Source organism: Mycobacterium sp. E3305 (genome assembly GCF_001666785.1).
Taxonomy (GTDB): Bacteria; Actinomycetota; Actinomycetes; order Mycobacteriales; family Mycobacteriaceae; genus Mycobacterium.
This window is the reverse complement of record NZ_LZJA01000223.1, coordinates 1-57,035: the sequence shown is the minus strand read 5'-3', so window position 1 is coordinate 57,035 and position 57,035 is coordinate 1. Positions and strand designations below refer to the sequence as shown.

Sequence of the window (57,035 nt, the reverse complement as noted above, 5' to 3'; positions counted from 1 at the left end):
GTCCGCCGGCGTGCTGGCGTTATTCGGGCTCTCCGGCTTGGTCACCGCCGCCTCGCTGGTGGTGCATTGGGCGACGATGCAGGACCTCTACGGGATCACCGAATCGATATTCGGCCAGTTCAGCCTCACCGTGCTGTCGATGTTGTACGCGCCGAACGTCATCGTCGGCACGTCAGCGATGGCGGTCGGGTCCAGCGCTCACCTCGGCTTCGCGACGTTCAGTTCGTTCACCGTCTTCGGGGGCGACATCCCGGCGCTGCCGATCCTGGCCGCGGCCCCCAGGCCGCCGCTCGGGCCGGTGTGGGTCGCCCTGCTCATCATCGGCGCCTCGTCCGGGGTGGTGGTCGGGCAGCAATGCGCCCGTCGCGCGCTGCCGCTGATCCCGGCGATGGGCAAGCTCCTGGTCGCGTCGGCCGTCGGCGCGTTGGCGATGTGCCTGCTCGCATACGGCGGCAGCGGGCGGCTGGGCAACTTCGGCGATGTCGGCGTCGACCAGGGCGCCTTGTTGATCGGGGTGTTCTTCTGGTTCTCGGTCGTCGGCGGCATCACGCTGGTGATGAGCGGCGGCGTCAGGGCCCGGCCCCGCCGGCCCAGGCCCGCGCCGGCCGCCGCGGAAGAACCGGCGGACTTTGCCGAGGTCTTTGAAGAGCCGGACGCCGACGCCGACGACGAGCCGCCGGTCGGACCTCCCGACCACGACGACGTCGACGGGCCTGGCGCACCGGTCAGCGACGACGACGCATCGCTGGGCGACGACGTCGGCGCCCCGCCGCCCGACGACGCGGAGCCGAGCGCGACCGACCGCGAGTCCGGCGAGTAGCTGCCACTAGGCTCTGTGCTTGTGGCCGAACCGCTCCATGTGCCCCCGAGTGCGCCGGCACGGGTGGTGGTGCTGGCATCGGGCACCGGATCACTGCTGAGCTCGCTGCTCGATGCCGCCGTCGGCGAGTACCCGGCCCGCGTGGTCGCCGTCGGCGCCGATCGCGACTGCCTGGCCACCGAGATCGCCGCGCGGGCGGCGCTGCCGACCTTCACCGCCCGGCTCGGCGACCATCCCGGCCGCGCCGCCTGGGACGCGGCCATCACCGAAGCCACCGCCGCGCACTCACCCGACTTGGTCGTGTCGGCGGGCTTCATGAAAATACTTGGACCACAGTTCCTTTCGCGCTTCTATGGACGGATCATCAACACCCATCCGGCGTTGTTGCCGGCGTTCCCGGGTGCGCACGGAGTGGCCGACGCGTTGGCCTACGGCGTCAAGGTCACGGGTTGTACGGTGCATCTGGTGGACGCCGGGACGGACACCGGGCCGATCTTGGCCCAGCAATCCGTGCCGGTGCTCGACGGCGACAGCGAAGAGACCCTGCATGAACGCATCAAGGTCACCGAACGGAAGCTCCTGGTGGACGTGGTGGCCGAGATCGCGACCGGAGGCCTGACCCTGGTCGGAAGAACAGCGTCGATCGGACGAAAGGCGACCACACGATGAGCACCGACGACTGGCCGGAGACGGCGAAAAGGCCGATCCGCCGCGCGTTGATCAGCGTCTACGACAAGACCGGCCTGGTCGACCTCGCCCGGGGCCTGACGGACGCGGGCGTCGAGATCGTCTCGACCGGATCGACGGCGAAGACCATTGCCGACAAAGGCATTCCGGTCACCCGGGTGGAGGAGCTGACCGGCTTTCCCGAGGTGCTCGACGGCCGGGTCAAGACGCTGCACCCCCGGGTGCACGCCGGCCTGCTCGCCGACCTCCGCAAACCCGAGCACGCCGCGGCGCTCGAGGAACTCGGTGTCGCCGCCTTCGAACTCGTCGTCGTCAACCTGTATCCGTTCAGCGAGACGGTCGATTCCGGCGCCAGCATCGACGAGTGCGTCGAGCAGATCGACATCGGCGGGCCGTCGATGGTCCGCGCGGCCGCGAAAAACCATCCCAGCGTGGCGGTGGTCGTCGACCCGCGCGGTTACGACGGCGTGCTCGCCGCGGTGCGGCACGGCGGCTTCACCCTTGCGGAGCGGAAAAAGCTGGCGGCGCTCGCTTTTCAGCACACCGCGGAGTATGACATCGCCGTCGCGGGCTGGATGGAGTCGACGCTGGCGCCCGAACACCCGCCGACCGCGTTCCCCAAGTGGTTGGGGCGCAGCTGGACCCGATCGACGATGCTGCGCTACGGCGAGAACCCGCATCAGCAGGCGGCGCTCTACGCCGACCCCGGCGCCTGGCCGGGGCTGGCGCAGGCCGAGCAGCTGCACGGAAAAGAGATGTCGTACAACAACTTCACCGACGCGGACACGGCCTGGCGGGCCGCCTTCGACCACGAACAGACCTGTGTCGCGATCATCAAGCACGCCAACCCCTGTGGGATCGCGATCTCGGCGGAATCGGTGGCCGACGCGCATCGCAAGGCCCACGAATGCGATCCGCTGAGCGCCTTCGGCGGGGTCATCGCGGCCAACACCGAGGTCAGCCTCGAGATGGCCGAGTACGTGAGCACCATCTTCACCGAGGTGATCGTCGCCCCGGCCTACGCGCCGGAGGCGCTGGAAGCCCTGACGCGGAAGAAGAACATCCGGGTGCTCGTGGCCTCCGAGCCGCTGACCGGCGGCACGGAGCTGCGGCCGATCAGCGGTGGGCTGCTGGTCCAGCAACGTGACGAGCTCGACGCGCACGGCGACAATCCCGCGAACTGGACGCTGGCGACGGGATCGCCCGCCGACCCGGCCACGCTGACCGACCTGGTCTTCGCCTGGCGGGCGTGCCGCGCGGTCAAGTCCAACGCCATCGTGATCGCCGGCGGCGGCGCGACCATCGGTGTCGGCATGGGACAGGTGAACCGGGTGGACGCCGCCCGGCTCGCCGTCGAGCGGGGCGGCGACCGCGTCCGCGGCGCGGTGGCCGCGTCGGACGCGTTCTTCCCCTTCCCCGACGGACTCGAGACGCTGACCGCCGCCGGGGTCAGGGCGATCGTGCACCCCGGCGGCTCGGTCCGCGACGACGAGGTGACCGCCGCGGCAGCCAACGCCGGCGTCACGCTGTACCTCACCGGCGCCCGCCACTTCGCCCACTGAACGCTCAGCGCGTGGGGCATTCACGCAACGCGTAGCGTGGAGAGGTGCCATCACCCAGCAATCTGCCCCGCACCGTCGGTGAGCTGCGCGCCGCCGGCCATCGCGAACGGGGAGTCAAACAGGAAATTCGGGAAAACCTGCTGACCGCGTTGGCCGAGGGTGACGAGGTCTGGCCGGGCATCCTGGGTTTCGACGACACCGTCCTGCCGCAGCTGGAGCGGGCGCTCATCGCCGGGCACGACTTCGTCCTGCTCGGCGAACGCGGTCAGGGCAAGACGCGGCTCCTGCGCGCCCTGGTCGGCCTGCTCGACGAGTGGACGCCGGTGATCGCCGGGGCCGAATTGGGCGAGCATCCCTATTCGCCGATCACGCCGGAGTCCATCCGCAAGGCCGCGACCCTGGGCGACGACCTGCCGATCGAGTGGCGGCACCGCAGCGAGCGCTACACCGAGAAGCTGGCCACCCCCGACACCAGCGTCGCCGACCTGGTCGGTGACATCGACCCGATCAAGGTCGCCGAGGGCCGCAGCCTGGGAGACCCCGAGACCATCGCCTACGGCCTGATCCCGCGCGCACACCGCGGCATCGTCGCGGTCAACGAGCTGCCCGACCTCGCCGAGCGCATCCAGGTGTCGATGCTCAACGTCATGGAGGAGCGCGACATTCAGGTGCGCGGGTACACCCTGCGCCTGCCGCTGGACGTGTTGGTGGTCGCCAGCGCCAACCCCGAGGACTACACCAACCGCGGCCGCATCATCACCCCGCTCAAGGACCGGTTCGGCGCGGAGATCCGCACGCACTACCCGCTGGAGCTCGACGCCGAGGTCGGCGTCATCGTCCAGGAGGCGCATCTGTCCGCGCAGGTCCCCGACTACCTGATGCAGGTGATCGCCCGGTTCGCCCGGTATCTGCGGGAATCCAACTCGGTCGACCAACGCTCCGGGGTGTCGGCGCGGTTCGCGATCGCCGCGGCCGAGACCGTGGCCGCCGCCGCCCGGCACCGCGGCGCGGTGCTGGGGGAGACGGATCCGGTGGCCCGCGTGGTCGACCTCGGCACGGTGATCGACGTGCTGCGCGGCAAGCTGGAATTCGAGTCCGGTGAGGAGGGCCGCGAGCAGGCGGTGCTCGAGCACCTGCTGCGCCGGGCGACGGCCGACACCGCGTCGCGGGTGCTCGGCGGCATCGACGTCGGGTCCTTGGTTTCCGCGGTCGAGGGCGGTTCGGCGGTCACGACCGGCGAGCGAGTGTCGGCCAAGGACGTGCTGGCCGCGGTTCCCACGTTGCCGGTGGTCGACAAGATCGCCGCCAAGGTCAACGCCCAGTCCGAGGGTGAGCGCGCCGCGGCACTGGAGCTCGCCCTGGAAGCGTTGTATTTGGCCAAGAGGATCGACAAGGTGTCCGGGGAGGGCCAAACCGTCTATGGCTAAACCCGTCTCGAGGGGGCATTCGTCGCGCTATTCGGCGTACACCGGCGGGCCGGACCCGCTGGCCCCGCCGGTGGATCTGCGCGAGGCCCTCGAGCAGATCGGGCAGGACGTGATGGCGGGCACGTCGCCGCGCCGCGCGCTGTCCGAGCTGCTGCGCCGCGGCACCAAGAACACACCCGGCGCCGACCGGCTGGCCGCCGAGGCGAACCGGCGCCGGCGGGAGTTGTTGCGCCGCAACAACTTGGACGGCACGCTGCAGGAGATCAAGAAGCTGCTCGATGAGGCGGTGCTGGCAGAGCGCAAGGAGCTGGCGCGCGCGCTCGACGACGACGCCCGGTTCGGTGAACTGCAGCTCGACGCCCTGCCGTCGTCGCCGGCCAAGGCCGTTCAAGAGCTCTCCGACTACAACTGGCGCAGCAACGAGGCGCGCGAAAAGTACGACCAGATCAAGGATTTGCTCGGCCGCGAAATGCTGGATCAGCGTTTCGCAGGCATGAAGGAGGCGCTCGAGGGCGCCACCGACGAGGACCGTCAGCGGGTCAACGACATGCTGAACGATCTCAACGACCTGCTGGACAAGCATGCCCGCGGCGAGGACACCCAGCAGGATTTCCAGGACTTCATGGACAAACACGGCGAGTTCTTCCCGGAGAACCCCCGCAATGTCGACGAGCTGCTGGACTCGCTGGCCAAGCGCGCCGCGGCCGCGCAGCGCTTCCGCAACAGCCTGAGCCCGGACCAGCGTGCCGAACTGGATGCGTTGGCGCAGCAGGCATTCGGCTCCCCGTCGCTGATGCAGGCTCTGAACCGGCTGGACGCGCATCTGCAGGCTGCCCGGCCGGGGGAGGACTGGACGGGATCCGAACAGTTCTCCGGCGACAACCCGTTCGGGATGGGGGAAGGCACCCAGGCGATTTCGGACATCGCCGAGCTCGAGCAGCTGGCCGAGCAGCTCTCGCAGAGTTATCCCGGTGCCACCATGGACGACGTCGATCTCGATGCGCTGGCACGCCAACTCGGCGACCAGGCCGCCGTGGACGCGCGCACGCTGGCCGAATTGGAACGCGCACTTGTCAATCAGGGCTTTCTGGACCGGGGTTCCGACGGCCAGTGGCGGCTCTCGCCGAAGGCCATGCGCAGGCTCGGTGAGACCGCGCTACGCGATGTGGCGCAACAGCTTTCCGGGCGACGCGGCGAGCGGGACCACCGGCGCGCGGGCGCGGCAGGTGAGCTCACCGGCGCCACCCGGCCGTGGCAGTTCGGCGACACCGAGCCGTGGAACATCTCGCGCACGCTCACCAACGCGGTGCTGCGGCAGGCGGGAACGGCCAGCCTGGACACCACCGGGTCGCTGAACATCACCGTCGACGACGTCGAGGTCTCCGAGACCGAGACGCGCACCCAGGCCGCGGTGGCGCTGCTGGTGGACACCTCGTTCTCGATGGTGATGGAGAATCGCTGGCTGCCGATGAAGCAGACGGCGCTGGCGCTGAATCACCTGGTGTGCACCCGATTTCGCTCGGACGCCTTACAGATCATCGCATTCGGCCGATACGCCCGGACGGTGACGGCCGCCGAGCTCACCGGCCTCGAGGGCGTCTACGAGCAGGGCACCAACCTGCATCACGCTCTGGCGCTGGCCGGTCGGCACCTGCGGCGGCATCCCAACGCGCAGCCCGTCGTGCTGGTGGTGACCGACGGTGAGCCCACCGCCCACCTGGAGGACTTCGACGGCGACGGCACGACCGTGTTCTTCGATTACCCGCCGCACCCGCGGACCATCGCGCACACGGTGCGCGGGTTCGACGACATGGCCCGCCTCGGCGCGCAGATCACCATCTTCCGGTTGGGCAGCGACCCCGGCCTGGCCCGCTTCATCGACCAGGTCGCCCGGCGCGTCGAGGGACGCGTCGTGGTCCCCGATCTCGACGGCCTGGGCGCGGCCGTGGTGGGCGACTACCTCCGGTCTCGCCGCCGCTAGCCCCTCGCGGGGATAGGTGCGCGCCCGACCGGGTACATGGACCGGAGAAGGAGGAGATGCATGAGCAAGGTTCCCACGATCGAACTGAACGACGGTGTGCGCATTCCGCAGCTCGGCTTCGGCGTTTTTCAGATCAAGCCCGACGAGACGGCGGCGGCGGTCAAGACCGCGCTGGAGATCGGCTACCGGCACATCGACACCGCCGAGATGTACGGCAACGAAAAGCAAGTGGCGCAAGGCATCCGCGACGCCGGTCTCGACCGCGCCGACGTGTTCGTCACCAGCAAGCTCAACAACGGCTTTCACAAAGCCGACGACGCGCGCCGCGCCTTCGACCGGACACTGCAGGCTCTGGATTCCGACTACGTCGACCTGTTTCTCATTCACTGGCCGCTGCCCACTCTTTACGACGGTGACTTCGTCTCGACCTGGAAGGTCCTCGAAGAGTTCGCCCGCGACGGGCGCGCCCGCAGCATCGGCGTGTCGAATTTTCAAGTCGCACACCTTCAGCGGCTCGCCGAAGAAACCGACACCGTCCCGTCGGTCAACCAGATCGAGCTTCATCCGTACTTCGGTAACACGGAGGTTCGGTCGTACGGGCGCGAGCACGGCATCGCCACCGAGGCGTGGGCGCCGATCGCTCAGGGCAAGGTGCTCGACGACGCGGTGATCAACCGCATCGCCGCGGCGCGCGGCAAATCAGCGGCGCAGGTGGTGTTGCGCTGGCACATTCAGCGCGGCGACATCGTGTTCCCCAAGTCGGTGACGCCGGAGCGGGTCCAGGAGAACTTCGAGCTTTTCGACTTCGAGCTGGACGACTCCGACATGGACGCGATCTCGGCCCTGGACAAGGGTGAAGCCGGCAGGAACGGGCCCAACCCCGACAAGTTCGACTACGTGCCCGGCTGACGCTAATCGCGCGGCCGGCGGGCCTTGCGAATGATGCCGACAGCGCCCCACAGCGAGAAGCCGCGGATGTTCACCTTGGGTGCGCCCGGGGTGCCCTGGCCGAGGACGCTGCGGTCGAAGTTGCCCATGACGCCGCGGCCGTGGATCTCGACGTTCACTTCGGGCGGCAGCAAAATCTTCGTCGCCCCCATGATCGACATCGCGTGGATGTCGACCTCTGTCGACGTGAAGTCGGCGTAACGCAGATCCACCACGCCGTTGCCCCAGAAGGCGAAGGTGGTGAGCTTCTTGGGCACGTTCCACCGGCCGCGCCGTTCGAAGCCGCTCAACAGGGCCAGCAGCAGCGTGGACGGCGCCGGGTTCGGCTTGGCACCGCGGCGCAGGTTGATCTGTGAGCCCGGCAGATCCGCCCGCAGCTGGTCCAGCTCCTCGTACGTGGTCGCCGCGTACGCCCTGGTCAGGCGGTCTTCGTAGTCCTTCATCTGCAGCCGGCCCTGCTCGGCCGCATACGCCAGCAACTGTGCGAGCTGGATGCGATCAGTGTCGGCCGCGCGCGACGATTCGTCGCGCGTGTCCTTCGCGTCGCGTTGCGCAGAGTTGCTCATTACCCACGAGCCTACGACGTCCGGGTCTTGGTGCAAGACGATTGGTCAAACTGCAACCTTGCGCCGCGCCGGCAGGCTTGCCCGGCCGCCTTTGTTTGACACCTGGCTAACTTGCCCAGCTCGGGGGGCGCTTTTGCAGGAACGCCAGCATGCCCTCGCGCGCTTCGTCGGACACGAAGAGCCGGGCCGATTCTTCGGCGAGGCGCTCGGCGTCGCGGTCGAACCCTTCCAGCACCGCAGCCGTGGTCAACGCCTTGGAGGCGGCCAGCCCCTGGGGCGAACCGCGGCCCACGTCGGCGAGCAGCGCAGCCACCGCCGCGTCGACGTCGTCGGCGGCCATCGTGATCAGCCCGATCGCCGCCGCTTCGTCGGCCCCGAAAGTCTCGCCGGTCAGGTAGTAGCGCGCCGCCGCGCGCGGCGCCAGCTTCGGCAGCAGCGTGAGCGAGATGACCGCGGGGGCGACGCCGATCCGGGCCTCGGTCAGGGCGAAGGTGCTGCGCGGTCCGGCGACGGCGATATCGCACGCGCCGACGAGTCCGAACCCGCCCGCGCGGACGTGCCCGTTGATCGCGGCGATCACCGGCAGGGCCGAGGAGACGATGGCCCGCATCACCGCGGTCATCTCGCGGGCCCGGGCGACGGCCATCTCGAAGGGGTCGTCCCCCGAGCCGGCCGCACTGAGGTCCGCGCCCGCGCAGAACGTGTTGCCGGTATGCCCCAGCACCACCGCGCGCGCGGCGGGGTCCGTCGCGGCGTCACGCAAGCCCTGATGCAGCTGCTCGACGAGCGTGGTCGACAGCGCGTTGCGGTTGTGGGGCGAGTCCAGCGTCAGCCGCGCGAACGGTCCGCCGGTATCGGCCGGACCGGCGTAGTCGACCAGCGTTTCCATCAGTACGACCGGGGCAGGCCCAGCGAGGTCTGCGCGACGAAATTGAGCACCATCTCGCGGCTGACGGGGGCGATCCGCCCGAGCCTGGCCGAGGCGAGCATGGCGGCCACGCCGTACTCCTTGGTCAGCCCGTTGCCGCCCATCGATTGCACGGCCTGGTCGACCGAGCGCGTAGCCGCCTCGGCGGCAGCGTATTTGGCCATGTTGGCCGCCTCCGCCGCACCCGCGTCGTCGCCGCTGTCGTACAGCGCGGCGGCCTTCTGCATCATCAGCTTGGCCAGTTGCACCTCGATGTGGCACTGCGCCAACGGGTGCGACAGTCCTTGGTGTGCGCCGATCGGCGTGCCCCACACCTGCCGGGTCTTGACGTAGTCGGCGGCCTTCTCCAGAGCGAACCGTCCCATCCCGACCGAGCTGGCGGCGCCCATGATCCGCTCGGGGTTCAGGCCCGCGAACAGCTGCGCGATCGCGGCGTCCTCGGAACCGACCAGCGCGTCCGCCGGCAGCCGGACATCGTCGAGGAAGACCTGGAACTGCCGTTCGGGGCTGATCAGCTCCATTTCGATTGGCGTATAGGTGAATCCGGGGGCATCGGTGGGCACCACGAACAGGGCCGGCCGCAGCTTTCCGGTCTTAGCCTCCTCGGTGCGGCCCACCACCAGGACGGCCTGCGCCTGGTCGATGCCCGAGATGTAGACCTTCTGACCCTTGAGGATCCAGTCGCCGCCGTCGCGCCGGGCGGTGGTGGTGATCTTGTGCGAGTTGGAGCCCGCGTCGGGCTCGGTGATCGCGAAGGCCATCGTCAGGGTGCCGTCGGCGATGCCGGGAATCCAGCGTTTCTTCTGCTCCTCGGTGCCGAACTTGCTGATGATCGTGCCGTTGATGGCCGGCGAGACGACCATCAGGAGCAGCGCGCTGCCCGCCGCCGCCATCTCCTCCATCACCAGGGACAGCTCGTACATGCCGGCGCCGCCGCCGCCGTACTCTTCGGGCAGGTTCACCCCGAGGAAGCCGAGCTTGCCCGCCTCCGACCACAATTCGTCGGTGTGTTCGTGCGCCCGGGCCTTTTTCAGGTAGTACTCGCTGCCGTAGTTGGCGGCCCAGGCGGCCACCGACTTACGCAGGGCCTGCCGCTCTTCGCTTTCAATGAAGCTGGTGTCGGTCATGCTGGATCTCCTTCTGCTTGCGGCGCCTCGACGCGCGCCAACACGGTGCCCACCTCGACTTGCTGGCCGGTCTGGACGTTGAGTTCGGCGAGGACGCCGTCGGTCGGCGCGGTGATGGTGTGTTCCATCTTCATGGCCTCGAGCCAGATCAAAGCCTGCCCGGCATTGACGGCGTCGCCGACCGCGGCGCCGATCCGGATCACGTTCCCTGGCATGGGCGCGACCAGCGAACCCTGTTCGACGGCCGAGCCGGGCTCCGGGAAGCGCGACAGCGCGACCAGGCGGACGGGCCCCCGCGCCGAGTCGATGTAGACGCCGTCACCGTATCGAGCGACCGTAAAGCCGCAAGCCACCCCGGAGCCGTCAGCCAGCACGACCTCGCCCGGCGTGGCCGAGACCAGCCGCACCTGCTCGTCGTGCGCCAACAGCAATCCCGATCTGCCGAAACGGTATTCGACCTGGTGCTCGCCGCCGTCGGCGTCGCGGTAACTCTTCACCTGGTAGCCGGAGGCCAGGTTGCGCCAGCCGCTGGGCAGCGATCCCAGGACGGGGGCCCCCGCGCGGTTGCGCGCGGCGTCGGCGAGCGCGGCGGCGATCGCCGACAACCGGACGGTGTCGCCACCGGCGAGCGGCGCCGAGAGTTCCTGCAGTCCGTGCGTGTCGAAAAACGCGGTGTCGGTGGCGCCGTCGAGAAATGCGGGGTGGCGCAGCACGTTGACCAGCAGCTCGCGGTTGGTGCGCAGGCCGTGCAACCGGGTGCGGGCGAGCGCATCGGCGAGCACCAGCGCCGCTTGCCGGCGCGTCGGCGCGTACGAGATGACCTTGGCCAGCATCGGGTCGTAGTGAATGGACACCGTGGATCCGGCGACGACGCCCGAATCGAGGCGGATGCCCGTTCGGTGCCCAAGCGTGCGGAATTGCGACTGGACCGCCGGCACGTCGATGCGGTGCACGCGGCCCGCCTGCGGCTGCCAGCCCTGGGCGGGATCCTCGGCGTAGAGGCGGGCCTCGATCGAATGCCCTTGCGCGGCGGGTGGTTCGGCGTCGAGGCGATCGCCGTTGGCGACGGCGATCTGCAGTTCGACGAGGTCGAGCCCGGTGGTCTCCTCGGTCACCGGATGCTCGACCTGCAGCCGGGTGTTCATCTCCAGGAAGTAGAACTCGCCGTCATCGTCGGCGAGGAATTCGACGGTTCCGGCGCCCGTGTATCCGATCGCCCCGGCGGCGAGCCGGGCCGCGTCGAAGAGCCTGGCCCGCATGGCAGGGGTGCGCTCGACCAGGGGAGAGGGGGCCTCCTCGATGATCTTCTGGTGCCGGCGCTGAATCGAGCATTCCCGTTCTCCGACGGCCCAGACCGTGCCATGCGTGTCAGCCATGACCTGAACCTCGATGTGGTGCCCAGTGGGCAGGTAGCGCTCGCAGAACACGGTCGGGTCGCCGAACGCGGACTGCGCCTCACGGCGGGCCGCTTCCACTTCGCCTGCGAGAGCGGACAATTCGCGCACCACCCGCATCCCGCGGCCGCCACCGCCGGCGGAGGCCTTGACCAGCACCGGAAGCTGCGCCTGGGTCACCGTCTCGGGGTCGAGCTCGTCGAGCACCGGAACGCCGGCGGCGGCCATCAGCTTCTTGGACTCGATCTTGGAACCCATGGCCCGCACCGCATCGACCGGCGGTCCGATCCACATCAGGCCCGCGCCCCGCACGGTCGCCGCGAAATCGGCGTTCTCCGAGAGGAACCCGTACCCCGGATGCACAGCGTCGGCGCCCGCGGCGCGGGCGGCCGCGATGATCGCTTCGGCGTTGAGGTAGTCGTTGGTCTTGGCCAGCCGCACCCGGGCGTCGGCCTCGGCGACATGGGGCGCGTCGGCGTCGGGGTCCGTGTAGACGGCGACGGTGCCCAGGCCCAGCCGCCGGCAGGTGGCGAAGACCCGCCGGGCGATCTCGCCGCGGTTGGCGACCAGCACTCGAGTAACCATGGGGCTCACATCCGGAAGACGCCGAAGTTCGACGTCCCCTTGATCGGGCCATTGGCAATGGCGGACAAACACATTCCCAAGACGGTGCGGGTGTCGCGCGGGTCGATCACCCCGTCGTCGTAGAGCATCCCGGACAGGACCAACGGCAGCGACTCGGCCTCGATCTGCCCCTCGACGGCGGCCCGCATCGCGGCGTCCGCCTCCTCGTCGACCTGCTGACCCCGCGCTTCGGCGGCGGCCCGCGCCACGATCGACAAGACGCCGGCAAGCTGAGCGCCGCCCATCACCGCGGATTTCGCGCTGGGCCAGGCGAACAGGAACCCGGGGTCGTAGGCGCGGCCGCACATGCCGTAGTGGCCCGCGCCGTAGGAGGCGCCGATCAACAGCGAGATGTGCGGGACGGTCGAGTTGGAGACGGCGTTGATCATCATCGAGCCGTGCTTGATCATCCCGCCCTCCTCGTAGTCTTTGCCCACCATGTAGCCGGTGGTGTTGTGCAGGAACAACAGCGGGGTGTTGGAGCGATTGGCCAGCTGGATGAATTGGGTAGCCTTCTGTGACTCCTCGCTGAAGAGCACGCCGCGCGCGTTGGCCAGGATGCCCAGCGGATAGCCGTGCAGCCGGGCCCACCCGGTCACCAGCGACGACCCGTACATGGCCTTGAATTCGTCGAATTCGGAGCCGTCGACGATGCGGGCGATCACCTCGCGGGGGTCGAACGGGATACGCAGGTCCGCGGGCACGATGCCGATCAGCTCCTCGGCGTCGAACAACGGATCCGCGACCGGCCCGGGCGCGGGGCCCCCTTTGCGCCAGTTCAGCCGGGCGACGATGCGGCGCCCGATGCGGATGGCGTCGAGCTCGTCGACGGCGAAGTAATCCCCCAAACCGGAGACGCGGGAATGCATTTCGGCGCCGCCCAACGACTCGTCGTCGGACTCCTCGCCGGTGGCCATCTTGACCAGTGGGGGACCGGCCAGGAACACCTTCGACCGCTCCTTGATCATCACCACGTGGTCGGACATGCCGGGAATGTAGGCGCCGCCGGCGGTCGAGTTGCCGAAGACCAGGGCGATGGTGGGGATGCCGGCCGCCGACAGGCGGGTGAGGTCGCGGAACATCCGCCCGCCGGGGATGAAGATCTCCTTCTGGGTGGGCAGGTCCGCCCCGCCCGATTCCACCAGCGAGATGACCGGCAGCCGGTTTTCGAACGCGATCTGGTTGGCCCGCAAGATCTTCTTCAGCGTCCACGGGTTGCTGGTGCCGCCCTTGACGGTCGGGTCGTTGGCGACGATCAGGCATTCCACGCCGGACACCACTCCGATGCCGGTGACGGTGCTGGCGCCGACGGTGAACGCGCTGCCGTAGGCCGCCAGCGGGCTGAGCTCGAGGAAGGGGGAATCGGGGTCGACGAGCAGCTCGATGCGTTCCCGGGCGGTCAGCTTGCCTCGGCCGTGGTGGCGCTCGACGTACTTGGGCCCGCCACCCGCAAGCGCTTTGGCGAGCTCGGCGTCGATCTCCTCGAGCCGGGAAGTCGCCGTCGACGCCGCGTCGGTGTAGGCGGCGGATTGCGGGTCCAGCGTGGACTGCAGCACGGTCATGATTGGTATCCAAGCGTTTTCGCGGCCAGTGCGGTCAGGATTTCGGTGGTGCCGCCACCGATGCCGAGGATCCGCATGTCGCGGTATTGGCGTTCGACTTCGGATTCGGCCATGTAGCCCATCCCGCCGAACAGCTGGACGGCCTGGTTGGCCACCCATTCGCCCGCCTCGACGGCGGTGTTCTTGGCGAAACACACCTCGGCGATCAGATTCGTCTCGCCGGCCAGCTGTCGCTCGACCACGTGGCGGGAGTAGACCCGCGCGACGTCGATGCGCCGGGCCATCTCGGCCAGCGTGTTCTGCACCGACTGCCGGGAGCTCAGCGGCCGACCGAAGGTTTCGCGGTCGTGGCACCACTGCACCGCCAGGTCCAGGCACCGTTGGGCGCTCGAATACGCCTGCGCGGCAAGGCCGATCCGTTCCGCGACGAAGGCCTGCGCGATCTGCAGGAATCCACTGTTCTCGGCGCCGACGAGGTTGGCCGCCGGAACTCGGGCGTCGACGAAGGACAGTTCGGCGGTATCGGAGGACCGCCACCCCATCTTGGCCAGCTTGCGGCTCACCTCGAAGCCCGGCGTTCCCTTTTCGACCACCAGCAGCGAAACGCCCGCGGCGCCCGGACCGCCCGTGCGCACCGCGGTGACGACGTAGTCGGCGCGCACCCCGGAGGTGATGTAGGTCTTGGCGCCGTTGACCACGTAGTGATCACCGTCGCGCACCGCCGACGTTCGCAGGTGCCCGACGTCGGAACCGCCGCCGGGCTCGGTGATCGCCAGCGCACCGATCTTGTCGCCGGCCAGCGTCGGCCGGACGAACTCCTCAATCAGCCGCTGGTCGCCGGAGGCGATCATGTGTGGCACCGCGATGCCGCAGGTGAACAACGACGCGAACACGCCTCCCGGGGCGCCGGCCTGATGCACCTCCTCACAGATGATCACCGCGTCGGCGCCGTCGCCGCCACCCCCGCCGACCGCCTCGGGAAAGTTCGCCCCCAGCAGGCCGGCCGCCCCGGCGCGACGGTGCAGCTCACGCGGCAGCTCCCCGACGCGCTCCCACTCGTCTGCGTGGGGCAGGATTTCGCGTTCGGTGAAGGAGCGCACCGTCTTTCGCAGCTCTTCGCGCTCCGGCGTCGTCCACAGAGTCATAACAACCTTTCGGGGATGTCGACGTGGCGGCCGCGCAACCATTCGCCCAATCCCTTGGCCTGCGGGTCGAACCGCGCCTGGTAGGCGACGCCCTGGCCCAGGATGCCGTCGATGACGAAGTTGACCGCGCGCAGGTTGGGCAGCAAGTGGCGGGTGACGACGAACTCCGCGGCCTCGGGCAGCAGCTCCTTGAGCAGCTCGACGGTCAGCGTGTTGGCGAGCCACCGCCATTGCTCGTCGGTGCGAACCCAGACCCCGACGTTGGCCGAGCCGCCCTTGTCGCCGCTGCGGGCGCCGGCGATGCGGCCCAGCGGCACCCGGCGGGTCGGGCCGTCGGGCAGCGGCTCCGGCAGGGGTGGGGGCTCGGCGGGCGCGAGCTCCAAAGTCTCGGTGGCGCAGTCGATTTCCACCCGGGTGCCGTCGGCGTGCACCGCGACGTGGGGCACCTCCTTGGCGTCGACGTAGCCGGCGGTGAACACGCCGTAGACCTGACCGTCGCCCGGTGGGGCGGTCACGTGAAAGCCCGGATAGCTGGCGAGAGCCAATTCCACGGCGGCCGAGGAGAACTGGCGCCCGACGTTGGCGGGGTCGGGGTCGCGGACCACGCAGTGCAGCAGCGCGCTGGCGGCTTCCTCGGTGTCGGCGTCGGGGTGGTCGGTGCGGGCCAGCGACCACTGCAGCTCCGCGGGCTTGACGGTCAGCGCGGCGTCGAGCTGCCGGCGCACCAGGTCCGCCTTGGCCTCGATGTCGAGACCGGTCAGCACGAAGGTCATGGAGTTGCGGAATCCGCCGATGCTGTTCAGCGACACCTTGTAGGTGGGCGGCGGCGGTTCGCCGCGCACGCCGTGGATGCGCACCCGGTCGGGGCCGTCGGGGGACAGCTCGACGGTGTCCATCCGCGCGGTGACGTCGGGGTTGGCGTAGCGGGCGCCGGTGATCTCGTACAGCAATTGCGCGGTGACGGTGTCGACGCTCACCAGCCCGCCGGTGCCGGCGTGCTTGGTGATCACCGAGGAGCCGTCGGGGTGCACCTCGGCCAGCGGGAAGCCGGCGTGGGTCAGGTCCGCGACCTCCGTGAAGAAGGAGTAGTTGCCGCCGGTGGCGTGCACGCCGCACTCGATGACGTGGCCGGCGACCACCGCGCCGGCCAGCCGGTCGTAGTCGGTGCGGCCCCAGCCGAAGTGCGCGGCGGCGGCTCCGACGATCACCGAGGCGTCGGTGACCCGGCCGGTGACGACCACGTCGGCGCCGTCGCCCAGGCAGTCGACGATGCCCCACGCGCCCAGGTAGGCGTTCGCGGTCAGCGGGCTGCCCAGCCCGAGGTCGGCGGCGCGCGCCAGCAGGTCGTCGCCTTCGACGTGGGCGACCCGCGCGGGAATGCCGAGGCGCTCGGCCAGGACGCGTATCGCGGCGGCCAGCCCCGCCGGGTTGAGTCCGCCGGCGTTGGCGACGATGCGCACACCCCGATCGCGGGCCTCCCCGAGACAGTCCTCGAGCTGGATCAGAAACGTCTTGGCGTAGCCGCGCTCGGGGTGCTTCATCCGGTCGCGGCCCAGGATCAGCATGGTCAATTCGGCCAGGTAATCGCCGGTGAGGTAGTCCACGTCGCCGCCGGTGAGCATCTCGCGCATCGCCGACAGCCGGTCGCCGTAGAACCCGGAGCAGTTCGCGATCCGGACCGCGTCACGACCAGGAGCTGAGGCCATGCAGTCCTCCAATCTGCGTTTCACCGGTGAGCGCAAACCAACCAACCAACCGGTAGGTTAGCGGGTCGCGCCAGTGTCACGTCAAGGACGCCCCTCGCCTCCGACGTCGAGATTGCCGCCACGGTCGTGGACGGCGCCCGGATCACGACCGCCACGGCCATCTCGGCGCCAGAGGGCTTCGTTTTGGTGCCCGGCAGGCCACCGACTATCCTGGGAGCAATCGTCGCACGTTCGGCCGCACCGGCCACGCCGCGCGACAAGCCCCCGACACGAGGAGTTAGGCCCGACCATGGCCGTACCCAAGCGCAGGATGTCGCGCGCGAACACCCGTAGCCGTCGCGCGCAGTGGAAGGCCACCAAGACCGAACTCGTCGGTGTGACGGTCGCCGGCCAGAAGCACAAGGTGCCCCGCCGGCTGCTCAAGGCGGCCCGCCTCGGTCTGATCGACCTGGACCGGCGTTAGTTAATCTCGGCAAATACCCGGCGCGCCTCTCAGCCGGCTCTCAGGCGTCGGGACGACACTAGGCCCGTGCGGATACTGGTCGTCGACGACGATCGCGCAGTGCGTGAGTCGCTGCGCCGATCGCTTTCCTTCAATGGCTACTCGGTCGAGTTGGCCCATGACGGGCTGGAGGCGCTCGAGATGATCGCCAGCGACCGGCCCGACGCGCTCGTGCTCGACGTGATGATGCCGCGGCTGGACGGGCTCGAGGTCTGCCGTCAGCTCCGCAGCACCGGCGACGACCTACCCATCCTGGTGCTCACCGCCCGTGATTCGGTCTCCGAGCGCGTCGCCGGGCTCGACGCCGGCGCGGATGACTACCTCCCCAAGCCGTTCGCGCTCGAGGAACTGCTGGCCCGCATGCGGGCGCTGCTGCGCCGGACCAAGCCGGACGACGACGACGCCGAATCGGTGGCCATGCAGTTCTCCGACCTGACGCTGGACCCGGTGACCCGCGAAGTCACCCGCGGGCAGCGCCAAATCAGCCTTACGCGCACGGAATTCGCCTTGCTGGAAATGTTGATCGCCAATCCGCGCCGCGTACTCACCCGCAGCCGGATCCTGGAAGAGGTGTGGGGCTTCGACTTTCCCACTTCCGGCAACGCGCTGGAGGTCTACGTCGGCTATCTGCGCCGCAAGACCGAGGCCGACGGCGAGCCACGGCTGATCCACACGGTGCGCGGCGTGGGCTATGTCCTTCGGGAGACGCCGCCGTGACGAGTCACATCCCGCGATGATCAGGTACCAACGGCCCCAGCGCGTGCCGCTGCGCGCCACCAGTTCGTTGTCCCTGCGGTGGCGCGTCATGCTGCTTGCGATGTCGATGGTGGCCATGGTCGTCGTGCTGATGGCGTTCGCCGTGTACGCGGTGATTTCGGCTGCGCTGTATAGCGATATCGACAACCAGTTGCAGAGCCGGGCTCAGCTGCTGATCGCCAGCGGCTCACTGGCCGCCGATCCCGGCAAGGCCATCGAGGGCACCGCGTATTCGGATGTCAACGCGATGCTGGTGAACCCGGGCCACTCGATCTACACGGCGCAACAGCCGGGTCAGACGCTGCCGGTCGGCGCGCCGGAAAAGGCGGTGATCCGCGGTGATCTGTTCATGTCCCGGCGCACCGCGTCCGACCAACGAGTCCTGGCCATTCACTTGCCCAATGGCTGCTCGCTGCTGATCTCCAAGAGCCTCAAGCCGACCGAGGCCGTGATGACCAAGCTGCGCTGGGTGCTGCTGATCGTCGGCGGCATCGGCGTCGCGGTCGCCGCGGTCGCGGGCGGCATGGTCACGCGGGCGGGGCTGCGCCCGGTGGCCCGCCTGACCGAGGCGACCGAACGGGTGGCGCGCACCGACGACCTGCGGCCGATCCCGGTGTTCGGTAGCGACGAATTGGCCAGGCTCACCGAGGCTTTCAACTTGATGCTGCGCGCGCTGGCCGAGTCCCGCGAGCGTCAGGCGCGGCTGGTCACCGACGCGGGGCACGAACTGCGCACCCCGCTGACGTCGTTGCGCACCAACGTCGAGCTGCTGATGGCCTCCATGGAACCGGGGGCGCCGCGGCTGCCCGAGCAGGAGATGGTCGAGCTCCGCGCCGACGTGTTGGCGCAGATCGAGGAACTGTCCACGCTGGTGGGTGATCTCGTGGACCTCACCCGCGACGACGCCGGCCAGGTGGTGCACGAACCGGTCGACATGTCCGAGGTCATCGACCGCAGTCTGGAGCGGGTCAGGCGGCGCCGCAACGACATTCACTTCGACGTCGACGTAACCCCCTGGCAGATGTACGGCGACGCGGCGGGCCTGTCGCGCGCCGTGCTGAACCTGTTGGACAACGCGGCCAAGTGGAGCCCGCCGGGCGGTCACGTGGGCATCACCATGCGGCAACTCGACCCGTCGCACGCCGAGTTGGTGGTCTCCGATCAAGGCCCGGGCATCCCGCCGCACGAACGGCGGCTGGTGTTCGAGCGCTTCTACCGGTCGACGACCGCGCGCGCCATGCCCGGTTCGGGGCTCGGGCTGGCGATCGTCAAGAAGGTCGTGCTGAATCACGGTGGATTGCTCCGCGTCGAGGACACCGTGCCGGGCGGACAGCCGCCCGGGACCTCGTTCTACGTGCTGCTGCCCGGCCGGCCGATGCCGCCCTCGGCCTATCCGGCGTCGTCTGCCGCGGCCGCCGGCGAAGAATCCGTCACCGAACCCGCGGTTCGGATGACCGGCCAGTCGAACTCTCGGGAACCCGCGAACGTTATCTCAGTGGACTCTCAGTCCGCCCGGGCAACGTAGGTGTGCAGCCACTACTGTTGAAGAGCCCTGTCGAACCGACGAGCCGAATACTGAGATAGAGGAAGAGCGACCTAGCGCTATGACGAATGACCCGAGGTATTCGCCACCGCCGCAGCAGCCGGGGTACCACCCTGCGCCGAATCAGCCTGCGCCCACCCCGAGCCACCCGGGGACCTCTGCTTACGGCCAGGGGCACGCCCAACCGTACGGCCAGCCGTTCGACTGGCGGCATCAATCGCAGACCAACCAGTTCCGCCAGCCGTATGACCCGTTCAGCGGCACCGGTCCCGGGCGGATCCCCGGCGGGACCGGGGTAGGCCCGGTCCCCGGGGCCACCGGCACGGGCCCGATTCCCGGCATGCTGCCGCCGATGCCGCCGGGTCCCCAAAAACGTTCCCGCGCAGGGCTTTTGACTGTCGGTGCGCTTACCATCGCGGTGGTTTCGGCCGGCATCGGCGGCGCCGCGGCGACGGCCGTCGAGCTTGGGACGCATTCGACCACCAGCAATGGGCACACCGTCATCGGCGCACCCAGCGTCCCGGCGGCCAACATGCCGCCGGGCAGCGTCGAACAGGTCGCCTCCAAGGTGGTGCCCAGTGTCGTCATGCTGGAGACGGATCTGGGCCGCCAGTCCGAGGAGGGCTCCGGCATCATCCTTTCCGCCGACGGGCTCATCCTGACCAACAATCACGTGGTCGCGGCGGCCGCGGGGCCGCCGAAAGCGCCCGTGGTTCCCGGTGCGCCCCCCGGTGGTCCGCCCGGCGGTCCCGCCGGGCCTGCTCCGAAGACGACGGTGACCTTCGCCGACGGCCGCACCGCGCCGTTCACGGTCGTCGGTGCCGACCCCACCAGCGACATCGCGGTGATCCGGGTGCAGGGCATGTCCGGCCTGACCCCGATCTCCCTGGGCTCCTCGTCGGACCTGCGCGTCGGCCAACCGGTGGTGGCCATCGGGTCGCCGCTGGGTCTGTCGGGCACGGTCACCACCGGCATCGTCAGCGCGCTGAACCGGCCGGTGTCCACCACCGGTGAGTCGGGCAACCAGAACACCGTGCTGGACGCCATCCAGACCGACGCCGCCATCAACCCGGGTAACTCCGGCGGCGCGCTGGTCAACATGAATGGCCAGCTGGTCGGCGTGAACTCGGCGATCGCCACCCTGGGTGCGGACTCGCCGGACGCCCAGAGCGGATCGATCGGCCTCGGCTTCGCCATTCCGGTCGATCAGGCCAAGCGCATCGCCGACGAGCTGATCAGCAGCGGCAAGGCATCCCATGCGTCGCTCGGCGTGCAGGTGACCAACGACAAGGGTTCCCCGGGCGCCAAGGTCGTCGACGTGGTGCCGGGCGGGGCGGCCTCGACCGCCGGAGTGCCCAAGAACGTGATCGTCACCAAGGTCGACGACCGCCCGATCAACAGCGCCGACGCCTTGGTCGCCGCCGTGCGGTCGAAGGCGCCCGGTGACAAGATTTCGCTGACCTTCCAGGATCCCGCTGGTGGTGGCAGCCGTACCGTGCCGGTGACTCTGGGGAAGGCGGATCAGTAATGCGAGTCGAAGAACCCTCGGCGGCCGGATTGTCCGAGCTCGGTTATACGGTGGCACCCATGGAAACGGGTGCGGAGTTGGTGGTTGGCCGGGCCCTGGTCGTGGTGGTCGACGATCGCACCGCCCACGGGGATGAGGACCACAGCGGGCCGCTGGTCACCGAGCTGCTCACGGAGGCGGGGTTCGTCGTCGACGGTGTGGTCGCGGTCGCGGCCGACGAGGTCGAGATCCGCAACGCGCTCAACACCGCGGTGATCGGCGGGGTGGACCTGGTGGTCTCGGTCGGCGGGACGGGCGTCACCCCACGCGACGTCACCCCCGAAGCCACCCGCGAGATCCTGGACCGCGAGATCCTCGGCATCGCCGAAGCCATTCGCGCCTCGGGGCTCTCCGCGGGCATCACCGACGCCGGATTGTCACGCGGCCTGGCCGGCGTGTCCGGGAGCACGTTGGTGGTGAACCTCGCCGGTTCCCGCTATGCGGTGCGCGACGGGATGGCGACGCTGAATCCCCTCGCCGCACAGATCATCGGGCAATTGTCGAGCCTGGAGATCTAGCCGGGGCCCTACGCCTCGGCGTCGGCGCGCGGTCCGTGCTCCGGCGGGGGCGTCGTGGTGGTGGCAGCGCCGCCGTGCCGACCGGACGAGTCGACGTTGGTCTGCGCCAGGAGGTCGCGGATCTCCGTCAGCAGAACGATCTGGGCGTCGTCGGCCTGCTCGACCTCCCCGCGCCTGCGCAGGGTCGTGTACGGCAGCACGACCAGGAAATAGACGACGGCCGCGATGATGACGAAGTTGATGGCGGCCGACAGCACGTTGTTGAGGTCGATGGTCTGGCCGCCGCCGATGCCGATCCGCAGGATGCCGAGATTCGACTTCTCGTTGACACCGACGCGGTTGATCAGCGGCTTGATGATGCTGTCGGTGAATTGGGTGACCAGCGCGGTGAAGGCGGTACCGATGACCACCGCGGTGGCCAGGTCGATGATGTTGCCCCGCGAGAGAAACTCCTTGAACCCTTTGAACATTCAGATGTCCTTCCTGGGATTGGACAGAGTTTGCTGTCAGCTGCGGGGCCAACGACGGCGAGGCACTCAGTGCAGGGTGAGGGTCACCGCCTGACCCAGCGCCGAGCCCGCCACCGTGTTCGCCACGCGAGCCGGCAGCGCAACCAACACTACGCGGTCACCGTCCGCGGCCTGGACCTTCGGCTTGGCCGACACGAGCACCACGACGGCGTCGGTGGCCACCACCTTGGGGGTGGCCTGGGCCGGCTCCGGCCCCGCGGTCGCCGGTGCGGCCAGCACGTCGACGACGTCGCCGACGCGGACAAGGTCGATCAGGGCGCTGTCGGCCAGGCGCAGCGGCACGATGCGGGCACCGGGTCCCGCGGTCGACTCGGCGAGCCGGCTGCCGAGCAACCGGACATCGGTGAGCACCTCGCCGCGCCGCGTCGGACCGGCCAGCGTCGACCCGGCCACCGCGCTCACGTCGGCCAGTGAGCCATCGGGAACGGTTGCGGCCAAACGCTTTTCGAGGTGGACATCCGCGGGCGTCAACGCGGCGCCGGGCCGCAGGTCGTGATCGGCGACCACCACCTCGGCGTAGTCACCCGCCGGGTTGGAGCGCAGCGCCGCCACGCCGGCCAACACGACAAGCCCGCCCGCCGCGATCCGCCGCGCCAGCACCGTACGTGTCCAATCGGGACGCAGCAGCAAAAGGCGGTCGAACGGGCTTGGGTTCAGTGACGACTCGCCCACGCCGCAACGGTAGGCGCATGGGGGTCAGCGCCGAACGTCGTCGGCGCAACGGTTGTGGATAACCCGTCAGCTCGAGGCGGACGCGGTGGACGCCGCGGAGCTGCTGGTCGCCTTCTCGCTCGGACCGGACTTCTCGGTCGATCCGGACTTTTCGCTTGATGCGCCGTTCGAGCCGGAGTCGCTCGACGAGGATCCGTTGGTCGAGCTCGCGGACTTCTTGCCGGACTCGCGGCTGTCGGTGCGGTAGAAGCCGCTGCCCTTGAACACCACTCCGACGGAGTTGAAGAGCTTGCGCAGCCGCCCGGAGCAGCGCTTGCAGGTGGTCAGCGCGTCGTCGGTGAAGGCCTGCACGATGTCGAAGCGATCGTCGCACTCGGTGCACTGATAGCTGTAAGTCGGCACGAAAACCTCCGGATGGTTGCAAAAGCCTGTTAGCACTCTAGCGTCTCAAGTGCTAGAACCGCCACGTGACGTCACTCATTCCCGATCTGTTACCCGCGACCGAGCGCGACTAGTCCCCGCCTGGGCGTGAGGGCGTCCGTCATCGGGATGTCGTGCGGCTCGGCGGGCAACCGGTCTACCAACTCCGCGTCGCGCACCACCGCGATCAGCCGCGCGTGGGGACCCCGGCCGCCCAGGGAGCGATCGTAGAAGCCACGACCGCGGCCCAACCGGGCCCCAAAGCGGTCGACGGCCAACGCCGGCACCAGGATCAGGCTCGCCTCGGCGATGGCCGAGGCCGGAAACCAGGGTTCCGGCGGCTCCAGCAACCCCCACCGCGCGGACGTCAGTGTGCCGGGCCGATATTCGCCCCAGCGCAATGGCAGCGCCGCGCCGTCGGCGGCCGTGCGCGCAACCGGCAGTAACACGCGTCCGGGCCGCCGCAGCAACACGTCGAGCATGTCTATCGACCCGGGCTCGGCGCCCACCGGCACGTACGCGCACACGGTGTCACCGCTGCTCATGATGCTTTTCAGGGCCTCGATCCGCCCGCTCAGCATCCGGGCCTCCTCGGCCCGCACCTCGTCGGCAACGCGGCGGCGGGCCGCCTGCAACTGGGCCCGCAACGCGGCCTTACCGGTGGTCGCCATGCCTCAACCATTGCAGCCGGATCTTTGGCCGCGCCACATCGACTCGGCAAACCGCTGTCGGGTTATCGTGTGAACAATGTCAAGCCCAAAAGTGGTGGTCCCACACACGGCGATCGTGCCCGCTGCCGGTCTTGGTACCCGCTTCCTGCCCGCGACGAAAACGGTGCCCAAGGAGCTGCTGCCGGTCGTCGACACCCCTGGCATCGAGCTGGTGGCCGCCGAGGCGGCCGAGGCGGGCGCCGACCGCCTGGTGATCATCACCTCCGAGGGCAAGGACGGCGTCGTCGCCCACTTCGTCGAGGACCTGGTCCTCGAGGGAACGCTGGAGGCGCGCGGCAAGAAGGCGATGCTCGACAAGGTGCGGCGCGCGCCGCAGCTGATCAAGGTCGAGTCCGTCGTGCAGGCCGAGCCGCTCGGCCTGGGCCACGCCATCGGCTGCGTGGAGCCCACCCTGACGTCGGACGACGACGCCGTGATGGTGCTGCTGCCCGACGACCTGGTGCTGCCGACCGGCGTCCTCGAAACGATGTCGAAGGTGCGGGCGCAATACGGCGGCACCGTGTTGTGCGCGATCGAGGTGGCGCCCGACGAGGTCAGCGCGTACGGGGTTTTCGACGTCGAGCCGGTGCCCGGTGACGACAACCCGGACGTGCTGAAGGTCAACGGCATGGTGGAGAAGCCCAAGCAAGAGGACGCCCCATCGCTTTTCGCCGCCGCGGGCCGCTACGTGCTCGACCGGGCCATCTTCGACGCGTTGCGCCGCGTCCACCGCGGGGTGGGCGGCGAGGTGCAGCTCACGGATGCGATCGCGTTGCTCATCGCGGAGGGCCACCCCGTGCATGTCGTCGTGCATCGCGGATCTCGACACGACTTGGGAAATCCCGGCGGCTACCTCAAGGCTGCGGTTGACTTTGCATTGGATCGTGACGACTACGGCCCGGATTTGCGGCGATGGTTGGTGGCGCGGTTAGGCCTGGCCGAGAAGTAGCCGGCCGATACGCCCGGCCCACGACGGCGCCCGTAGGGCTGATGAGGGCGGTGCCCGCCAGGGGCATCAGAGGGCAGAGAGGCGCGCTGTGCGTTCTGTTGAGGAGCAGCAGGCCCGGATAACCGCTGCCGCGGTGGCGCCGCGGCCCATCCGGGTGGCCATCGCCGAGGCGCAGGGATTGATGTGTGCCGAGGAAGTTGTCACCGAGCGGCCCATGCCCGGCTTCGACCAGGCCGCGATCGACGGCTACGCGGTGCGCAGCGTCGACGTGCTGGGCATCGGCGAAGTGGGAGCCGACAGCATGCCTGAGCCGCCGCCCGGCGACGCCGAGCTGGACGAAGACCGGCGCGAGGGCCTGGTCCTGCCGGTGATGGGAACCGTCGAGGCCGGCGCGCGCACCCCCAGCCGCCTGCAACCGCGCCAGGCCGCCCGAGTGCACACGGGAGCCCCGCTACCCACGCTCGCCGACGCGGTGATCCCGTTGCGCTGGACCGACGGCGGGAGCAAGCGAGTGCGGATCCTGCGCGGCGCGCCGTCGGGTGCGTACGTGCGCCGCACCGGCGACGACGTGCAGCCCGGCGACGTCGCGGTGCGCGCCGGCACGGTGATCGGCGCGGCCCAGGTCGGGCTGCTCGCGGCGGTCGGCCGCGAGCGGGTGCTGGTGCATCCGCGGCCCCGGGTGACGGTGTTGGCCGTCGGTGGTGAACTGGTCGACATTTCACGCACCCCCGGCAACGGCCAGGTCTACGACGTCAACTCCTACGCGCTGGCGGCGGCGGCCCGCGATGCCGGTGCCGAGGTCAACCGCATCGGCATCGTCAGCAACGACCCCAAGGAATTCCGCGACACCGTCGAGGGCCAGATCAACCGCGCCGAGGTGATGGTGATCGCCGGCGGGGTCGGCGGCGCCGCGGCCGAGTCGGTGCGCTCGGTCCTTTCCGAGCTGGGGGAGATGGAAGTCGTCCGCGTCGCGATGCACCCCGGGTCGGTCCAGGGCTTCGGGCAGCTCGGCCGCGACGGCGTCCCGACGTTTCTGCTGCCCGCCAACCCGGTCAGCGCGCTGGTGGTCTTCGAGGTGATGGTCCGGCCGCTGATCCGGCTCTCGCTGGGCAAGCGTCAGCCGATGCGCCGGATCGTGCAGGCCCGCACCCTGTCGCCGATCACGTCGGTCGCCGGGCGCAAGGGCTACCTGCGCGGCCAGTTGATGCGCGACCAGGAGACCGGTGAATACCTGGTGCAGGCACTCGGCGGGCCGCCCGGGGCGTCCTCGCACCTGCTGGCCACCCTCGCCGAAGCCAACTGCCTCGTGGTGGTGCCCAGCGGCGCCGAACAGATCCGCACCGGCGAAATCGTCGATGTCGCCTTCCTGGCTCAGCGCGGTTAAGTGCAACGACTCCGCCAGCTCGTGAACCTGTTGCGCACCAACGCCCGCCACCCGGGCTGGCCGCTGGATGTCGGGCCCTTGCGGGTGCCGGCGGGAGTCGTCCGACTGCGGGCGGTGCGGATGCGCGACGGCGCCCAATGGAGCCGCATCCGGTTGGCCGACCGCGCCCACCTCGAGCCGTGGGAGCCCAGCGCGGAGAGCGATTGGACGACCCGGCACACCGTCGCCGCGTGGCCGGCGCTGTGCTCCGGCCTGCGCGCGGAGGCCCGTGCGGGCCGCATGCTGCCCTACGTCATCGAGCTCGACGGACGCTTCTGTGGCCAGCTGACCATCGGCAACGTCACCCATGGGGCGTTGCGATCGGCGTGGATCGGCTATTGGGTGCCGCGGTCGGCGACCGGCGGCGGGGTGGCCACGGCAGCCCTGGCGCTGGGCCTGGATCACTGCTTCGGTCCGGTGATGCTGCACCGCGTCGAGGCCACCGTGCGCCCCGAGAACGCGGCCAGCCGGGCCGTGTTGGCAAAAGTCGGCTTCCGGCAAGAGGGTTTGTTGCAGCGCTACCTCGAGGTCGACAAGGCGTGGCGGGACCACCTGTTGATGGCCATTACGGCCGAAGAGGTGTCCGGGTCGGTGGCATCGACCCTGGTCCGGGGCGGGCACGCCAGCTGGGCGTGACGGCGCAGCCCCGCGCTGGGCGGCCGCGCCGCGACTAGCGCATTTGGCCCCCGTGTGGCTACCGCGACACGAGTGACTCGTGGTGCTTGTGAGAGGCAAATTACAGGTGTGTAATTGTCCTGGTCACCAAGACCCGGCCGCGCTGGCCTCCGAGGGGCTTCGCGGAATCGGAACCGAAGAGAGCAGGTCGTCATGCCAAGCATTCCGCAGTCACTGTTGTGGATCTCGCTCGTAGTGCTCTGGCTGTTCGTCTTGGTGCCCATGCTCGTCAGCAAACGCGACGCCGTGCGCCGCACCAGCGACGTCGCCCTGGCGACCCGGGTCCTCAACGGCGGCGCGAACTCCCGCCTGATCAAGCGCAGCGGCCCGGCCGCGGGTCATCGCAGCGACCCCGACTGGAAACCGCCGGAAGAGTCGGCCGACAACGAGCTCGACCTCGCCGAGGGTGACGAAGACGAAGAGCACGACACCGAGGAGCTGCGGGCCGCGCGCCCCGTCGTCATGAAGATCGCGACACCCGAGCTCACCGAGCCCGACTACCTCGACGTCGATGTCGTCGAGGATTCTCAGGCCCTGCCGGCGGCCGTCGATGCCGTCGTCGAGGAAGAAGCCGAGGCCGACGAGGACGACGAGGACTCCGACACCGACGTGGTCGCCCACGCCGGCGACGAAGCCGACGAGGGCTTCGAATACGTCGACGACTCTTCGGGTCTGGAGCCCGAGGCCGAGGCCGACGACGAGGAGATGCCGCCGCCCGTCCCGCGGAACGCCTCTCGGCGCCGCCGCTTCGACACCAAGACCGCCGCCGCGGTCAGCGCCCGCAAGTACGCCTTCCGCAAGCGCGTGTTGATGGTGATGGCCGTCGTGCTGGTCGGCACGGCCACGGCCGCGTTCAAGATTTCGCCGACCGCCTGGTGGGCGTGCGGCAGCGCCACCGTCGTGACGCTGCTCTACCTGGCGTACCTGCGGCGCCAGACCCGCATCGAGGAGAAGGTCCGTCGCCGCCGGATGCAGCGGATGTCGCGGGCGCGTATGGGCGTCGAGAACGCCTACGACCGCGACTACGACGTGGTCCCGTCGCGCCTGCGGCGGCCGGGGGCGGTGGTTCTCGAGATCGACGACGAGGACCCGATCTTCGAGCACCTGGACTACGCGATGCCGATGCGCAACTACGGCTGGCCCAGGGACTTGCCGCGAGCCGTCGGCGAGTAGCGATCGCATTTCGGCGGTTCGGCCCGCGGCTGGTAGCCTGCTAGCGATCAGGGGCTATGGCGCAGTTGGTAGCGCGACTCGTTCGCATCGAGTAGGTCAGGGGTTCGAATCCCCTTAGCTCCACAGAGATTGACCAGGTAAAGGGCGCTTCGCCAAGGCGGTCGATCAGCAAGCGCGCGTCACGGCACCTAGTTCGGCGTGGCGGCGAAGAGCTCATTCTTCGTCAGCCACGCGTCAATGTGGCTCATGGTTAGCGGTAGGGAAGCCCCCGAGAAGACCATGTGGTCGGAGTCGGGTATCACGACGACGTCCGCGTGCCGGTATTGCGCCGCGGTCTTGCGCAACACCCCTGCGGGCACGATCAGGTCGCATTCGCCCCCAATCACCAACACCGGCGCGCTCACCGCGGCGGCATCGACGCGGGTTGCCCGGGAGAGCCTGAGTATCGCAAGGAGCATCTCGCACTGTGCTCGACCGGAATCGCAAACCAGGCCGTCATATATCTCGCGGGCGGTGTCCTCAGATTGGGTGTTGGCCACCCATTGCCGGAATCGCTCGAACGGGGGAGGAGGCACCGGTTTGGCCCAGGCGCGCGAGCGCAGGAACCACGGCGCCGACATCCGCCTGTTGGCGGGAGTCGAACCGCCGATGCCGGCAGCGGGGGCGGGACATGCCGCGACCAGCCCGGTGTGGGGGGTGCGTGCGGCGACCAGTTGGGCGAGCAGGCCGCCCATCGAGTGGCCGACCAACAACGGTGGCGTTTCGAGCGAACCGACGAAGGCCACCAGGTCGTCGACGTAATCCCGCAGGCTTAGGGAGGCCACCTTGGCGGCCCCCTCGTGGATCGGCAATTCGTGATGCCGCAGCGTCGGCGTATGCGCGGTGTAACCGCGATCCTGGAACGCGGCGCGGGCGGCGGCCAGCTGTTCTCCGCGTGACCAGTTGCCGTGAATCAGGACAACGTGCCGCGTCTCGGACATACCCAAAAGGATGGCACCGGCGACCATCCGTCGTGGCGATTTGGCCTGGCCGTCGGCAAATTCCAGCGTCCGCGGGCCTTGGTTCGCCGAGCACCCCGCAGTCCATTGAGCGAACAATGCCCCCGAAAGGCGATCAGCACTACCGGTAGGTGGCCACCGGGTGGCAGGCTCAACTCAGGAAGGGACTGAACAGAGTCCCAATGGAACAAGCTGAGGCCAGACTGTTACGGCTCAAGCAACGGGCCGTGGCTCGAGGTTTCCCACACCTCAGTCCCTCCCGCCAACCACCTGCCACGCGACGCGGTGCGCGAGCCGCCCCTCACGGACGGGCGACGAGATAGGTTTCGTTGCCCAGGCCGGCGGTGAGCTCGTCGACGTCGAAGGGCCGGTCGAGTCGGGCGTGCAACGCCTTCGGGTCGACCAGCATGCCGATCTCGGCGGTTTGCCGGGCGAACATCCGCCCCACGAACGGGTAGATGCGGCGCATGATCACCCGCTCGCCGGCGGTGCAGCGCGAGGCGCAGTAGCCGACGTGGCCGATCTCGTCGGTGAGGATTTCGCGGTAGAGCAGTTCGATTCGCGCGCAGACTTCCGGTTCGTCGGCGAACAGTTCTGTGCCGGCGCGGCGTAACTCGTCGAACATGATGCAGCCCGCCATCTCGCCGGCGCCGACGAACGCAAAGCCCAGCCTTTGCGGCATGAACACGCCGGTTTTGACGAACTGGCGCATGACGAACGGGGGAGGGGCGACTTGGAACGTCAGGTCGAAGACGTCGAGCGCGTATGCGAGCAGCCGGGTGTGGTAGTGCTCTTCCAGTTCGAGGTAGACGCTTTCGGGCGGCGCATCGTGACCGCTGTTGCGCCCGTAGGTTTCGCCGAGCCCCACGCCGAACCGCTCGGCCTGATTCAGCTTGGCCGTCGCCAGCAGGAACAGCATCTTGCGATCCAGGCCTGCCTCGGGCCGCCGGCGGCGCAGGTTGCGCAGGAACGTCTGTTGATCGATCGGGTGGGCCGACCGGACGGGGTTCGCTTCGAGTTGACCGAAGAACTGCTCGCGCTTCGCCAATCGTCGGTTGAGTAGGTCGGCCTCGCCGTCGCGCCTAGCGAGGAAATCGCGATACCCCTCGATGCTCGTGCTGTTCATCGTTTCTCCATTCCGTTGACACTCGTTGATACGTAACGACTTAACAGCGCAGGGTCGTGTGATCCAACGGCGAGCAGCGCAAAGAGCCCGGTGAGAAAGAACATCGCCAGTTCCGTTGCGTCCGCGTCGGACGAGACTTGTCCCGCGTCTTGCGCACGGCCGATCACGCCCGCCAGGAACTGTGCGATCGGGTGCTGCGCCAGCTCCTCTTCAACGGGACGCGATGGCGAGAAATGCAGACCGAGCATGTCCCGGAAAACGCCTGCACCCAAACGATTTTCGGCGTCGAGTATCCGCGATACGACGTCCGACAGGACAGTGGCCAAATCGCCCTTGGCGTCGCCGAGCTCGCCAATTATCCGCCTCTCCTCGGCGCGCTCCAGCTCGGCGAGCACGTGCTCCTTCGTCGGGAAATGGAAATAGAACGTTCCCCGCACCACGCCCGCCGCGGCGGCGATGGCGCTGACATCGGCCGCGGCCAAGCCGCGCTGCCCGATCTCGCCCAGCGCGGCGTCGAACAGGCGCGCCCGCGTTTCGAGTCGCCGGGCCTCCCGGACGCCACCGGGTGGAGTTTCGGTCACGGAGGAGGCGGGCGATGACCCCATCGACGCACCCTACGTCTTTGGCTGACGACCGTCAATGACGACCGTCAACGAATGGTACGCGGCGTCGTTCACCGTTCCAGCGCGCGGCGAGCGACCCCCCAGGGCAACCGGTCGGGTGATCTCCCCGCCGCGTGCGCCTCCGGCAACCCGGACGACGTGGCGGCGCGCGCCCGGTTGGAGGCGAACATCGTTGTGGGCCAACACCTCGAGCGGGCCTCGAACCTCACGGCCGCGGACGTGGGGAAGTGGCTGCCCAGCCTGCTGCCGCACCGCCCCGAACGACCGGAACTCGCCTGCGAGTGAGCGCGATTGCCCATGACGCGGCGCGGGTACTGATCCTTGCGACAAGCCATCAACCGAAAGGACCGAATGGCGCCGCGCGAGGACGATTCCATCGACGAGCTGTTGCAGGAACTGCTGTGGGCCTACGGGCCGTGCGGCCAGGAAGCCGACGTCCGCGCCGTGTGTGCCCGAGAACTCCGTCCCGTCGTTGACGACATGTGGACCGACGACGCCGGCAACCTGATCGGCTACATCGGTGCCGAGCCCCCCGCCGAGGGCGCCGGGCACGGGCACCGGCACCGGGTGTCCTCGGCGGCCGAGCCCGGCGTCGCGACGCGGGTCATGGCGCACATGGACGAACTGTCCATGCTCGTCAAGCGGGTGGAAGCGGACGGGACGCTGCACCTGACGCAGCTCGGGACGATGTACCCGGGCAACTTCGGCCTCGGTCCGGTCGCCGTGCTCGGCGAGAACGCCACGCTGACCGCGGTCCTCACACTGGGCTCCGAACACACCACCCAGGAGAGCCAGCGGATCTGGCAGACCAAGCCCGACCAGGGCGACAAGGCGCTGGACTGGGACCACGTCTACGTCTTCACCGGCCGCAGCCCCGACGAGTTGGAAGCCGCGGGGGTGCGCCCGGGCACGCGGGTGTGCGTCGACCGCAGCAAGCGGACCCTGGTCGAAATCGGCGACTATCTGGGCTGCTACTTCCTCGACGATCGCGCCGCGGTGACCGCCCTGCTGCGCGCCGCTCGCGTGCTGCGCGAGCGCGGCCAACGACCCGTCGACGACGTCTATCTCGCGTTCACCACCAACGAAGAGATCGGCGGGGTGGGGGGCACCTACGCCAGCGGATCGCTGCCCGGCACCCTGACCCTCGCGCTCGAGGTCGGCCCGACCGAGCGCGAGTACGGCACCAAAGTCAGCGGCGGCCCGATCATCGGCTATAGCGACGCGCTGTGCGTCTACGACAAGGACGTCGCCGACCGGCTGACGGGCATCGCCAACGACTTGGGCCTGTCGCCGCAGGGGGCGGTGCTGGGCGCCTTTGAGTCGGACGCGTCGCACTCCAAGGCCAACGGTCTGACGCCGCGCGCGGGCCTGCTATGTCTGCCCACGCTGAGCACCCACGGTTACGAAGTCATGCTCCGCAGTGCGATCGACGACATGGCGGCGATCGTCGTGGAGTTCGTCATGCAGCCGGGAGCGCACGCGCGCGGCGAACCCTAATGCCGTCCCAAAATTTGCCTGAACATTGCCTAAGAGCCGCGTGGCGGCACCCGGCGCGCCGTTCTGACGGCCCTACGGTCGACGGATGAACGTTGACTACTACCTGCAGAAGGTGCCGGTTGAGTCGGTGCGGCCCGGGTTCTCGCTCGCGATCGATCGGGGCGGCGACTATCGCCTGTTCCGGGTGGAATGCACGCAGATGACGCAGCGCAGCGGCCGGCCGGTGATGTTCACGCTCACCTCGGAGCCCGTCGACGGCGGCGAACCCTGGGTATTGGAGTGCGAGGCGGGAACGCCGGTCGTCCGGGTGCTCGGCGTGGGCAAGGTGGCGTCCTAGCTCTCGGGCTTAGCGGCGACGACGAACTGCAACGCGCGCTGGGTCTGCTGCTCGACGTCGACCAGGCCGGCCGAGGCGAACAGCTCGACGAAGGCGTGCCGGTCGAACATGGTCAGCCCGATGACGCGCGCGCCGCTGGTCATCGCGTACCGGATCGCGGGCAGGTCGGGCGTGTAGCTGGTCAGGATCGCGATCCGCCCCCCGGGCCGCAGCACCCGCACCATTTCGCGTGCCACACCGAACGGCTCGGGCATCAGATACAGCGCGCCGAAGCAGCAGACCGCGTCGAAAGTCTCGTCGGCGAACGGCAGCGCGCGAGCGTCGCCGCGGACATAACAGGTGCGCGGGGCGCTGTTGTCCAAGACGGCGCGCGTCAGCATCGGCTCGGAGATGTCGAAGCCGACGGCCAGCCCGCCGTCCGATAGTTGTGCGGCCAGGGAACCCGTGAAATTGCCTGGGCCACAGGCGACATCGAGCAATCTGTCTGCGCCGGACAGCTTCAGCGCCGATGCCGCGCGCCGCTGCTCCGCGCCGGTGGTGACGCCGCTGGCGACGTAGAAGGCGGCCGGCCGCCACAGCCGCTCGTAGATTGTCGCGACGAGAGGGCTGTTCATGGCGCGCTGGGCGAACGTCGGGGCCGGCGAAGTCGTCGACTCGCCCAGTACGTCGAGGAAACCGTGCCGCAGCGTGGCGGTCTCGGTGAGGAGGCCGCGGGTCAATTCGACTGCATCCTGGCTCATTTCATGGCTTTCGTGAAGGCGTGGACGGGTGGGCACAATCCGCAGGTGAATCCCGATTTTTCTGCCGATCCGGCTGCTACGCTAGGGCTCTTCCGAAGAGATCGATGCATTGGGGTTGGCACGTGGCGCACATTTCGCCGACTATCGCGGGACGCGCGTCGGCCGGCTGAGCGGATATACGTCGACAGTGAATCCCCTGCCCCGGCCAAGAATCCGTGCCCGCGCGCCGCTGCGGATCTCGTTCGCTGGGGGCGGCACGGACGTACCGCCGTTCCCGACCACCGAGGGCGGCTGCGTCCTGTCGGCGACCATCGACCGCTACGCGCAGGGTTCGCTTTCCCCGCGGACCGATCGCAGGGTCACGATCGAGTCGGTGGACTTCAAGACCACCCACGAGATGACGCTCGACAGCGAGATCCTCTACGACGGCAGCCTGGATCTGATCAAGGCCGCTGTGCGCAGGTTCGGCAAGGACGGCACGGACGGCTACGACCTGGTGCTGCGGTCGAGCGCACCGCCGGGTTCGGGGCTGGGCTCGTCGTCGACGATGATGGTTGCCCTCACCGGCCTGCTCGCCGAGCACTACCGCGTCCCGATGGGCGAATACGAGACCGCGCAGCTGGCGTGCGCCATCGAGCGTGAGGACCTGGGCATCACGGGCGGCATGCAGGACATGTACGCCGCGACGTTCGGGGGATTCAACTTCATCGAGTTCACCGACCGCGTGATCGTCAACCCGCTGCGCATCCGCGAGGAGACCGCGTTCGAGCTGGAACTCAGCCTGCTGCTGTGCTTTACGGGCATCACGCGGGATTCCGCGCGGGTGATCGAGGACCAGACGCGGCGCGCCACCACGGGCGCGGACGACACCCTGGCGGGACTGCGGGCGCAGAAGGAGTTGGCGGTCGCCATGAAGGCCGCCCTGCTGACGAACAAGCTGAACGATTTCGGCGCGTTGCTCGGCGAGGCGTGGACGCAGAAGAAGCGCATGTCGCCCTACATCACCAACGAACGCATCGACGAGCTCTACGACCTGGCCCTGCGCAACGGTGCACTCGGCGGCAAGATCACCGGGGCCGGCGGCGGCGGTTACATCCTGCTGTTCTGCGATTTCGCGAAGAAACACCGCCTCATCGAATCCCTCGAGTCGGCCGGAGCGACCATCACCGAATTCGCCTTCGAGAGCAAAGGACTCACGACATGGCAGGCATGAGCAGCTCGGATGTCGTCGCCCCGAGCGTCGAGCTGGTCCAGGCGCGGTTGGCGGACACGATCGCCGTCAAGCAGCAAATGCTCTCGGGCGCCATCGCCGCGCAGACCGTCGAGATCGCGCGGCTGATGATCTCCTCGCTTCGCTCCGGCGGGAAGGTGATCTTTTTCGGCAACGGCGGATCCGCGCAAGACGCGGGGCATCTGGCCGCAGAACTGATGGGCCGCTTCGCGTTTGACCGACCCGGTCTGGCGGCGATCAGCCTGCCGGACGCCACCGCGGCGATGACAGCGATCGGCAACGACTACTCCTACGACGAGGTGTTCGCCCGCCAGGTGCTCGCCGCCGGCCGCGCGGGCGACGTGGTGGTCGGCCTCACCACCTCGGGCAACTCACCGAACGTCGTTCGCGCGCTCGAGGCGGCCGCCGACGCCGGGATGGCGACCGTCGCGCTCACCGGTGCGCGCGGCGGCAAGGTGGCCGACGTCGCCGCGCTGTGCATCCGGGTGCCCAGCGACAACACCGGCCGCGTCCAGGAGGCATGCCTGCACCTCGGTCACTCGATCTGCGAGATGGTCGAAGCGGCGCTGTTTGACCGGCCCTCCTGAGACCGACCGGATGCCCGATCTGCGCAACGTCCGTACCGTCTTCCTGGACCGGGACGGGACGATCAACGTCAAGGCCGCCGACGGCGAGTACGTCAGGTCGCCAGAAGAGCTGGTGCTATTGCCCGGCGCCGCCCGCGCGGTGGCCGCGTTGAACGCGGCGGGCCTGCGCACCGTCTTGGTGACGAATCAGCGCTGGCTGTCCGAACCGGCTGCGGAGGCCGCGCGTTTCGCCGCCGTCCAGGACCGGCTGGAACACCTGCTGGCGGACGAGGGCGCCCGCCTCGACGCCGAGTACCACTGCCCGCACGCGGCGGCCAGCTGCGACTGCCGCAAGCCCGGGGCGGGCATGTTGTTGCGCGCGGCGCGCGAGCACGGATTCGCGTTGGCCGAGTCGGTGATGATCGGCGACAGCGAGACCGACGTGCTGGCCGGCCGGGCGGCCGGCGCGGCGACCGTCCTGCTGCGCCCCGGCGGGGGACACGCTCACGGCGCCGACGTCGTGGTCGACGACCTCGCCGCCGCCGTGCGAATCATCTTGAGCGCGAAGGAATCTAGTCCCGCCTAAACCGTTGCGCCGCAGAGCGAATCACCAATGCCAGCGCAAACGGTAGATCGTCCCGCAGGTACCGGCGGGCGAGCCGGCGCGGCTCGAGCGCCAGCCGGTGCACCCACTCGAAGCCCAGCCGTTGCAGCACGGGGGACGCCCGGCGGACGATCCCGGCGGTCATCGCGATGCCGCCACCGCAGGCGAGACACCAGGCGCCGGGCAGCTCCGCGCGCAGCAATTCGATGAGCCGTTCCTGCCTGGGAAAGCCCAGGCCGACGAAGACCAGGTCGGGAGCGGCGGCCACGACGGCCGCCACGGCGCGCCGCGCCCCCTCCTCCGTCTGATCGAAGCCGAAGGGCGGCGAGCATGTGCCCGCGATGCGCAGGCCGGCCGAGTGCGCGACGAGCGCCTCGGCCGCCCGCTCCGGTACGCCCTCGGCGCCGCCGAGGAGGTAGACCGACTTGCCGTCGGCGGCCGCCGCGGCGCTCAGCGGAAATATCAGCGAGGAGCCGGCGACGCGCTCGGGCAGCCTGTCGCCCTTGGCCCGCGCCGCCCACACCAGCGGCATGCCGTCGGCGACGACGAGGGTGGCGCGGGCGATCAGGTCGGCGAGTTCGGTGCGGCGGGCGGCCGCCAGGGCGACGTCGATGTTCACCGGCACGATCGATCCGCCGCGGCCGGCGGCCCAGGCGCCGCGCACCGCCCCGACGACCTGTTCCTGGGTCAGGGCGTCGAACCAGAGACCGCCCACCTGGATTTTCCGCGGTCCCGCGCCGGTCAGCCTCGGTGAACTTCGGCGGCCTGCGCTCACCCGATCATCATGCCCCGCGGCATCACCGGCGGACCGGCCGACGCGCCCTCGCGAACTATCGGCCGCGCGTCCTTGCCGCGCCCGGAACCGAGCCCATAACCTGGGCAACATCCGACCGCGTCGGGAGTTTCGGGACTGGCGGGGTAGACGACGGCAACGCAGGCGGGCAGGTCATGGCAAAGCGGCGGTCACCGCGAGGCGCAGACCCACGCCACGACCGTGTGATCGGCGGGCTATCGCAGTGGCCTTGACCGGCGCGCGCGCGGACGAGCTGGCGACGATGGACATCTTCGAGGGGTGTCCCACCTCCGATCTCGCGCCGTTGGCCGCCTCCCTGCAACCGCTGCGCGCCGGGTCCGGCCAAGTGCTGATGAAGCAGGGCGAGCAGGCCGTTTCCTTCCTGCTCATCTCGTCCGGCATCGTCGAGATCACCCACGTCGGCGACGACGGTGTGGTCATCGTCGAGCATGCGTTCCCGGGGATGCTGATCGGGGAGATCGCGCTGCTGCGTCACATCCCGCGGACCGCGACGGTCACCACCGCCGGGCCGCTGACGGGTTGGATCGGTGACAACGACGCGTTCGCGCGCATGGTGCACATCCCCGGGGTGATGGAGCGGCTGCTGCGGACGGTGCGCCAGCGGCTCGCCGGGTTCATCACGCCGATCCCGATCCGGGTCCGCGACGGCACGCACCTGATGCTGCGACCGGTGCTGCCCGGTGACAGCGAGCGAACCGTGCACGGGCACATCCAATTCTCCAGCGAGACGCTGTACCGGCGTTTCATGACGCCGCGCCTGCCCACCCCGGCGCTGATGCATTACCTGTCGGAGGTCGACTACGTCGACCACTTCGTCTGGGTGGTGATCGACGGCGGCGACCCGGTGGCCGACGCGCGTTTCGTGCGTGACGAGGCCGACCGCAGCATCGCCGAGATCGCCTTCACCGTCGCCGACGCCTATCAGGGCCGGGGGATCGGCACCTTCCTGGTCAATGCGCTGTCGATCGCCGCTCGGGTCGCCGGGGTCGAAAGATTCTCCGCGCGAATGCTTTCCGACAACCTGCCGATGCGCACCATCATGGACCATTACGGGGCGGTCTGGCAGCGCGAGGACATCGGCGTCATCACCACCGTCATCGACGTGCCGCACCGGCGCGACCACGGGTTCCGGCGTGACGTGGCCGCCCAGATCGAGCACGTCGCCCGCCAGATGATCGAGGTGGTCGGCTGAGCCCGTTCCGGATCGGCCCGGTTTGCGCGCTCGCGTTGGTGGTTGCCGCGTGCGGTCACGCGCCCGCCCCCGTTCCCTCGCCCGCGCCGACGAAAACGCCGGCGCCGAAGGCGGTCAACCCGGCCAACATCAAACGCGTCGTTCGCGAGCTCCCGCCCGGCTACGAGGCGACCACGGGCATTCCCGGCGGGGCGTCACCCCGGGTGATCTGGAGCCTCGGGCCGGAGGCGTCGGACACCCGCGCCAAGCCGGCGCAATGCGGTCAGCTCGCCGATCCCGGCAATGGGCGCGACCAGACGGCCCAGGGCGTGTCGGGGTCGGGTAGCGGCGGCATCGTCGACGCGGTGGTGGTGGCTTTGCCGGGGCCGGTGGATCTGCCCGACGATGTGGTAGCCGCGTGTGGCCAGTGGACGATGACCGCCGGGCGCACGACGGCGACCGTGCACCTGATCGACGCCCCGCACATCGAGGGCGCCCAAACCGTCGGGATGGTCACCGACGTCAAGTCGTCGGTCGAGTCGGGCACCGAGATAGATTCGCGCACATACACCTTCACCGCGTACCTGGGGAACTTCTACGCGTTCACCACGCTGACCACCGATCCGGGTTCGGTGGTGCCCGCGCTGCCACCGCAATTCGCCGGCGATCTGCTCGTCAAAACGGTGTCCACGTTGCGCAGCTGACGCAACCGCCTTGGGTAGATTAGCCACGGTGTTCAAGGTGGCGGTCACGGTCGCGGTGGTGGGTGTGCTCGCAGGCTGCTCGTCGGGGGAGGCGACCTCGGCCAAAGCCGACATCAAGAAGGTCGCCGACGTGAAGTCGAGCTTCGGGCCGGACTTCAAGGTCACCGATATCGGCGAGCGGGGGATCGATCCCAAGGTGCTGTCCGGACGCAAGCTCCCGGAGGGGCTGACGTTCGATCCCGCCACCTGCGCGAAGGCGGCGACGGGGCCGGAAATGCCGCCGGACCTGCAGGGCAACATGGCCGCGGTGTCCGCCGAGGGCAAGGGCAACCGGTTCGTGGTCATCGCCGTGGAAACGTCAAAAGCGTTGCCTCTCAACGAACCCGGCAAGGACTGCGCGAAAATCGCGTTCTCCGGGCCGCAGCTCCGCGGCGGCGTGGAGGTGGTCGACGCCCCGCAGATCGACGGGACTCACACGCTGGGGGTGCACCGCGTGCTGCAGGCGCTGGTCGCCGGCGGGCCGCGCACCGGCGAACTCTACGACTATTCGGCCCAGTTCGGTGATTACCAGGTGATCGTCACGGCCAATCCGCTGGTGATCCCCGGGCAGCCGGTCGCGCCGGTCGATACGCAGCGCGCCCGCGACCTGCTGGTGAGCGCGGTGAAGGCCGTCCGCAGCTAGCGGACGCCGCGCGGGCGGAACTGAATGCTGATGCGGGGGCCCACCGGCGCCGACGTCTTGGGCACGGCGTGCTCCCAGGTGCGTTGGCAGGATCCGCCCATCACCAGCAGATCCCCATGCGCCTGCGGCAGCCGCAACGACGGGCCTTTGGCAGGACGCGCGCGCCGCCGCATGGCGAACGTGCGGGTGGCGCCGAGGCTGATGATGGCCACCATGGTGTCCTCGGAGCTGCTGCGGCCGATGGTGTCGCCGTGCCAGGCGACGCTGTCGGAGCCGTCGCGGTAGCAGCACAACCCGACCGTGGTGAACGGCTCGCCGAGTTCGCCGGCGTAGATGTCGTTGAGCCGGCGCCGAAGCCGGGCCAGCAGGGGATGCGGCGGCTCGTCGACCGTGAGGTCGTGGAAACTCACCAGCCGCGGCACGTCGACCACCCGGTCGTACATCTGGCGGCGTTCCTCCCGCCACGGAACCGCGGTCAGGAGCGCTTCGAGCAGGTCGTCGGCTTCGGTGAGCCAGCCGGCGCGGATTTCGATAAAGGCGCCGTCACCGAGTTGCCTGCGCTCGGTGTGCTGGAACAGGGAGCCTTGTACCGCCATCTCCACGGCGCCCAGTCTATCGCACACCCGTTCGAGTGGCCGGGCGCCGGGACGGCCGGGTCCGGCGCCGCTACCGTGGTGGGTGTGGTTGAGCTGGGCACCAATTCCGAGGTGGGAGCGCTGCGCGTCGTCATCCTGCACCGCCCCGGCGGCGAGCTGCGGCGGCTCAATCCGCGCAACATGGATCAGCTCCTCTTCGACGGGCTGCCCTGGGTCGCCCGCGCGCAGGACGAACACGACCAGTTCGCCGAGCTGCTCCGCTCCCGCGGGGTGGAGGTGCTGCTGCTGGCCGACCTGCTGGCCGAGGCCCTGACCCACAGCGGGGCCGCCCGGATGCAGGGCGTGGCCGCCGCTGTCGACGCGCGCCGGCTGGGAGTGCCTCTGGCGCAAGCACTTTCGGGCTATCTGCGGGGGCTCGACGCGGACAGGCTGGCCCACGTGCTGATGGCCGGCATGACGTTCAACGAACTGCCGTCGGATATCCGGACCGACGTCTCGCTGGTGCTGCGCATGCACCAGGGCGCGGACTTCGTCATCGAGCCGCTGCCCAACCTGGTGTTCACCCGCGACTCGTCGATCTGGATCGGTCCGCGCGTGGTGATCCCCACGCTGGCGTTGCGCGCCCGGGTGCGCGAGGCGTCGCTGACCGACCTGATCTACGCCCATCATCCGCGGTTCACCGGGGTGCGGCGCGCCTACGAGTCGCGCACCGCGCCCGTCGAGGGTGGCGACGTGCTGCTGCTCGGCCCGGGTGTGATAGCCGTCGGCGTCGGCGAGCGGACCACCCCGGCCGGCGCGGAAGCGTTGGCGCGCAGCCTCTTCGACGACGGCCTCGCCAGCAAGGTGCTCGCCGTGCCGATCGCCCAGCGCCGCGCCCAGATGCACCTGGACACGGTGTGCACGATGGTCGACACCGACACCGTGGTGATGTACGCCAACGTCGTCGACACGCTCTCGGCGTTCACCATCGAGCGCACGCCCGAGGGCGTCGCCATCAGCGACGAGGCGCCGTTCCTGGAGGCCGCCGCCAAGGCGCTGGAGATCGACCGGCTGCGCGTCATCGACACCGGATTGGACCCCGTCGTCGCCGAACGGGAGCAGTGGGACGACGGCAACAACACGCTGGCGCTGGCGCCCGGCGTCGTCGTCGCCTACGAGCGCAACGCGCAGACCAACGCCCGCCTGCAGGACGCGGGCATCGAGGTGCTCACGATCGCGGGCTCCGAACTGGGCACCGGCCGCGGCGGCCCCCGGTGCATGTCGTGCCCCGTGGCCCGCGATCCGTTGCGCTAGACGTCGAGATTGCCGGCGTGGTCGTGATTGGCGGCCAGTTCACAGCCTTCACGGCAATCTCGATGACGATCGGCTCGCCAACGCATCGCGTGCCCGTTGAACGATGACGCGGGGCCGGTCCTCGTTGATCACCCTGATCACAGTCCAACCGAGGCGGCTCACCATCTCCGCTCGACGAATGTCCTTCACGTACTGGCTTCTGTCGGTGCGGTGCTGCTCGCCGTCGTACTCCACCGCGACCATCGGTTGTTCCCAACCCATATCCAGGTAGGCCACGAGCCGCCCGTCGGTGACTCTGATCTGCGTGGTGGGCCGTGGAAGACCGGCGTCGATCAAGACCAGCCGCAACCAGCTTTCTTTCGGCGATTGCGCACCACCGTCCATCAGGGACAGGGCGACTTGGCATCGTCGGACGCCGCGGGCCCGCTTGTTACGAGCGATCAGCCGAGTCACGTCTAACGGGTCGAGGGCCGTCGCGGCCGACAGCGCGTCGAGTTGGGCAACCGCCAGACCGCGGGGTAGGTGCCGGGCCAGATCGAACGCCGTTCGCGCCGGGTTGGTCACCGGTAGGCCATGGAGTTCGACGAGATCCTCGGCGGCGATATGGTCCCGACGGACGATGATGCCGGGCGGTGCGTGGTTGAAAGGCCCGACGACATCTACCGGGACAAAATCGTCCACCCATTTCGCTCCGTGGAGTGCGGCTGCGGCCCGGCCGGCGATGATCGCCCGCCGGCCCGACCACAGCCAGGCGGCGTAGATATTGTCATGGAGCGATGCGCCCGCGTTCTTCGGCACGTATACGTCCCGATGGATTTGGCGGTAATTCCAACGCAATTGACCCCGGGTCAGCGATCCGCGCGCTATCGCTTCGCTCCCGACAAAGACCCTAGCCATGCGCTCATCATGAGCGTCACCACCACTGGCCCGTTCACATTGCCGCCATGGTTGTGGACAACGCGATTTGTACAGCCCTCACGGCAATCTCGACGCCGAAGACGTCAGCGCCAGCTGGGCAGCCAGATCTCCATGTCCCACGTCTGCTGCGAAATCGGCAACCCGGTGAGCACCGGGAACAGCCAGGCGAAGTTGGTCACCACCAACGCCACATAACAACAGACCGCGATCAGCCCGAGCGTGCGCCGTTCCGAGCTCAGGCCGTGAGTACGGCCGGGCGGATAGAGGATGTCCCCACATATCAGGGCGATGCCCATCACCAGGAACGGCCCCATCGTCGCCGCGTAGAAGAAGTACATCTGCCGGTCGATGTCGGCGAACCAGGGTAGCCACCCCGCGCAATAACCGGTCAGCACAACGGCGTAACGCCAATCCCGACGGACGAACGCGCGCCAACACGCGTAGACCAGGACCGGTACCGCCAGCCACCACATGGCCGGGGTGCCCACCAGCATCTCCGCCTTGACGCACGACTGCGCACCGCACCCGGACACGTTCTGCTGGTCGATCGCGTACAGCACCGGCCGCAACGACATCGGCCAGGCCCACGGCTTGGACTCCCACGGGTGGTAGTTGCCTGCGGCGTTGGTCAGGCTCTTGTGGAAGTCGAAAGCCTTGGCGGTGTAATGCCATAGCGACCGGATGGCATCCGGCAGCGGGACCACCGAATGGGGGCCGATCGACTGGCCCACCTCGTGCCGGTCGATCGCCGTCTCGGACGCGAACCATGGCGCGTAACTGGCCAGGTACACCGCGAACGGGATGACCACCAGGGCGTACGCGGTCGGGATCAGATCACGCCGCAAGACCCCCACCCAGGGCCGGGTCACCTGGTACTGGCGCCGCGCCGCCACGTCGAACGCCAGCGACATCGCGCCGAAGAACAACACGAAGTACAGCCCGGACCACTTTGTCCCGCAAGCCAATCCGAGCAGGACGCCCGCCAGGAAGCGCCACCATCGCACCCCGAGCCGCGGACCCCACACCGTCTCGGCGGCGCGCCCCTGCAGCAGCGCGACGTGCATCCGCTCGCGGACCTGGTCCCGGTCGACGATCAGCGCGCCGAACGCCGCGACCACGAAGAAGGTGAGGATGCCGTCGAGCAGGGCGGTCCGCGCGGTGACGAAGCTGACGCCGTCGCAGATCACCAGAATCCCGGCGATCGCGCCGACCAGCGTGGACCGGCTGATCCGCCGGACGATCCGCGTCACCAGCACAACCAGCACCACGCCCAGCAGGGCGCCGGTGAACCGCCAGCCGACGCCGTTGTAGCCGAAGATCGCCTCGCCGATCGCGATCAGCTGCTTGCCGACCGGCGGGTGGACCACCAGGCCGAACCCCGGGTTGTCTTCCACCCCGTGGTTGTGCAGCGCCTGCCAGGCCTGGGGCGCATAGTGCTTCTCGTCGAAGACGGGCGTGCCGGCGTCGGTCGGCGAACCGAGGTTGAGGAACCGGCTGATCGTTGCCAGCACGGCGATCACGCCCGTCACGACCCAGCCGCGAATCTGATCGGTGGGACCGAAGTCGGCCACCGGAACCATCGGCCCCGGGCTGACCGCGGGCACGACACGCTCCTGGCCGGCGACCAAGGTTTCGCGGGGCGGGGCGGACATCGGTGTCGATCGTAGGCTGTCCGTCATGACCACTGGCCGCCTGTTGCTGGGCGCGACTCCGTTGGGCCAGCCGTCGGACGCCTCGCCTCGCCTGATCGATGCCCTCACTCACGCCGACGTGGTGGCGGCTGAGGACACCCGGCGGGTGCGCACGCTGGCGAAAGCCCTGGGCGTCACCATCACCGGCCGGGTGATCAGCCTGTTCGACCGGGTCGAGGCAGCCCGGGTGGACCCGCTGATCAGCGCGCTGCAAGCCGGCGCGACGGTACTGGTGGTCAGCGATGCCGGGATGCCGCTGATCAGCGACCCGGGCTTCCGGCTGGTGGCGGCGTGCGTGGATGCCGGGATCCCGCTGACCTGCCTCCCCGGCCCCTCGGCGGTGATGACCGCGCTGGCCCTGTCCGGGCTGCCCGCGGAGAAGTTCTGTTTCGAGGGGTTCGCCCCGCGCAGGAAGGCCGCGCGGCGGGCCTGGCTGGACTCGCTGGCCGACGAGCGGCGCACCTGCGTGTTCTTCGAATCGCCCCGCCGGCTCGCCGCGTGTTTGCGCGACGCCGTCGATCAACTCGGCGGCGCCCGCCGGGCGGCGATCTGCCGGGAGCTGACCAAGGTGCACGAGGAGGTGGTGCGCGGGTCGCTCGACGAGCTGGCGGCGTGGGCGGACGACGGGGTGCTCGGCGAAGTCACCGTCGTGCTGGCCGGCGCCGCCCCGCGTGTCGACCTGCCGTCGCTGGTGGCCCGGGTGGAGGAGCTGGTCGCAGGCGGTGCGCGGGTGAAGGACGCCTGCGGCGAGGTGGCCGCCGAGCATCCCGGGGTGCGGTCGCGCCAGCTCTACGACGCGGTCCTGCAGTCGCGCCGCGCGTGAGGGTCAGCCTGCCGAGAACGCGGCCGCGATGCGGGGCTGCCCGACGATGGGCGACGCCTTGTGCAGGCATTCGGCCCACTCGGCGTCGGGATCCGAGTCGGCGGTGATGCCGCCGCCGACGCCAAGCACGGCGCTGCCCGCGGCGTCGAACTCGACGGTGCGAATCGCCACGTTGAGTTCACATCCCGCCACGGGAGAAGCCAAACCGATTGTACCGCAATATATTCCGCGCCGATGCGGCTCCCATTGCGAAAGCAGTTGGCGGGCACGGTGTTTGGGGGTGCCGGTGACCGAGGCCGGCGGGAAGGCGGCGTCCAGCAGCGCCGACGTCGGCAGTTCGGCGGGCACCCGCGCCGACACGGTGGACACCAGGTGCCACACGCCCGGGGCGCGCCGCACCACCAACAACTCGGGCACGGTGACGGTGCCGACGATCGCCACGCGGCCGAGGTCGTTACGCACCAGGTCGACGATCATGATGTTTTCGGCGACCTCTTTCGCCGAAGCCCGCAGCGCCGACGGCCACGCGTCCAGCGGCAGGGTGCCCTTGATCGGGCTGGACGTCACGAGCGTCCCGCGCCGCCGCAGGAAGAGCTCGGGAGACAGCGACGCCACCGCGCCCCACGGCCCGGCGAGGTAGGCTCCGCGCGCGGGGGAGGTGCGGGCGATGCCGTCGGCGAAGAAATCCAGCGGGGCGCCGCTGATCGTCCCGGTGAATTGCGTGCACACGCACGCCTGGTAAACCTCGCCGGCGCGGATGGCCTCCAGGCAGTTGAGCACGCCGTCGCGGTGGGCGGCCCGGTCGGCGGCACCCCAGTCGATCCGGCAGTCGCGGACCGGCGAAGGCGCCGTGGCCAGCGCGGCGGCCAGCCAGTCCGCAACGGCGGCTCCGGAAAGGCTCTCGTACCACCACTGCCCGTCCCGGTCGCGGCGCAGCACGCAGTCGGTCCAGCCGCCGGCGGCTTCGGGGATGCGGTTCGGCCGGTCGTCGGCGCCGGGATCGGGGTAGGAGAGGTAACCGACCCAGCCGCCGCCCACCGCCCGCGGGTCGACGGTCTGCGGGTTCTGCTGGACGGCGAAAGCGGCGTCGGGGTCGACCGGCTGGGCCGACACGCTCGGTGCGATCACCGCGAGCGAGCCGAACCAGTCGCCGGTCAGCGCGGCCGGCGGCGGCAGGCCGAGGCGTGCCGTGGCGTCGCCGACGGCGCGCAGCACCTGGGGTGCCGCACCAAGGTCACCGAGCCGGTCGATACGCACCGCCCTAGCTTGACAGAAGGGCGGGTTTTCGCACTGCGGGCGCCGTCGACCGGCCGGACCCTAACCGCGGCTGACGTCGCGGGCGGTCGCCAGCGCCGCCAGCTTGTCCGGGTTGCGGGTCACGTAGAAGTTGGTGATCAAGGCGTCGGCGATCTCCAGCGTGATCACCCCTTCGAGGTGGTCGCCGAGGTAGAGCAGCACGGCGGGCGCGCTGTTGCAGGTCACCATTTCCACGCGGAACCCCGCGAACTCGGTCGCCTTGCGGATCAGGCCGACGATGGCGCGGGCCACCCGGTCGGCGCCCACCACGGGCCGGCGGGCCGCGCTGACCTTGCCACCGCTGTCCGCCGTCCAGGTGGCGTCGGGCGCGAGCATCGTCATCAGCGTCTCGACGTCACCGCTGGCGGCCGTCTGGAGGAACTGGGCGGTGAGCTCGGCGTTGCGTTGCGGGTCGGCGGCGTCGAACCTCTTGCGCCGCGCCCGCACGTGTTCGCGCGCCCGGTGCGCCACCTGCCGTACCGTCGGCGCCGGCCGGCCCACCGCCTCCGCGATCTCCCCGTAGTCGAAGCCGAACACCTCGCGCAGCAGGAACACCGCCCGCTCGTCGGGGCTCAGCGTTTCCAGCAGGACCAGCATCGCCATCGAAATCGATTCCGCCAGAACGACGTCCGCGGAGGGATCCTGCTCGTCGAGCAGCAGCGGTTCGGGCAGCCACGGGCCCACGTACTCCTCGCGTCGGCGCGCGTCGGCGCGCAGGGCGTTGAGCGCCTGCCGGGTCACCAGCTGGGCCAGGTAGGACTTGGTGTCGCGGACCGTGGACAAGTCGACCGCCGCCCACCGCAGATAGCTGTCCTGCAGCACGTCGTCGGCCTCGGTGGCCGAACCGAGCATCTCGTAGGCGATGGTGAACAACAGCGGCCGCAGCACGGTGAATCGTTCGGCGTGCTCACTGTCGGTGGGTGGGTGCGTCATCGCAGTGCGATCTCGGTCGGCTCCTGCGCGGGCCGCTTGCCGCCCTTGATCCAGCGGTAGGAGCCGGGCTTGGCGGCCTCGCGCCGGATGGCCCACAGCGTGCCCTTGCAAATGGCCTCCTTGATCGACGCGGCGGTGCGGCCGCCGATCGCCAGGTTCACCGGGGTGTCGTCGGTGTGGGCCAGCTGGACCGTCCCGTAGGTGCGGCCGAGGCTGATGCACTGGCCGACGAACGCCTGGCTGAGCGGGGCGGGAGCGGTTCCGGAGATGCGGCTGAGCACGGTGTTGGCCGCCTGCGCGCCCAGCGGCCCGGCGGCCTGGCAGCTCATCCGCAGCGGCTGGCCCGACGGCGCGGCAGCGTCACCCGCCGCGACGACGTAGGGGTTGTCGACGCTGGTCAGCGTCTCGTCGGTGAGCAGCCGGCCCAGCACGTCAGTGCTCAGGCCGCTGCGGACGGCCAAGTCCGGCACGGCGAAGCCGGCCGTCCAGATGGTGGCCGCGCTCGGCAGCACCCCGCCGTCGCTCAACACCACCGCGTCCCAGCGCACCTCGGCCACCGTCGCGGATTCCAGCACGTTGACCCCGAAACCGCGCAGTCGCCTGGCGACGGACCGGCGGCCGCGCCTGCTCAGCGACGGGCCGAGCGCCTCGCCGCACACCAGGGTCACCTGCCGACCCCGTTCGGCCAGTTCGGAAGCCGTCTCGATGCCGGTCAGCCCGCCGCCGACGACGGTGACGGGCGCGGCCAGCGGCAGGTCGGCGAGTGCGTAGCGCAGCCGCTGGGCGCTCTCCAGGTCGGCGATCGGGTAGGCGAAGTCCGCGAATCCGGGCACGGTGGCCGGGGTCGCGCCGGTGCTGCCGACGGCGTAGATCAAATAGTCGTAGTCGAGCTCGGCGCCCGAGGACAACAGCACGCGCCGGTCGGTGGCGTCGATGCGCTCGACGGTGTCGACGACCAACCGGATACCGTCGCCGAGCAGCGTCGCGTAGTCGGCGGTCGCGGCGCCGGTGTCGGCGACCAACTGGTGCAGGCGGATCCGCTCCACGAAGACCGGGCGGGCGTTCACCAGGGTGATGTCGATGTCCGGACGCTGGCGCAGATGGTTCGCGGCGAGGGTTCCGGCGTATCCGCCTCCGACCACGACGACATGAACTTTCTGGGCGGCCACCTCGGTCATTGCTGTCTCCTGTTCTCACGGGCCTGATGCCCTTGAGACACCGCGGACCCCTCGTGCGTGACAGGGCCGCCCATATTGTGACCCGTCTCACTGCTGCGGCTCTCGGATCGGGGGGCCGCCGGGTGCTGCGTGCTAGGCTGCGCTACGCCAATTCGTGACCTGCCCCGCGTCGGAAACACGCACCCGATAACCCAGCAGCATGGGGCCACTTCAGTGAGCATCGGTGTGTCTTGGGAGAAGCAACCGTGAAGTCGAGGAAGAGCGCGCTGGCCGCTGTCGTGTGCACGGCGATGGTGCTGAGCGGGTGCGGCGGCAAGAGCGATCCCGGGCCACTCTCCGCCATGGTCAGTCCCGCCATTCCGCCCACCGCTCAGGAGATCCCCAACCCGCTGCGCGGTCAATACGAAGAGGGCATGAATCCGCTTTTCCCGCAAGGCAATTCCGCACAGCGGTACGCGGCGTGGCCCGCGTCGTACGACGCCAGTCTGCGGGTTTCGTGGCGGCAGTTACAGCCGGTCGACCCGCGCACGCTGCCCGCCGACGCTCCCGACGACCGTAAGTTCGACTTCAGTGCGATCGACGACGCGCTGACGAAGCTGGGCAGCCGCAACATGCGGCTGATCCTGGGCGTGTACACCTACAAATCCTGTTGCAACGATTCCTATGCCGGCAACACCAACATCGCGATCCCGGACTGGATCCGTTCGGCGGCCACCAGCCTTCCCGCGCCGCCCAACAGCTCCGCACCGGGAGTCACGCAGGTGGTGCCGAATTGGAACGACGCCGACTACCTCAACAACTTCGGCCAGCTGCTCGCCGCGCTCGGTCGCCGCTACGACGGCGACGAGCGGCTCAGCGTTTTCGAGTTCTCCGGCTACGGCGATTTCGGCGAGAACAGCCTCGCGTACTTGCGCGACGCGCTCGGCGCGCCGGGTCCCACGCCGGACGACAGCCAGCCGAAGTTGGGCTATTACAGTCAGTTTCGCGATCAGACCATCACCAAGGCGTCCATCGCGAAGCTGGTGGCCGCCAACGTGGGCGCGTTCGGCCACACCCAATTGGTGACCACGGCCGAGAATCCGGAAATCGTCCGCGAGTTGATCGCCGACGAGGTGACGAAGAAGCTGTCCGCGCCGGTCGGCATCCGCGCGGATTGCCTTGGTGTGCAGTCGCCCCTGCCGGAATGGGCCGAGTCCAGCGACTCCCACTACGTGCGCTTCAACGACGCGGCCGTCAACGCGATCAAGCAGCGGCTCACCTCGGCGCTGGTGATCAGCCAGTGGTGCCGGCTGCCGAACGGGGCCGACCCCCGGTCCTACTACGAGAAGGCCCTGCACGACGTGGTGAGGTATCACGTCTCGATGACGTCCAGCGCGAACTTCCCCGACCGGGATGCGACGTCGGCGATGGATCCCAAGCTGTACCTCCTGTGGGCGAAGGCCAACACCGCCGCCGGTTACCGGTATTCGGTGGAGGCCAAGCCGGGATCGCAGTCGATCCAGGGCAAGGTCGCTTCGATCTCCGTCGTCTGGACCAACTACGGCTCCGCCGCGGCCACCGAACAGTGGACGCCCGGATACAAGCTGGTCGATTTCTCGGGAGCGGTGGTCCGCACCATCGCGGGGACGGTCAACCTCAAGTCGCTGGTCCACGACGACTCCAGCCCGTCACGCGAGGAGGCGGTTCCGGAGTCCACGACGGAATCGGTGCGCGTCGACGTGACCGGCCTGCCGCCCGGGCACTACACACTGCGGGCGTCCGTGGAATGGCAGCAGCACAAGCCGGGCGCCTCGCACGTGGTGAACTACGCGCCGATGGCACTGGCCCGCGACGGTCGCGACGGTTCCGGCCTGTATCCGATCGCGACACTGGACATCGCCAGCGACGCGGCCGCCAGCGGTCAATGACGCGCAGCGGTCCGGACCGGAAGTTGCTCGTTACCGGGGATCCGGCGTCTCCCGCGTGATACGTTCTGCTGACCAATACCCATCCTGACCTGCCCTGCTCCGGATGGACCGACGAAGCGAACCAGAGGGCCCCGCCGATGCGCATGGGCGCGCGGTCGACGGGATTCGCCAGCAAGAACATTCCCCGATCGGGCAACCCTCGACAGGTGGGATGCACGCCCGTATCGGAGGAGACCGTGCCGCGCAGTCTGGACTTGGTCGTCACCTCCGTCGCCACGCAGTTGATGGAGGCGACCGCAGCCACGGCCCATCTGGTGAGCGAGAAGGTGCTCGCGCAGCTGGTCGAGCAGTTCGACGTGGACGCCAGCTTCTTGCGCTACCTCGACCCGCACACCCGAGCGTCGACGCTGGTCGCCGAGTGGCCGCCGCGAACCGACGCCTCGGACCCGGAGCCGGCGGCCTTCGCCCAGCTGGACATCGCGGAGTCGGTGCTTGCGCAGTGCAAGCAGGGGCGCAAACCGGTGGTGATCCGGCCGGCCCAATCCAAACGCTATTTCCGCCGCCCGGTGGGCGGGGCCAAAGTGGCCGCCTCGCCCTCGGTGGCCGCCGCCCCACTGGTCTCCGGCGAGACGACCACCGGCCTGCTCGGCTTCGTCAAGTTCGGCGCCCGCAAGTGGGAGCAGGAGGAGATCAACACGCTCGAGGCCGTCGCCGCGCTGTTCGCGCAGCTGCAGGCCCGCATCGCGGCCGAAGACAAGCTCCGCTATCTGGCCGAGCACGACGATCTGACCGGGCTTTTCAACCGCCGCGCCCTGGTCGCGCACCTGACCGAGCGGCTCTTGACGGGTCGCCCCGGGCCCGTCGCGGTCCTGTACCTCGACCTCGACCGGCTCAAACCGATCAACGACTACCTCGGGCACACCGCGGGTGACTGGTTCATCCGGGTCTTCGCGCAACGCATCAAGATCTGCGCTCCCGACTGCACGATCGCCCGGCTGGGCGGGGACGAGTTCGTCGTCGTACCCGACCAGCCGATGTCGCCCGAGCACGCGGAATCGTTCGCCCGCAGCCTCTCTGGCATGCTGTGCGAACGCCTGGCCATCGGCGGCCACGTGATCAGCCGCACGGTCAGCGTCGGGCTCGCGGTCGGCGTCCCGGGGCGGGACAACTGCACCGACCTCCTCCGCCGCGCCGACGAGGCGGTGCTGACGGCCAAGCGCGGGGGTGGCAACCAGATCGCGGTGTCCACCGATGACATGTCGCTCAAGCGCGCGTTCCGCAACGACATCGAGTTGCATCTGCAAGGCGACATCGGCAGCGAGGCGTTGCTGCTGCACTACCTGCCGGAGGTCGACCTGTCGACCGGCGCCATCGTGGGCGCCGAGGCACTGGTGCGCTGGCGCCACCCGATCTGGGGGCTGCTACTGCCGGATTCGTTCATCGGAATCGCCGAATCGACCAACCTGGCAATGGAATTGGGCCGCTGGGTGATGCGCACCGCGTGCGCCGACTTCGGTCGCTGGCAGGCGAACGGGCTCGGCCGGGGCACCGTGATGCGGATCAACGTGTCGCCGCTTCAGCTCATCACCCGCGGGTTCGTGCGCGACGTCGCCAACACCATCGACGAGTTCGGTCTCGACGCCGGCTCGGTGTGCCTGGAGATCACCGAGCGCGCCGTGGTGCACGACATCGAGACCACTCGAAAGACGTTGGCGGAGCTCAAGGAAATCGGCGTGCAGCTGGCCATCGACGACTTCGGCACCGGCTACGCGGTGTTGTCGCATCTGAAATCCCTGCCCGTCGACATGCTCAAGATCGACACCGGGTTCGTGCGCGACTTGGGCAACAACGCCGGTGACCTGGCGATCGTTCGCGCCATCATCGGGCTGGCCGAGGCGTTCGGTCTGGACGTGGTGGCCGAGGGAGTCGAAACACCGGTCGCAGCAATGACTTTGATCCAGCACGGGTGTCGGCGGGCCCAGGGTTTTCTGTTGTCGCGTCCCGTTCCCGCGGACGCGATGGAGGCGCTGCTGGCCGCGCGCTGGCTGCCGTTGCCGTTTTTGACCGGGCGCAAGGCATTGCCGACGGGCGCCACCTAGCATCGCACCGATGGCCCCGGACATCGACAACTCGCGCGGCGGTCATCGTCGCCGAGAGCCGGCGGCGTGCCGCCCACCGCTCACTCTTCCCGAGGGATGAAGACGAAGTTGTTGACATAGACGCCGCGCGGCGCCCAGTCGTTCTCCCGGTCGCCGACGTTGGCTGGGTCCTGGTGCTCGCGCGGGTCGAAATCGCCGATCGGCCGCCGAACGCCATCGAGATCGAAATACCCGGAGTAGCCGGAGCGGCGCAACAGCTCGGTGATCTCGGCAACCGCGTTGGGGTAATGCCGTTGCTCGGCCTCCACCATGATCGCGGGCCGGTCCCGCGCGAGAGTATCTGTGGCGCCGCGCAATACGGCGAGTTCATGGCCCTCGACGTCGATCTTGATCATGCCGATGTCGTGCAGGCGTAGATCGTCGAGCCGCTTGATGGGGACCTCGATGCTTCGGATCCCGCCGTCGCCGACGTCGCTCAGGATGTTGGTGTTGTCGATCGTGCTGCGGCCGGGCTCGGATTCGACCACTCTCATCGTCCCGACGCCGGCGGTGTCGGAAAGCGCGATCGCCTCCACCCGTACGGGAACGCCGGCGGCGTCGAACATCGCGGCCAGATCGCGAGCCTGCGCGGGCCGGGGTTCGAACGCGATCACCGACCGCGACGACGCCAGCATGGCGATCGTGAATTGTCCGACGTCGGCGCCGATGTCCAGCGAGATCCGATTCGGGTCGCACAACGAAACCGCCAACTGGATGTCGGCCCGGCTCTGCCCAAGGCGTTGCAGGATGCGGAATTTCCGCCGCCAGAAGAAACGCGGCGCGAGTGCCTTCACCGCGGGCGCCAGCGGACGTGTGGCCGATCGAACCAAAGGCATCGTGCGGTCTCCTGAGCGATTCCCGGAGGGATCAGCGGATTGCGCGACCATACCAACACCAGTGGTTGGCCCGGGTGCTGTCCGGGAACGCACCCACCCCGGCGCCACTGAACAGTGGCCGGGATATGCATCGAAGATGTGCATGATTGACCGATGATGTGGGGCAGCGTTGCATCGTTGCCGATTTCAGTGCGCTTCGCGGTGGAGAGCGCCAGCGACCGGAGAGGTGTCAGTCCTTGAAGCTGATGGAGGGCGCACGTTCGGTGTGCGGAATGCCGACCTCGCCGACGTCCGTGTTCGCCGACCCGGCCCGGGCGTTGAGGAAGGCCACACTGCTGGTCGCCATTTGCGCGACGCTCTTGTTGAACGGGTGTGGTGGCCGCGCAAACCCCGAGCTGGTGACCGCGATAGTCAGCCCCGCGATACCGCTGTCCGTCCAGGACGTCCAGAATCCGCTGCGCGGCCAATACGAAGATCTTCTGATCCCGCTGTTCCCACAAGCCAATCCCGCGCAGCAGCGGTACCCGGCCTGGCCCGCGTCGGACGACGCCAGCCTGCGTGTCACCTGGCGCCAGTTACAGCCCACCGATCCCAGCACGCTGCCCCCCGACGCCCCGGACGATCAGAAATTCGACTTCAGCGTGATCGATGACGCGCTGAACAAGTTGGCCGGCAGAAACATGCGGATGACCCTTCGCATCGTCGCCTACCACTCCTGCTGTGACACGGTGTTCCCGAACAACACCAACATCGCGATCCCCGACTGGATGCGCTCGGCCGCCACCGACTACGCCGGACCGGCACGGTATTGGTGGACGCCCGGGGTCGTGCAGGTGGTGCCGAAGTGGAACGACCCCAAGTACCTCGACGCCTTCGGACAATTGCTCGCCGCGCTCGGGCGGCGGTATGACGGCGACGAGCGGCTGAGCGTTTTCGAGTTCTCCGGCTACGGGGATTGGAGCGAGAACCACATCGCCTATCTGCGCGACACGCTGGGCGCTCCCGGTCCTTCGCCCGAGGAAAGTGTCGCGAAGCTGGGCTATTACAGCCAGTTCCGGGATCAGAGCATCACGATCGCATCGATCAGGCAGCTGGTGGCGGCGACGGTGAGCGCGTTTCGGCGGACGCAGTTGATCACGACACTGCTCAATCCGGAAATCGTGCGCGAAATGCTCTCCGATGAAGTCACCAAGAAGGTGGCAGCGCCGGTGGGGGTGCGGGCCGATTGCCTGGGGGTGATCGCCCCGTTGCCCGGCTGGGTCGAATTGGACGGCTCGCGTTATGTGCAGCAGAAGGATCCGGTCATCGCCCAACTGAAAGACAGGTTGCTCACCGCGCCGGTCATCACCGAATGGTGCCTGCTGCCGAACGGCACCTCGCCGCAGTCCTACTACCAAAAGGCCTTACACGACGTCATCAAATATCACGTCGCGATGACTTCGAGTTGCGACTTCGCGGACGCTGAATCGACGACCCCGATGGACCCCGCCCTGTACCTGCTGTGGGCGCAGGCGAACGTCGCCGCCGGGTATCGGTACTCGGTCGAGGCGCGCCCGAGCCCGCAACCAGTTCACGACGGCGTCGCGACGATCGCCGTGACTTGGACCAACTACGGTTCTGCCGCCGCGATCGAGAAATGGGCTCCCCGCTACCAGCTGGTGAACTTCTCGGGCGCGGTGGTCCGCACGCTCCCGACGACCGTCAACCTGAAGACGCTGGTCCACAACGACCCCGGCGGCAACCCTGGCAATGAACCCGTTGCGGCGTCGTCGACCGAGTCGGTCAAGCTCGACCTGGCCGGCCTGGCCCCCGGCAACTACACGCTGCGGGCCTCGGTGGAATGGCAACAGCACAAGCCGGACGCATCGCGCGTGGTGAATTACCCGCCCATGCAGTTGGCCCGCAACGGCCGTGACGGCTCGGGCGGCTACCCACTGGCGACGGTCAACATATCGCGCGATGTGCTGACGGCCGGCCCCCGACCGTGAAAGACGGCCTGCGGCGGCCGCCGCCGGGATTTCGAGCCGCCCGGATCGCCTTGAAGAATCGCTTTTCGGGCAAACACCGCATGACGATGCTTCAATAATGTTCAATGTTTTTGCCCATCCGATAACCGACCGGATGGATGCTTTCGCGCCGCCGAAGCTTTCAGAAAGGCCGTTGGTCGATGGATTTCCGTACCTTTGTCCGGATTCTCGTCGCGCACTGGAAGCTGGCAGCCGCCGCGGTGCTGGCGTGCACGATCGGCGCCGCGGCCATCACCGCATTGCAGACCAAGCATTACCAGTCGTCGACCACCGTCCTGATCTCGTTCTCCGGGGCCACCGACCTGACCGAGCTGTACAACGGCACCCTCACGGCGCAGGAACGGCTGTCGTCGTACGCCCAGATCGCCGGCGGCCGGACGGTGGCCGACCGCGCGATCAAACAACTTCAGCTATCGATGAGTGCCGACGACCTGCTGACCCAAACCCAGGTGAAGTACACCGCTAAATCGCAGCTGTTCACCATCACGGTCAAAGACACAGACCCGAGGCGGGCGGCAGCGCTGGCGGGAGCGATGGCCGACCAATTCGCCGCGATCATCCCGACGCTGGGCACGGTTTCGCGTCTGGATGGCCCCGCCGCGGGCCCCCGGCCCGAACCCACCGATGCGACGACGCCGCCGGGCCAGCCCCGGGAAACCCCGGGCGTGCAGGAGCAGAACGGAAAGCCGCTCCCGGTGGCGAGGGCGCGGGTTGTGGAACCGCCTCAGGTTCCCGACCATGCGGTTACCCCGGCACCGGTACGCAACATGGCGATGGGCGTGGTCGCCGGCCTGCTTCTCGGCATGGCCGTGGCGCTGACCCGCGAGGCCAGCGACCGCACCGTGCGCACCCGCGAAAAGCTGGAACAGCTGTCGGGCCTGCCGACGCTCGGCGAGTTGCCGCGACGGCGCGGCGGGGCTCCGCGGTTCGGCACCGACGTCACGTTCGACGACGCCGTGCGGGACATGCGTACCCGGGTGCGCAGGGCGATCGGCCCCGAGGGGCGCCGGCTGCTGGTGGCGTCACCGTTCGGGGGGGAGGGGACGACGACGACGGTCCTCAACTTGTCCCGGGCATTCGCCGAGGTCGGTGACGACGTACTGGTGGTCGAGGGCGACACCCGCCGGCCGGTGATCGGCGGCTTGCTGAAGGTCGAATCGGGGGAGGGTTTGGCCAACGCGCTGGCGAACCCCGAGATCGCGGCCGAAGCCGTCAAACCGACACCCTTCCCGAGGCTGTTCGTCCTGGCGTCACGCGCGGCCCGCCGGGAGACCTTGCCCTGCTCCGCTTACCCGCCGGAAGTGCTCGACACCGTGCTGGGGGAATTGTCGTCGCGATTCGACCGGATCGTGGTCGACGGACCGCCGGTGCTGGCCACGGCCGACGCGGTCCTGCTGTCCGGCGCCGTTCAGGCGACGGTGCTGGTGGTCCGGGCGGGACGCACCACGACCGACGAACTCAAGGACGCGTTGGCAACTTTGCGCTCGGCCAACGCGGAGATCGTCGGTACGGTCCTGACCGACGCGAGGCTGTCGCTGCACCGCAAGGCCGCCGCCCAGGTCTACCGTTCGAAGGCCAGTCCTTCGACGTGATCTTCTACCTGCGCAGTCGGCATCGCATGGCCATGAGCGCAGCCTCGCTGGCGCTGTTCCTGTTCGGATGTTTCGTGTTCGGCGTGCTCTCGGTGCGACTCACCACCGAGGGCATCATGCTGATCGCCGCAACCTTCTGCCTGGTCGTCTATTGGGTGAGACCCGAGGCGATGGTATGGGTGGCGCTGGTGGGGGCGTTCGCGGCGCTGCCCCAGGGCCTGCACGTCGGCAAAGTCGTCGGCCCCGCGGTCATCTACTTGTATCTGCTGGCCGCGATGCTGGCGATCGGCTACCTGATTCCGATTGTGCGACCGCGATTCTCCGATTTCTGGCTGCCCTCCGTGTTCCTGGTCGTTCTCGTGATGTCGACGGCGGCCGGATTCGAGAACGGGCATGACGCCACCATCGTGCTGCGCGAATCACTGTCCATGCTCGAGATCGTCGTGGGCTTCGTGCTGGCGATGTTGGTGGTGTACGGCGACTACATCAAGTCGTCGATCCGCGTGACGGCCGGCATCCTGTGGTTTTCGGCGGGCATGGCGGTCGTGAGTTCGCTGCATGCCATCCGGCTGGCGGGCAGGGCCGAGAGTCTGGGGGCCGCGACCGGCGCCGACCAAGCTGTCCGGATCATCCTGACCACGCAATCCCCGGCCACCGCGACGCTGAGCGCGCTGGTGGCCGCCGCCATCATCGGCTGCCTGAGGCCTGCCACGCTGCTGACCCTCGGCCCACCCGCGCTGATCATTTCGCTGCTGTCGTTCTCCCGGAACACGCTTATCTCGATGGCCGTCGCGGCGGG

At 69.0% G+C, this 57,035-nt stretch carries 53 protein-coding genes, 1 tRNA gene and 1 pseudogene (1 of these 55 running past the window's edge); 32 read left to right on the top strand and 23 right to left on the bottom strand.

Translation table 11 applies throughout. The annotated features are described in order from the left end of the window. The 6 genes in view from A5701_RS20825 to A5701_RS20800 are tightly spaced (at most 60 nt apart) and all read left to right on the top strand, a layout consistent with a single transcriptional unit that may run on beyond the window. Positions 1-820 carry the 3' portion of a DUF6350 family protein gene (locus A5701_RS20825; RefSeq protein WP_067758146.1) on the top strand. The gene continues 551 nt to the left of window position 1, outside the view, so the window shows 820 of its 1,371 coding nt (coding positions 552-1,371); its start codon lies off the left edge, out of view; its stop codon occupies positions 818-820. A gap of 21 nt (positions 821-841) precedes the next feature. After that, positions 842-1,489, top strand: coding sequence for a phosphoribosylglycinamide formyltransferase (gene purN, locus A5701_RS20820; protein WP_067758200.1), 648 nt, complete (start codon positions 842-844; stop codon positions 1,487-1,489). Further along, positions 1,486-3,069 (top strand): bifunctional phosphoribosylaminoimidazolecarboxamide formyltransferase/IMP cyclohydrolase, encoded by a 1,584-nt coding sequence (gene purH / locus A5701_RS20815; RefSeq protein WP_067758143.1) that lies wholly within the window; start codon positions 1,486-1,488, stop codon positions 3,067-3,069. The genes purN and purH overlap by 4 nt, the downstream gene beginning before the upstream one ends. Before the next feature lie 44 nt (positions 3,070-3,113). Continuing rightward, positions 3,114-4,496: an ATP-binding protein gene (locus A5701_RS20810; RefSeq protein WP_067758140.1), complete on the top strand. Its 1,383-nt coding sequence runs from the start codon at positions 3,114-3,116 to the stop codon at positions 4,494-4,496. Continuing rightward, the gene (locus A5701_RS20805) at positions 4,489-6,477 is read left to right on the top strand and encodes a VWA domain-containing protein (RefSeq protein WP_067758138.1); all 1,989 of its coding nucleotides are present in this window, start codon (positions 4,489-4,491) and stop codon (positions 6,475-6,477) included. Before A5701_RS20810 ends, A5701_RS20805 begins: the two co-directional genes overlap by 8 nt. Before the next feature lie 60 nt (positions 6,478-6,537). After that, positions 6,538-7,386, top strand: coding sequence for an aldo/keto reductase (locus A5701_RS20800; protein ID WP_067758135.1), 849 nt, complete (start codon positions 6,538-6,540; stop codon positions 7,384-7,386). Between the two features lie 2 nt (positions 7,387-7,388). Here the strand turns inward: A5701_RS20800 and A5701_RS20795 are convergent, their stop codons facing one another. From A5701_RS20795 to A5701_RS20765, 7 genes are all read right to left on the bottom strand, one after another. Further along, positions 7,389-7,991 (bottom strand): DUF1707 domain-containing protein, encoded by a 603-nt coding sequence (locus A5701_RS20795; RefSeq protein WP_067758132.1) that lies wholly within the window; start codon positions 7,989-7,991, stop codon positions 7,389-7,391. Positions 7,992-8,097: 106 nt separating this feature from the next. Then, a complete protein-coding gene (locus A5701_RS20790) occupies positions 8,098-8,880 on the bottom strand; it encodes an enoyl-CoA hydratase family protein (protein WP_067758129.1) in 783 nt (260 codons plus the stop codon). Continuing rightward, positions 8,880-10,046 (bottom strand): acyl-CoA dehydrogenase family protein, encoded by a 1,167-nt coding sequence (locus A5701_RS20785; RefSeq protein ID WP_067758127.1) that lies wholly within the window; start codon positions 10,044-10,046, stop codon positions 8,880-8,882. The genes A5701_RS20790 and A5701_RS20785 overlap by 1 nt, the downstream gene beginning before the upstream one ends. Then, the gene (locus A5701_RS20780; protein ID WP_067758124.1) at positions 10,043-12,025 is read right to left on the bottom strand and encodes a biotin carboxylase N-terminal domain-containing protein; all 1,983 of its coding nucleotides are present in this window, start codon (positions 12,023-12,025) and stop codon (positions 10,043-10,045) included. The genes A5701_RS20785 and A5701_RS20780 overlap by 4 nt, the downstream gene beginning before the upstream one ends. 5 nt (positions 12,026-12,030) lie before the next feature. Continuing rightward, positions 12,031-13,620 carry an acyl-CoA carboxylase subunit beta gene (locus tag A5701_RS20775; protein WP_156670188.1) on the bottom strand — a complete coding sequence of 530 codons (1,590 nt, stop codon included), beginning with the start codon at positions 13,618-13,620 and terminating at the stop codon, positions 12,031-12,033. A gap of 2 nt (positions 13,621-13,622) precedes the next feature. Further along, positions 13,623-14,771 (bottom strand): acyl-CoA dehydrogenase family protein, encoded by a 1,149-nt coding sequence (locus A5701_RS20770; RefSeq protein ID WP_067758120.1) that lies wholly within the window; start codon positions 14,769-14,771, stop codon positions 13,623-13,625. After that, a complete protein-coding gene (locus tag A5701_RS20765; RefSeq protein ID WP_067758118.1) occupies positions 14,768-16,477 on the bottom strand; it encodes an acyclic terpene utilization AtuA family protein in 1,710 nt (569 codons plus the stop codon). The genes A5701_RS20770 and A5701_RS20765 overlap by 4 nt, the downstream gene beginning before the upstream one ends. A 289-nt stretch (positions 16,478-16,766) precedes the next feature. Here A5701_RS20765 and rpmF point away from each other — a divergent pair, with 289 nt between their 5' ends. The 5 genes from rpmF to A5701_RS20740 all read left to right on the top strand — a co-directional run bounded on the left by rpmF (position 16,767) and on the right by A5701_RS20740 (position 21,363). After that, positions 16,767-16,940 carry a 50S ribosomal protein L32 gene (rpmF, locus tag A5701_RS20760; protein WP_007168835.1) on the top strand — a complete coding sequence of 58 codons (174 nt, stop codon included), beginning with the start codon at positions 16,767-16,769 and terminating at the stop codon, positions 16,938-16,940. A 66-nt stretch (positions 16,941-17,006) separates the two neighbouring features. Further along, positions 17,007-17,696, top strand: coding sequence for a two-component system response regulator MprA (mprA, locus tag A5701_RS20755; RefSeq protein ID WP_067271149.1), 690 nt, complete (start codon positions 17,007-17,009; stop codon positions 17,694-17,696). Between the two features lie 16 nt (positions 17,697-17,712). Further along, complete coding sequence (locus tag A5701_RS20750) at positions 17,713-19,260, top strand: HAMP domain-containing sensor histidine kinase (RefSeq protein WP_067758116.1); 1,548 nt, start codon at positions 17,713-17,715, stop codon at positions 19,258-19,260. Positions 19,261-19,339: 79 nt separating this feature from the next. Further along, entirely contained in the window at positions 19,340-20,806 is a 1,467-nt protein-coding gene (locus A5701_RS20745) for a S1C family serine protease (RefSeq protein ID WP_067758114.1), read from the top strand. After that, complete coding sequence (locus tag A5701_RS20740; protein WP_055402749.1) at positions 20,806-21,363, top strand: molybdenum cofactor biosynthesis protein B; 558 nt, start codon at positions 20,806-20,808, stop codon at positions 21,361-21,363. Before A5701_RS20745 ends, A5701_RS20740 begins: the two co-directional genes overlap by 1 nt. An 8-nt stretch (positions 21,364-21,371) precedes the next feature. Here A5701_RS20740 and mscL read toward each other — a convergent pair whose 3' ends face one another. The 4 genes from mscL to A5701_RS20720 form a co-directional block, all read right to left on the bottom strand. Then, positions 21,372-21,833 carry a large-conductance mechanosensitive channel protein MscL gene (mscL, locus tag A5701_RS20735; protein WP_067758110.1) on the bottom strand — a complete coding sequence of 154 codons (462 nt, stop codon included), beginning with the start codon at positions 21,831-21,833 and terminating at the stop codon, positions 21,372-21,374. 66 nt (positions 21,834-21,899) lie between these two features. After that, on the bottom strand, positions 21,900-22,565 hold the full coding sequence (locus tag A5701_RS20730) for an SAF domain-containing protein (RefSeq protein WP_067758107.1): 666 nt from the start codon (positions 22,563-22,565) through the stop codon (positions 21,900-21,902). A 66-nt stretch (positions 22,566-22,631) separates the two neighbouring features. Continuing rightward, a complete protein-coding gene (locus A5701_RS20725; RefSeq protein WP_067758104.1) occupies positions 22,632-22,967 on the bottom strand; it encodes an FmdB family zinc ribbon protein in 336 nt (111 codons plus the stop codon). An 89-nt stretch (positions 22,968-23,056) separates the two neighbouring features. Then, positions 23,057-23,656 (bottom strand): 5-formyltetrahydrofolate cyclo-ligase, encoded by a 600-nt coding sequence (locus tag A5701_RS20720; RefSeq protein WP_067758101.1) that lies wholly within the window; start codon positions 23,654-23,656, stop codon positions 23,057-23,059. Positions 23,657-23,732: 76 nt separating this feature from the next. Between A5701_RS20720 and A5701_RS20715 the strand changes: the two genes are divergently transcribed. The 5 genes from A5701_RS20715 to A5701_RS20695 all read left to right on the top strand — a co-directional run bounded on the left by A5701_RS20715 (position 23,733) and on the right by A5701_RS20695 (position 28,038). Continuing rightward, complete coding sequence (locus tag A5701_RS20715; protein ID WP_067758098.1) at positions 23,733-24,644, top strand: UTP--glucose-1-phosphate uridylyltransferase; 912 nt, start codon at positions 23,733-23,735, stop codon at positions 24,642-24,644. A gap of 88 nt (positions 24,645-24,732) precedes the next feature. Continuing rightward, positions 24,733-26,028 carry a gephyrin-like molybdotransferase Glp gene (gene glp, locus A5701_RS20710; protein WP_067758095.1) on the top strand — a complete coding sequence of 432 codons (1,296 nt, stop codon included), beginning with the start codon at positions 24,733-24,735 and terminating at the stop codon, positions 26,026-26,028. Positions 26,029-26,049: 21 nt separating this feature from the next. After that, complete coding sequence (locus A5701_RS20705) at positions 26,050-26,703, top strand: GNAT family N-acetyltransferase (RefSeq protein ID WP_197499159.1); 654 nt, start codon at positions 26,050-26,052, stop codon at positions 26,701-26,703. Between the two features lie 192 nt (positions 26,704-26,895). After that, positions 26,896-27,915 (top strand): gephyrin-like molybdotransferase receptor GlpR, encoded by a 1,020-nt coding sequence (gene glpR, locus A5701_RS20700; protein ID WP_067758088.1) that lies wholly within the window; start codon positions 26,896-26,898, stop codon positions 27,913-27,915. A 50-nt stretch (positions 27,916-27,965) separates the two neighbouring features. Beyond that, positions 27,966-28,038: transfer RNA gene (locus A5701_RS20695), tRNA-Ala, on the top strand. Between the two features lie 65 nt (positions 28,039-28,103). On the opposite strand, the gene A5701_RS20690 is transcribed toward A5701_RS20695, so the two are convergent. The 3 genes from A5701_RS20690 to A5701_RS20680 all read right to left on the bottom strand — a co-directional run bounded on the left by A5701_RS20690 (position 28,104) and on the right by A5701_RS20680 (position 30,644). Beyond that, entirely contained in the window at positions 28,104-28,895 is a 792-nt protein-coding gene (locus A5701_RS20690) for an alpha/beta hydrolase (RefSeq protein WP_067758194.1), read from the bottom strand. A gap of 319 nt (positions 28,896-29,214) precedes the next feature. Beyond that, positions 29,215-30,039, bottom strand: a complete 825-nt coding sequence (locus tag A5701_RS20685; RefSeq protein ID WP_067758085.1) for a hypothetical protein — start codon at positions 30,037-30,039, stop codon at positions 29,215-29,217. Continuing rightward, positions 30,036-30,644 (bottom strand): TetR/AcrR family transcriptional regulator, encoded by a 609-nt coding sequence (locus tag A5701_RS20680; RefSeq protein ID WP_067758082.1) that lies wholly within the window; start codon positions 30,642-30,644, stop codon positions 30,036-30,038. The genes A5701_RS20685 and A5701_RS20680 overlap by 4 nt, the downstream gene beginning before the upstream one ends. A 51-nt stretch (positions 30,645-30,695) precedes the next feature. On the opposite strand from A5701_RS20680, the gene A5701_RS29395 reads away from it, so the two are divergent. The 3 genes from A5701_RS29395 (at position 30,696) to A5701_RS20665 (ending at position 32,496) form a co-directional block, all read left to right on the top strand. Continuing rightward, entirely contained in the window at positions 30,696-30,947 is a 252-nt protein-coding gene (locus A5701_RS29395; RefSeq protein ID WP_067758079.1) for a hypothetical protein, read from the top strand. 66 nt (positions 30,948-31,013) lie between these two features. Then, complete coding sequence (locus A5701_RS20670; protein ID WP_067758074.1) at positions 31,014-32,159, top strand: M42 family metallopeptidase; 1,146 nt, start codon at positions 31,014-31,016, stop codon at positions 32,157-32,159. Positions 32,160-32,244: 85 nt separating this feature from the next. Then, positions 32,245-32,496 (top strand): hypothetical protein, encoded by a 252-nt coding sequence (locus A5701_RS20665; RefSeq protein ID WP_067758071.1) that lies wholly within the window; start codon positions 32,245-32,247, stop codon positions 32,494-32,496. Here the strand turns inward: A5701_RS20665 and A5701_RS20660 are convergent. Continuing rightward, positions 32,493-33,236, bottom strand: a complete 744-nt coding sequence (locus tag A5701_RS20660) for a class I SAM-dependent methyltransferase (RefSeq protein ID WP_067758067.1) — start codon at positions 33,234-33,236, stop codon at positions 32,493-32,495. The genes A5701_RS20665 and A5701_RS20660 overlap by 4 nt on opposite strands. 196 nt (positions 33,237-33,432) lie before the next feature. Here A5701_RS20660 and A5701_RS20655 point away from each other — a divergent pair, with 196 nt between their 5' ends. The 3 genes from A5701_RS20655 to A5701_RS20645 are packed head-to-tail and all read left to right on the top strand — an operon-like array spanning position 33,433 to position 35,619. Beyond that, positions 33,433-34,449, top strand: coding sequence for a GHMP kinase (locus A5701_RS20655; protein ID WP_067758189.1), 1,017 nt, complete (start codon positions 33,433-33,435; stop codon positions 34,447-34,449). Beyond that, positions 34,437-35,054: an SIS domain-containing protein gene (locus A5701_RS20650; RefSeq protein ID WP_082950256.1), complete on the top strand. Its 618-nt coding sequence runs from the start codon at positions 34,437-34,439 to the stop codon at positions 35,052-35,054. Before A5701_RS20655 ends, A5701_RS20650 begins: the two co-directional genes overlap by 13 nt. Positions 35,055-35,064: 10 nt before the next feature. Continuing rightward, a complete protein-coding gene (locus A5701_RS20645; protein ID WP_067758061.1) occupies positions 35,065-35,619 on the top strand; it encodes an HAD-IIIA family hydrolase in 555 nt (184 codons plus the stop codon). Here the strand turns inward: A5701_RS20645 and A5701_RS20640 are convergent. After that, positions 35,606-36,352 (bottom strand): WecB/TagA/CpsF family glycosyltransferase, encoded by a 747-nt coding sequence (locus A5701_RS20640; protein ID WP_231968918.1) that lies wholly within the window; start codon positions 36,350-36,352, stop codon positions 35,606-35,608. The genes A5701_RS20645 and A5701_RS20640 overlap by 14 nt on opposite strands. Positions 36,353-36,692: 340 nt before the next feature. Here A5701_RS20640 and A5701_RS20635 point away from each other — a divergent pair, with 340 nt between their 5' ends. From A5701_RS20635 to A5701_RS20625, 3 genes are read left to right on the top strand one after another with little or no spacing between them, the layout of a single operon-like run. Next, a complete protein-coding gene (locus tag A5701_RS20635) occupies positions 36,693-37,643 on the top strand; it encodes a GNAT family N-acetyltransferase (protein WP_067758186.1) in 951 nt (316 codons plus the stop codon). Then, entirely contained in the window at positions 37,640-38,326 is a 687-nt protein-coding gene (locus A5701_RS20630) for a DUF5642 family protein (RefSeq protein ID WP_067758058.1), read from the top strand. The genes A5701_RS20635 and A5701_RS20630 overlap by 4 nt, the downstream gene beginning before the upstream one ends. 28 nt (positions 38,327-38,354) lie before the next feature. Beyond that, complete coding sequence (locus A5701_RS20625) at positions 38,355-39,008, top strand: DUF5642 family protein (RefSeq protein WP_067758055.1); 654 nt, start codon at positions 38,355-38,357, stop codon at positions 39,006-39,008. On the opposite strand, the gene A5701_RS20620 is transcribed toward A5701_RS20625, so the two are convergent. Continuing rightward, the gene (locus A5701_RS20620) at positions 39,005-39,610 is read right to left on the bottom strand and encodes an alpha-ketoglutarate-dependent dioxygenase AlkB (RefSeq protein WP_067783174.1); all 606 of its coding nucleotides are present in this window, start codon (positions 39,608-39,610) and stop codon (positions 39,005-39,007) included. The genes A5701_RS20625 and A5701_RS20620 overlap by 4 nt on opposite strands. A 72-nt stretch (positions 39,611-39,682) precedes the next feature. Here A5701_RS20620 and arcA point away from each other — a divergent pair, with 72 nt between their 5' ends. Continuing rightward, the gene (gene arcA, locus A5701_RS20615) at positions 39,683-40,897 is read left to right on the top strand and encodes an arginine deiminase (RefSeq protein WP_067758183.1); all 1,215 of its coding nucleotides are present in this window, start codon (positions 39,683-39,685) and stop codon (positions 40,895-40,897) included. 48 nt (positions 40,898-40,945) lie between these two features. On the opposite strand, the gene A5701_RS20610 is transcribed toward arcA, so the two are convergent. Both A5701_RS20610 and A5701_RS20605 read right to left on the bottom strand, forming a co-directional pair. After that, complete coding sequence (locus A5701_RS20610; protein WP_067758049.1) at positions 40,946-41,794, bottom strand: DUF559 domain-containing protein; 849 nt, start codon at positions 41,792-41,794, stop codon at positions 40,946-40,948. A gap of 104 nt (positions 41,795-41,898) precedes the next feature. Further along, positions 41,899-43,467, bottom strand: a complete 1,569-nt coding sequence (locus A5701_RS20605) for a dolichyl-phosphate-mannose--protein mannosyltransferase (RefSeq protein ID WP_067758046.1) — start codon at positions 43,465-43,467, stop codon at positions 41,899-41,901. A gap of 25 nt (positions 43,468-43,492) precedes the next feature. Here A5701_RS20605 and rsmI point away from each other — a divergent pair, with 25 nt between their 5' ends. Continuing rightward, positions 43,493-44,329, top strand: a complete 837-nt coding sequence (gene rsmI, locus A5701_RS20600; RefSeq protein WP_067758180.1) for a 16S rRNA (cytidine(1402)-2'-O)-methyltransferase — start codon at positions 43,493-43,495, stop codon at positions 44,327-44,329. A gap of 3 nt (positions 44,330-44,332) precedes the next feature. Here rsmI and A5701_RS20595 read toward each other — a convergent pair whose 3' ends face one another. The 3 genes from A5701_RS20595 to A5701_RS20585 are packed head-to-tail and all read right to left on the bottom strand — an operon-like array spanning position 44,333 to position 47,736. Then, positions 44,333-45,586, bottom strand: coding sequence for an aminodeoxychorismate synthase component I (locus A5701_RS20595; RefSeq protein ID WP_067758043.1), 1,254 nt, complete (start codon positions 45,584-45,586; stop codon positions 44,333-44,335). Positions 45,587-45,646: 60 nt separating this feature from the next. Next, on the bottom strand, positions 45,647-46,558 hold the full coding sequence (locus A5701_RS20590) for an RNA polymerase sigma-70 factor (protein ID WP_067758040.1): 912 nt from the start codon (positions 46,556-46,558) through the stop codon (positions 45,647-45,649). Next, a complete protein-coding gene (locus A5701_RS20585; protein WP_067758037.1) occupies positions 46,555-47,736 on the bottom strand; it encodes an NAD(P)/FAD-dependent oxidoreductase in 1,182 nt (393 codons plus the stop codon). The genes A5701_RS20590 and A5701_RS20585 overlap by 4 nt, the downstream gene beginning before the upstream one ends. Before the next feature lie 290 nt (positions 47,737-48,026). On the opposite strand from A5701_RS20585, the gene A5701_RS20580 reads away from it, so the two are divergent. Both A5701_RS20580 and A5701_RS20575 read left to right on the top strand, forming a co-directional pair. After that, a complete protein-coding gene (locus A5701_RS20580; protein WP_067758177.1) occupies positions 48,027-49,643 on the top strand; it encodes a hypothetical protein in 1,617 nt (538 codons plus the stop codon). A 236-nt stretch (positions 49,644-49,879) separates the two neighbouring features. Continuing rightward, positions 49,880-51,742 (top strand): bifunctional diguanylate cyclase/phosphodiesterase, encoded by a 1,863-nt coding sequence (locus tag A5701_RS20575; protein ID WP_067758174.1) that lies wholly within the window; start codon positions 49,880-49,882, stop codon positions 51,740-51,742. An 80-nt stretch (positions 51,743-51,822) separates the two neighbouring features. On the opposite strand, the gene A5701_RS20570 is transcribed toward A5701_RS20575, so the two are convergent. Then, positions 51,823-52,617: an FkbM family methyltransferase gene (locus A5701_RS20570; protein ID WP_067758034.1), complete on the bottom strand. Its 795-nt coding sequence runs from the start codon at positions 52,615-52,617 to the stop codon at positions 51,823-51,825. 344 nt (positions 52,618-52,961) lie between these two features. Between A5701_RS20570 and A5701_RS20565 the strand changes: the two genes are divergently transcribed. The 3 genes and pseudogenes from A5701_RS20565 to A5701_RS20555 form a co-directional block, all read left to right on the top strand. Next, positions 52,962-54,605: a hypothetical protein gene (locus A5701_RS20565; RefSeq protein WP_067758171.1), complete on the top strand. Its 1,644-nt coding sequence runs from the start codon at positions 52,962-52,964 to the stop codon at positions 54,603-54,605. A gap of 179 nt (positions 54,606-54,784) precedes the next feature. Next, a complete protein-coding gene (locus tag A5701_RS20560) occupies positions 54,785-56,236 on the top strand; it encodes a polysaccharide biosynthesis tyrosine autokinase (protein WP_067758031.1) in 1,452 nt (483 codons plus the stop codon). A gap of 26 nt (positions 56,237-56,262) precedes the next feature. Continuing rightward, a pseudogene (locus tag A5701_RS20555) lies at positions 56,263-57,035 on the top strand (O-antigen ligase domain-containing protein); the annotation flags it as partial.

Bases quoted from the DNA above. Each gene is read 5' to 3' on its own strand.
- purH (WP_067758143.1), top strand. From the start codon at position 1,486: ATGAGCACCGACGACTGGCCGGAGACGGCGAAAAGGCCGATCCGCCGC.
- A5701_RS20805 (WP_067758138.1), top strand. From the start codon at position 4,489: ATGGCTAAACCCGTCTCGAGGGGGCATTCGTCGCGCTATTCGGCGTAC.
- A5701_RS20800 (WP_067758135.1), top strand. From the start codon at position 6,538: ATGAGCAAGGTTCCCACGATCGAACTGAACGACGGTGTGCGCATTCCG.
- A5701_RS20795 (WP_067758132.1), bottom strand. From the start codon at position 7,991: ATGAGCAACTCTGCGCAACGCGACGCGAAGGACACGCGCGACGAATCG.
- A5701_RS20790 (WP_067758129.1), bottom strand. From the start codon at position 8,880: ATGGAAACGCTGGTCGACTACGCCGGTCCGGCCGATACCGGCGGACCG.
- A5701_RS20785 (WP_067758127.1), bottom strand. From the start codon at position 10,046: ATGACCGACACCAGCTTCATTGAAAGCGAAGAGCGGCAGGCCCTGCGT.
- A5701_RS20780 (WP_067758124.1), bottom strand. From the start codon at position 12,025: ATGGTTACTCGAGTGCTGGTCGCCAACCGCGGCGAGATCGCCCGGCGG.
- A5701_RS20770 (WP_067758120.1), bottom strand. From the start codon at position 14,771: ATGACTCTGTGGACGACGCCGGAGCGCGAAGAGCTGCGAAAGACGGTG.
- A5701_RS20765 (WP_067758118.1), bottom strand. From the start codon at position 16,477: ATGGCCTCAGCTCCTGGTCGTGACGCGGTCCGGATCGCGAACTGCTCC.
- rpmF (WP_007168835.1), top strand. From the start codon at position 16,767: ATGGCCGTACCCAAGCGCAGGATGTCGCGCGCGAACACCCGTAGCCGT.
- A5701_RS20750 (WP_067758116.1), top strand. From the start codon at position 17,713: ATGATCAGGTACCAACGGCCCCAGCGCGTGCCGCTGCGCGCCACCAGT.
- A5701_RS20745 (WP_067758114.1), top strand. From the start codon at position 19,340: ATGACGAATGACCCGAGGTATTCGCCACCGCCGCAGCAGCCGGGGTAC.
- A5701_RS20740 (WP_055402749.1), top strand. From the start codon at position 20,806: ATGCGAGTCGAAGAACCCTCGGCGGCCGGATTGTCCGAGCTCGGTTAT.
- mscL (WP_067758110.1), bottom strand. From the start codon at position 21,833: ATGTTCAAAGGGTTCAAGGAGTTTCTCTCGCGGGGCAACATCATCGAC.
- A5701_RS20720 (WP_067758101.1), bottom strand. From the start codon at position 23,656: ATGGCGACCACCGGTAAGGCCGCGTTGCGGGCCCAGTTGCAGGCGGCC.
- A5701_RS20715 (WP_067758098.1), top strand. From the start codon at position 23,733: ATGTCAAGCCCAAAAGTGGTGGTCCCACACACGGCGATCGTGCCCGCT.
- glpR (WP_067758088.1), top strand. From the start codon at position 26,896: ATGCCAAGCATTCCGCAGTCACTGTTGTGGATCTCGCTCGTAGTGCTC.
- A5701_RS20690 (WP_067758194.1), bottom strand. From the start codon at position 28,895: ATGTCCGAGACGCGGCACGTTGTCCTGATTCACGGCAACTGGTCACGC.
- A5701_RS20685 (WP_067758085.1), bottom strand. From the start codon at position 30,039: ATGAACAGCACGAGCATCGAGGGGTATCGCGATTTCCTCGCTAGGCGC.
- A5701_RS20680 (WP_067758082.1), bottom strand. From the start codon at position 30,644: ATGGGGTCATCGCCCGCCTCCTCCGTGACCGAAACTCCACCCGGTGGC.
- A5701_RS29395 (WP_067758079.1), top strand. From the start codon at position 30,696: ATGGTACGCGGCGTCGTTCACCGTTCCAGCGCGCGGCGAGCGACCCCC.
- A5701_RS20670 (WP_067758074.1), top strand. From the start codon at position 31,014: ATGGCGCCGCGCGAGGACGATTCCATCGACGAGCTGTTGCAGGAACTG.
- A5701_RS20665 (WP_067758071.1), top strand. From the start codon at position 32,245: ATGAACGTTGACTACTACCTGCAGAAGGTGCCGGTTGAGTCGGTGCGG.
- A5701_RS20660 (WP_067758067.1), bottom strand. From the start codon at position 33,236: ATGAGCCAGGATGCAGTCGAATTGACCCGCGGCCTCCTCACCGAGACC.
- A5701_RS20650 (WP_082950256.1), top strand. From the start codon at position 34,437: ATGGCAGGCATGAGCAGCTCGGATGTCGTCGCCCCGAGCGTCGAGCTG.
- A5701_RS20645 (WP_067758061.1), top strand. From the start codon at position 35,065: ATGCCCGATCTGCGCAACGTCCGTACCGTCTTCCTGGACCGGGACGGG.
- A5701_RS20635 (WP_067758186.1), top strand. From the start codon at position 36,693: ATGGACATCTTCGAGGGGTGTCCCACCTCCGATCTCGCGCCGTTGGCC.
- A5701_RS20610 (WP_067758049.1), bottom strand. From the start codon at position 41,794: ATGGCTAGGGTCTTTGTCGGGAGCGAAGCGATAGCGCGCGGATCGCTG.
- A5701_RS20605 (WP_067758046.1), bottom strand. From the start codon at position 43,467: ATGTCCGCCCCGCCCCGCGAAACCTTGGTCGCCGGCCAGGAGCGTGTC.
- rsmI (WP_067758180.1), top strand. From the start codon at position 43,493: ATGACCACTGGCCGCCTGTTGCTGGGCGCGACTCCGTTGGGCCAGCCG.
- A5701_RS20590 (WP_067758040.1), bottom strand. From the start codon at position 46,558: ATGACGCACCCACCCACCGACAGTGAGCACGCCGAACGATTCACCGTG.
- A5701_RS20585 (WP_067758037.1), bottom strand. From the start codon at position 47,736: ATGACCGAGGTGGCCGCCCAGAAAGTTCATGTCGTCGTGGTCGGAGGC.
- A5701_RS20580 (WP_067758177.1), top strand. From the start codon at position 48,027: ATGGTGCTGAGCGGGTGCGGCGGCAAGAGCGATCCCGGGCCACTCTCC.
- A5701_RS20570 (WP_067758034.1), bottom strand. From the start codon at position 52,617: ATGCCTTTGGTTCGATCGGCCACACGTCCGCTGGCGCCCGCGGTGAAG.
- A5701_RS20560 (WP_067758031.1), top strand. From the start codon at position 54,785: ATGGATTTCCGTACCTTTGTCCGGATTCTCGTCGCGCACTGGAAGCTG.